The organism is Shinella sp. JR1-6 (assembly GCF_004284735.1).
Classification (GTDB): Bacteria; Pseudomonadota; Alphaproteobacteria; order Rhizobiales; family Rhizobiaceae; genus Shinella.
The window spans coordinates 114,224-170,373 of the sequence record NZ_SHMI01000005.1 but is presented as its reverse complement, the minus strand read 5'-3'; the positions used below and the strand labels follow the sequence as shown (position 1 = coordinate 170,373).

Genomic DNA, 56,150 nt, shown 5'->3' with positions numbered 1-56,150 from the left:
CCCGCCTACGAGACCCGCATCTTCGGGCCGGACCGGGTAAAAATCCAGGGCAAGCTGGTTGGCCTCATTCGCCGCTATCACTGATCGCCCTGCGGATCGAAACTGCCTGTGCGCCAGTCGTAGCTGCGGTGGCGGGCCCAGGGCCGGTCGAGACTTTCCACGGCTGGTGTGACCTGCGCAGCTGAAAAGATGTTGGATAGGCCTTCGGCGTCCGGGTGGATTTCGAGGGCGCCGGTTCGCCTCAGGTGACGCGCCGTCACCAGGCGCGCACCCGAGCGGCAAGCCTCGAGCCGCAGGGCCAGGGACACGACGACGAGGTCGGCAGCGTCGCAGGCCGTGCCCAGGAAGGCGACGTCGTCGAGGGTCACGATCCGCCAGCCGCTTGGCGAGACGGCGGCACAGAAGGCCTTTGCCTCGCAGACGAAGCCATTGCCGGCCCGGGCCTCCGCGAGCGCGGACGCCATGGCGTCCCTCGCCTTCTGCCGGTCGGCCGTGCGCCGGGGCTTGTTTCGGCTTTCTGCAGCACCCGTGGTGCTGACGGCTTCTTCAAGGGTCAAGCCGGCGCTTCTGCGGATCTCCGGTTTTACAAGTTCGCCGAGCCGAAGGGCGCGCCGCCACTGCGAATAGATGAAGTCTGGCGGTCTTGCCCGGTTTGTGGCGACGGTTTCGCCGCGAAGGATGGCAACGAGGCGGCCATCCTCGGACACCAGCGCTTCCGGCGTGGCACCTCCAGCCGGAAAGCAGGCGATGGCGAGGCCGATCCCGACAAGCAGCGTTCCCGCATGGCGCAGCCGCGTGCGCAGGATGCAGACAAGCCCGCCACCAAGGCCGATCAGCAGGAACGCAATCGAGGGAATGCGGCCGGTGACGATCTCGCCCTTCCAGCTCGCAACCCATGTCGACAGCGCGATCATCCACTCGATGCCCTTGCCCATGATCGCGAAGGGCACGCCATCGAGGCCGAAAGGCATGAGCAGTACGGCGATGAGGCCGAAGGGCATGACGATCGCGCTGATGACAGGCATGGCGAGCAAGTTGCCGGCAAGTCCATAGGCCGGGATGCGATGGAAATGGCCGATGGAATAGATCAGGGTCGAGAACCCGCCGATCAGCGAGGACAGGAGCAGCCCGCCGAAGAAGCGCCCCAGCGCACCACCGAACAGTTTCAGGCGCCCTCCCTCGCCCTCGCGGCGGACAGGACGTTCCCGCCAGGCCGCATAGCCGGCGACGAGCCCGAGCGTTGCGGCATAGGACATCTGGAAGCCCGGATTGGTGACGGCCGACGGTGTCACGGCAAGGATGACGATGGCCGAGAGTGCCACGTTGCGCAGGCTGATCGCCGCACGGCCGAACAGCACCGCCACCAGCATGATGCAGATCATGATCCACGAGCGCACGGCGGAGATCGCACCGCCCGAAACGAGGATATAGAGCGTCACCATGACGAGCGCGCCGGCGGCGGCAATCTTCTTGGCGGGATAGCGTTCGGAAAAGCCCGGGATCAGTGCCATCAGAACGCGGGCGCCGACGAGGAAAGTGCCAGCGGCGAGCACCATGTTGAGCCCGGAAATGGCCAGCACATGGGCAAGCCCCGCCTCTCGCAATGCCTCCACCGTTTCCGGGCTGATCGCCCGCTGCTCCGCCGTCACCAGGGCCGCGGCGATCGCGCCGGCATCGCCGCCAATCCGCCCGCGGATATGCTCGGTGAGGTTGTTGCGCCAGGTCGCGACCGTCTGTCGAATCCGACCCTCGACGCCCGGCTCGGCCACTGCAACCGCACGCGGGGCCTGATAGAAGTAGCCGACCGCGCCGGTGCCGGCGAAATAGGCGTCGAAGGCGAAGTCGTTGAGGCCGGAAAGCGCCGGGCCAGAGGGCGGCCCGAGCCGTGCCCGTCCGGTTATCCCACCGCCGATCGGGATCGGCGCATGCCGACTGCGGGCGAGGAGCGTCACCACGCCGGGCGGGCGTTTGAGCACCGGGTCGCGTGTCGTATCGAGCGCGATGCGGTAGCGGATCGCACCCCGTTCGTCACTCTCGCGCGCCAGCACCCGCCCGCTGACATCGGTGGTAACGGGCGCATCAAGCACGACCGTATCGAGCCGCGCGCTTTCGAGCGCCGCCAGCAGCATGCCGACCGGAACGAAGAGTATCGCCCCGGCGGCGAGCGCAGTCCAATCCTCCCGATGTCTGAAGCGCCAGGCGGGCCAGAACGCGAAGGCAGCGAAAAGCAGCAGTGCTGGAAGCGATGGATCAGTAACGGCGGAAAACCACAGGGCCGCTCCAGCACCAAGGAAGACCGGCACGAACAGGAAGAAATGGCCATGTGCCCGTTCCTGCGCGAAGGCGGCGCGCCACGTCTGCGGCGTCTCGGAAGCACTCCTCAAGCGCCCCGCCGCTGTCAGAAGCACCACGACCCTGCCCCTGCGGGCCGGCGGATCGCGTGCCGGGACCGGCAGAGGAGCATCGTCAGGCGCCGCCCGCCAGGCATGCGCCTCGGGCACCTCCCGCCGTTCTGCGACCTTGCCCTTCTCCATGATCCCGGCCCCACCCGTTCACACCGCCATTGTGCAACCGAATGATGGAAACTTCAATCAGCAGTGGCCGTCACAAGTGCTAAGCAAGACAGAAAGGATGCCACCTCCGCATTTCGCGAAACACGCGTAAAAGTTGCTTGAAACTTGCTGGAAAGGGTAGATATTGCGTTGCCGGAAAGCCTATTTTCGCAATGCACAATTTGCCTTTCGTCTCGCTTGGCAGGCAGGTGCAAATGGGCTAGCAAAACGAGCATGTTCATGGTTCCGGCACAACTTCGTGCCGCCATTGGAAACAACGGAGGATCGTTATGACAGGAACAAGCGCGGGTGTATCGGTCGGTGGCAAAGCGGTTGAGCTGCCGACGCGATCCGGTACGATCGGCCCCGATGTGATCGACATCGGCACGCTGTACAAGAACACCGGCACCTTCACCTACGATCCCGGCTTCACCTCCACCGCATCCTGCGAATCGAAGATCACCTATATCGACGGCGACGAAGGCGTTCTGCTGCATCGCGGCTATCCGATCGAACAGTTGGCCGAACACGGCGATTTCCTTGAAGTCTGCTACCTTCTGCTGTACGGCGAACTGCCGACCAAGTCCCAGAAGGACGATTTCGATTACCGCGTCACGCACCACACCATGGTGCACGAGCAGATGAGCCGATTCTTCACCGGCTTCCGTCGCGACGCCCACCCGATGGCCGTCATGTGCGGCTGTGTCGGCGCGCTCTCGGCCTTCTATCACGACTCGACCGACATCACCGATCCGCACCAGCGCATGGTCGCCTCGCTGCGCATGATCGCCAAAATGCCGACGATCGCCGCGATGGCCTACAAGTACCACATCGGCCAGCCCTTCGTTTACCCGAAGAACGACCTCGACTACGCCTCGAACTTCCTGCGCATGTGTTTTGCCGTGCCCTGCGAAGACTATGTGGTCAACCCGGTGCTCTCGCGCGCCATGGACCGCATTTTCATCCTGCATGCCGACCACGAGCAGAACGCCTCCACCTCGACGGTTCGTCTCGCCGGTTCCTCCGGCGCCAACCCGTTCGCCTGCATCGCGGCCGGCATCGCCTGCCTCTGGGGCCCGGCCCATGGCGGCGCCAACGAAGCCGCGCTCAACATGCTCGCGGAAATCGGCTCGGTCGAGCGTATCCCGGAATATGTCGCCAAGGCCAAGGACAAGAACGACCCGTTCCGCCTGATGGGCTTTGGCCACCGCGTCTACAAGAACTACGACCCGCGCGCCCGCATCATGCAGAAGACGACGCACGAGGTTCTCGGCGAACTCGGCATCAAGGACGATCCGATGCTGGAAGTCGCCATGGAGCTGGAGCGCATCGCGCTGACGGACGACTACTTCATCGAGAAGAAGCTCTACCCGAACATCGACTTCTACTCCGGCATCACGCTGAAGGCGCTCGGTTTCCCCACCACCATGTTCACGGTGCTGTTCGCGCTCGCCCGCACGGTCGGCTGGATCGCCCAGTGGAACGAGATGATCGAGGATCCGGAGCAGCGCATCGGCCGCCCGCGCCAGCTCTATATCGGTGCCCCGAAGCGGGACTACGTACCGGTCTCCAAGCGCTGATTTCAGCGGAGCCATCCATGAAAAAGCCCGGTCAGTTTCGACCGGGCTTTTTTGTTGCAAGAAGGTCCAGGATGACCGCCGCGCCAGTTTCGCCGGGCGGGCGCTGTGTCTGCATGCGCGCGTGTACCAGGTCATAGCCTTCCAGCATGGCGCTGCGCTGGGCCGTATCGGTCGAAAGCCGCTCGACCCAGCGGGTCAGACTGCCGGGGCGCACCATGTCGTTCAGATATTCCGGCACGACGGCGTAGTCGGCAATGATGTTGGGGATCGCCGCCGTCCAGATCTTCACCTTGCCGAGGAAGAGGTTGGCGAGCCAGTCGAAACGATAGGTCGAGACGACAGGCACGCGCGCGAGCGCCAGTTCGAGGATGACGGTGCCGGAGGCCGCGATCGCCGCATCGGCTTCGATGAAGGCCTGCCACTTCTCCGCGGTCGAAACGGTGATCTGCGGCTGCACCGGCCAGTCCGCCGTCAGTTTCCGCACCAGCGCCTCCTGCCGCGGCACGGTCGGCAGAAGGAAGCGCGTGCCGGGGTTGCGCCCGATAATTTCCTGCACCGCTTCGCCAAAGACCGGCAGCAGACGGGTGATTTCCGTGCCGCGTGAACCGGGAAGCAGCAGGCACGCGTGCTCGCCCGGCGCGCGTTCGCCACGGGCAAGCCGTGCGGCACGAACCTGCTGGATGTCGGGATCGCTGACCAGCCGGTGACCGACATAGGTGGTCGCAGGGCCGCCGAGCCGCTCCATCACGGAAGGCTCGAACGGCAGAAGCGCGAGGACATGGTCGACATAGGCGCGCATGCGCGGTGCGCGCTCTTGCTTCCAGGCCCAGACACTCGGGCAGACATAATTCACGACCGGCAGGTCCGGCAGCGCCTTGCGCACGCGGCGCGCCACGCGATGGGTGAAGTCCGGGCTGTCGATGATGAGAAGCACATCCGGCCGTGCGGCGACCAACGCATCGGCCGTCTGGCGAATGCGGCGGATAAGCGACGGCAGCCGCTTCAACACCTGCGAAATGCCCATGATGGAGAGTTCGGAGAAATCGAACAGGGATTTGAGACCTTGCCGCTCCAGCGCTTCGCCACCGACCCCGACCAGCGTCACCGGACCGGCATACATGGCCCGTAGCGCCGCGATCAGATCGCCACCGAGAAGATCACCGGAAACCTCGCCGGCAATGACGCCGATTTTCAGAGGGCTTTCCGTCATCGCCGTGCCTCCGCCCTCTCGGGTATGATGCCCGTCACGAACAGACCGTGCGCATCTGCTTCGGCAACAAGTGCCGCACGTTCCAGCACAAGCGAGCGCCCTGCCTCCACGGCGATCCCGGCAAGGCCGGCGGCGCGGGCGCGGCGCAACGTTTCCATGCCGATGGACGGCAGGTCGGCGCGCAAGTCCTGCTCGGGCTTGCACAGTTTGACAAGAACGCCCTTGCGGCGCGTGGAGATGCGTCCGGCGGCACGCAGGCTTGCCACGCGCTCCAGCATCGCATCCGTACCCTCCGCGCCCTCGAGCGCCACCACGCGCCCGCCAAGCGCGACGGCGCCCTGCCCCACATCGAGACGACCGAGCGCCAGCGCCGCGGCGGCCGCGGCGGCAATGTCGGCTTCGGCGGCCGCATCCGGCGTGACGGTGCCGAGCGGGCCTTCGCTGCCGAGCAAATCAGGCACGATTTCGTGCGCGCCGACGACCCGCACCCCCTCCGCTTCGATCAACCGGATGACCATCTTCAGCACCGCATCATCCCCCCCCTTCAGCAGGGTTCGGATGATGGACGGGACGGCGGCGAGCGCTTTCAACGGCGCATGGATGTCACGCCATTCCGGTCGACGGCGGACGGAACCCGACAGCACGGCGCGGCCGATGCCCTTCGCCCGAAAGGCGGCGCCAATACCGGCATAGTTGCCAATGGAAATGACCTGATGGTCAAAGCCGGTCCAGTCCGGGCTGGATTCGTCGCGAAGCGCCAGGACAAAGGGATCCTCGCCACGGGCGCGGGCCGCATCCGCGACATAGCGCGGCAGCAGGCCGCCGCCGGCGATGATGGCCAGCCGGTCGCGCACGAGGGGCCGGCTGTCCGCCACGCCGCTCAGCCCTTGCCGCGGTTCGGGGAAGACAGCGCGCGGTCGCTTTCTACAGCGATGAAATCGAGGATGTGCATGACAGGCACGCTATCGGCATAGTCCGCACGGATCGCCGCCGCATTGGCGCGGATCGACCCCTCGCCCTCGAAAATCTGCTTGAAGGCGCGGCGAACCTCATGGATCGTCGCTTTCTCCATACCGGAGCGGCTCATGCCGACGACGTTGAGGCCGCCGAGGATGCCCGGGTTGCCGTTCAGCATGCCATAGGGGATCACGTCATAGGCAACCGCCGAAAGCCCCCCGATGAAGGCCTGCCGGCCGATACGGGTGAACTGGTGCACCGCCGAACCGCCACCCAGGATCACCCGGTCCTCAACGGTCACGTGGCCGGCGAGCATGACATTGTTCGACAGGATGATGTGATCGCCGAGCTGACAATCATGCGCGACATGCGAATTGGCAAGGAACAGGTTGTGGTTCCCGACGACGGTCTTGCCACCGCCTTCCGTCGTGCCGGTGTTCATTGTCACACCTTCACGGATGACGCACATCTCGCCGACCGAGAGGGTCGTCTCGGCGCCGTCGTGATTCACGCTCTGCGGATCGCCACCTATAACGGCATTGGCGAAGATGCGCGTGCCGCGGCCGATATGCGTGCGCCCCGTCACCACCACATGCGTCAGAAGTTCGACACCATCGCCGAGAGCGACCTTGGGCCCCACATGGCAAAAGGGTCCCACGACGACGTTCTCACCGATGACCGCTCCGTCCTCGATGACGGAGAGCGGGTGGATCTTCGCGCTGGCGGCAATCATGATCAGGCGTCTTCCTTCTTGACGATCATCGCGCCGATATCAGCTTCCGCGACGAGTTGCCCATCAACTTTTGCATCGCAGTGAAACTTCCAGATATTGCCGCGCTGCTTCTGCTTGACGACATGGAACTCGACGCGATCGCCGGGCACGACCGGCTTGCGGAAGCGGGCATTGTCGATCGTCATGAAGTAGACGAGGTTGGAGCCCGAGCGCGTCTTGCGGGCACAGATCGCACCGGCGGTCTGTGCCATGCCCTCGATGAGCAGCACGCCCGGCATGATCGGGTGATCGGGAAAATGGCCCATGAACTGCGGCTCGTTGACCGTAACATTCTTGATGCCGACAGCAGAATCGTCGCCATCGATGTCGACGATCTTGTCGACGAGCAGGAACGGATAACGATGAGGAAGCAGCGTCAGGATCTCACGCAGATCAGCCACGCCGAGCGTTGCCTTGGTTTCTTCACTCATCGTTGCCCCCCTTTTTCTGGACTCGAGTGCTGGAACGCATGGCGATCTCCGCCATGTCGCGCAGGAAATCGCGCATCGGGCGCGCGGGAATGCCGCCGTATTTCTCGCCGGCTGGAATATCGGCGACGACACCGCTCATGGCAGCAATCTGCACGCCGTCGCCAATGGTAATATGACCGTTGATGCCGGCTGCGCCGCCGATCATCACGCCGTCACCGATGCGCGTGCTACCGGCGATGCCCACGCCACTGACGATGCCGCAATGCCGGCCGATGCGTACGTTGTGGCCAACCTGGACCTGGTTGTCGATCTTGGTCCCCTCGCCGATGACGGTATCGTCCATCGTGCCGCGGTCGATCGTCGTGTTCGCGCCGATCTCCACATGGTCCTGGATGATCACGCGGCCGATCTGAACGATCTTGATCATGCCGGGCTTGAGACCGGGAGCATAACCGAAACCGTCCTGGCCAATGCGCGCGCCGGGGTGAATGATGACATTGTTGCCGATCAGCGCACACTGGATCGTAACGCCCGCGGCGATCGTGCAGTCGCGGCCGATGCGCACGCCTGCACCGATGATCGCCCCCGGCCCGATGCGGCTGCCCTCGCCGATCTCCGCGTCCCTGCCGATCACGGCCATCGGTTCCACGGACACATTGTCCTCAAGCCGCGCTTGCGGATCGACATAGGCGCCCTGTGCAACGCCGACGGGCGCCGAGGTCATCGCTTCCGGGCGCATGGCCGAAGGGTGCAGGATTTCGCCGGCGCGGGCAAAGGCGGTGTGCGGACGGGCTGAAATCAGCACCGCGGTCTTTGGGGGAACGAGCGATACGAGAGCGCGGTCGCACAGGATCGCGCTCGCCTCGCAGGTCTCGAGCTCGGCGCGGAACTTGCGGGAAAGAATGTAACAGAGATCGCCTTCTTTCGCCCGATTGACGGGCGAAACGTTGCGCACGACGCGATCGGCCTGCGCAGGATCGGCGAGTTCCGCCCCAAGCCTTGTGGCAAGGTCACCCAGACGAATGCCGTCATGGGGCGGAAAGAACCAGTTATGCTCCATAGGCATGACTCCAGAACGTCCGTCTTCTCGCAGTTCTGGACTGCTTACCTCAGAACTGGGTCGCGATGCCGAACTTGAAGCGCTGCACCTCGTCGAAGGATTCCTTCTTGACCGGAACCGCGTAGTCGACACGCAGCGGGCCGAACGGCGAAGCCCAGATGATCGAGGCACCGACGGAAGCGCGCAGGCTCATGTCGTCACCACGGACCCTGTCGGCCGCAACGGTCTTGACGTCATTGCCGTAAAGCGTGCCGGCATCAACGAAGACAGCGCCGCGGAAGCCCGAGTCACGGGAGATGAACGGCAGCGGGAAGGAGGCTTCTGCGGACGCCGTGAAGTAGGTCGTTCCGCCGAGCGCATCGCCCGTCGAGGTTGCACGCGGGCCAATGCCGCTCGATTCGAAGCCGCGCAGGTCGTTCGCCGACAGCGTGAACTGGTCGAAGACCTTCACGTCGTTGCGGCCCCACATATGGCCACCGCTGACCGCGATGGAGCCGATGACATCGGCGTCTTCGAGCAGCGTGTGGAAGTAACGAGCCTTACCCGAGATCTTGTAGAAATCCGAATCGCCACCGAGACCGGCAAATTCCTGCGTGATCTGGGCGAAGATACCGTCGCGCGGCAGTGTGCGATCGTCGATCGTGTCGTAGGTCAGGCTGTGCGAGACCGAAGAACGAACCCATGGACCGTTGACCACGACATGCTGATACGGCGACGACAGCTCATCGAGGTCGCCCGACTTGTAGTCGAGCTTGGTGTAGTTGTAGCGCAGCGACGTCGACAGGTCTTCCGTGATCGGAGCCGTCACACGCAGGGTAAAGCCCTGCGTATCGACGCTGTAGTAATCTTCGCTGTCGTCCTCGTTCTTGAAGACGTCGAAGCCGGCCGCAAGGCGATAACCGAGGAAGTAGGGCTCGGTGAACGACAGGTTGTAGTCACGCGAATTCTCGCCGCCACCGGCAGCCACGCGGATATACTGGCCGCGGCCGAGGAAGTTCTTTTCCTCAATCGAAGCTTCCAGCTTGAAGCCGCCCTTGTTGCCCGTCTCGTAACCGGCGCCGATACCGAACGAGCCGGTCGACTGGTCCTGAACGTCGACGACGAGCACAACGCGGTCAGCCGAGCTGCCCGGCGCCGTGGTGATGTTGACGGTCGAGAAGTAGCCGAGCGCCTCAAGACGGCGCTTGGCGCGCGTAATGACTTCCTGGTTGAAGGCATCGCCTTCACCGATATCGAACTCGCGGCGGATGACGTAGTCACGCGTACGGGTGTTGCCGCGGATCTCGATGCGCTCGACATAGGCGCGCTCGCCCTGGTCGACGAGGTAATCGACGGCGATCGTGCCATTGCCGAGGTCGCGGTTGCCGCGCGGGGTCACGCGGGCAAACGGATAACCGTTGGCCGCGACGCGCTTGGAAATCTCGGACATCGTGTCCTGCACGTCGCGGGCGCGATAGGTCTTGCCCGGGCGCGATTCGACGAGGCCCTTCAGCTCTTCGCCATCGATGCCGTCAACGGTCGATTCAACGTTGATTTCACCGAAGTCGTAGCGCTGGCCTTCCTCGACCGTGAAGGTCACGACATATTCGTTGGAGGCTTCATCGAGAACGGCTTCCGACGAAACGACGCGGAAGTCGGCATAACCGTTGTTGAAGTAGAACTGGCGCAGCGCCTCTTCGTCGGCGCGCAGCTTGTCTTCGCTGTAAACGTCCTTGCGGGTCAGGAACGACAGGAAGTTCGACTTCTTGGTGACGACGACCGCCTGCAGGCGGCTGTTGCTGTAGGCCTGGTTGCCAACGAAATTGATCTGCGAGATCTTCGTGCGGTCACCTTCGTCGACGACGAAAGCAACGTTCACGCGGCCGTTGCCGAGCGGATAGACCTGCGTCGTGACGGTGGCGTCGGAACGGCCGATCGAAGCGTAGGCATCACGGATGGCCTGCTTGTCGGCCTCGATGGCGGTTTCGCTGTACGGGCCGAGCGACTGCGAACGCAGAACCGGCGCGAGCTTCTCGTCCTTGATCTTGCGGTTGCCGTTGATGACGACCTGGTTGATCAGCTGGTTTTCATCGACGGTGACGACGAGCGTGCTGCCGGAAACCGAAACCTTCACATCCGAGAAATAGCCGGTCGCAAAAAGGCGGCGCACGGAGGCGTCGATATCGGCATTGGAGAAATTCTTGCCGGGCGTGATGGTGATGTTCGCCTTGACCGTATCGGCGCTCACGCGGCTGGCGCCACGCACCTGGATGCTGCGGATAACGGCCGCTTCCGCGACGGAGGCGGAGACAAGCGTGGCAAAAGAGCCGCCCGTGACAACCATACTGGCCGACAATGCAACGGCCGACACGGCGTTCAAAAAGTTTGAACCAGCTTTCATCTTCACTACTTACCTTCGTTTCAACGTCCCGGAGGCGCGTACGCCCGATTCCGGTCACGTTTGCCGTTTTAACCGCTTTTGCCATACAAGCAAGCGCACGCGTTAATTTCTGTTTACTTCAATTCCAACCGTGGCCCGAAGGTCACTACATCCGTTTCATTACGGTAAACAGAGCGTTAGCACGACTGCCTCAGCGAAAGCGGCTCCCCTTTTGATTCCTGCCGGAAGACCGGCAAACCTTAGCCAAGAAGCATGGAAATGTCGTTCCAGGTCGCAAAGACCATCAGCATCAACACCAGCGCCATGCCGATGCGAAATGCGATCTCCTGCGCCCCGGGCCCGACTGGCCTGCCCCGGATAGCCTCCACCGCATAGAACATCAGATGGCCGCCATCAAGTACCGGAACCGGCATCAGGTTCAAAAGTCCAATGGAAACAGACAGAACCGCGGCAAGCTGAAGCAGGGCGGCAACACCGAGCGTCGCCATCTGGCCTGAAGCCTGCGCCACGCGGATAGGTCCACCGAGCTGATCGGCCTTCATGCGCCCCATGACGAGGTTGGAGAGATAGTCGAACGTGCCCGTCACGATGTGCCAGCTTTGCAGCACGCCCTGCCCCACGGCCTCGACCGGGCCGTATTCGACGACACGGAAATTGCCGCTTTCCTGATTGGTCACGATGCCGATCAGGCCAAGCTCGATCTTGTTGCCGAACTGGTCGGTGATCTCGGTACGCTTGGGCACCATGGGCAGGTCGAGATCCTGGCCATCGCGGCGTACCGTCACCTTGATCGTCAGTTCCGGACGCACGCTGACATAGCGGCGCACGTCGTCGAAGGTCGCCACCGGATTGCCGTCGAGCGCGACAAGCAGGTCGCCCGGGCGCACGCCGGCCTCCTGGGCGGCGCTGTCCGGCCGGACTTCGGCCACGATCGGATCGGCGATCTGCCGGCCATAGATGGAGAACATCACGGCGAAAATGGCGATGGCAAGAATGAAATTGGCGATGGGGCCGGCGGCGACCGTGACGGCCCTCTTCCAGAGCGCAGCGCCGAGGAAGGTGCGCTTGCGCACATCATCCGGCAGTGCGGCGACGGCATTGTAATCCGGAATGGACGCCGGGTCGTCATCGCCGAGGAATTTTACATAGCCGCCGAGCGGAATGGCGGAGAGCTTCCAGCGTGTGCCGTGACGATCGGTGAAACCGAGAAGTTCCGGGCCGAACCCGACGGAAAAGGCGGTAATGCCGATGCCGGACCAGCGGCCGGCGAGATAGTGACCCATCTCGTGCACAAAAACGATGAGGGTCAGTACGATCAGAAAGGGAAGGATATAGCCCGTCACGAATCCAACGGAGCCAGCCAGCATGTCCATGGTCCCAATCCCCAGTCTGTGTCGCCGCTACGGGCCGAAAAGGAACACGCCGGCCGGCGTGTTGACGGTGCCCGAAACGATCGCATCGCCAAGCGCAATGAGGAACGCGGCGAAGCAGGCAAAAACAAGGCCGTCCACCCGGTCCATGACGCCGCCATGTCCCGGAATGAGGCGGCTGGAATCCTTCACGCCGAAGCGGCGCTTGATGAAGGATTCGAAAAGGTCGCCGATCTGGCTGAACACCGAGAGCACGAGCGCAATGGCCGGTACCCACAGGCCATTCAGCGGGAAGAAGACCATATGCACGAGCGTGCCGGCAACAACCGCCGAAATCGCCCCGCCGATCGCCCCCGACCAGGTCTTCCCGGGCGAGATGGGCGGAGCGAGCTTTGGCCCGCCGATCGCCCGGCCGACGAAGTAGGCGAGGATGTCCGTCGCCCAGACGACGGCGAAAATGAACAGCATGGCGGCAAAGCCATGGGCGGTGTCACCGCGAATGGCAGCGAGCGAGATCACCGTCAGGCCGGAATAGACAATGCCGCCGGCAAGCCAGCCGCTGCCCTTCAGCGCAACCGCATAGACGATGCCGACCAGTGTGGCGGCAATCAGCACGGGCAGCGCAAGCTCGTCAAAGCCGAAGAGCACCAGCGCCGCGACGAGAACGGTCGACAGCCAGCCGAAGGCATTGGCGCGGAAATCCGTTTCCGACATGCGGGTGATCGTCGACCATTCATAGTAGACGAGCAGCGCGATGGCCGAAGCGAGCAGACGGAAGGCAAGGCCGCCAAGCCAGGTCGCAGCCAGCACGACGACTGCCAGAACAATGCCGGAGAGAATGCGCAGGCGCAGTTCACTGTGCATCACGAACCCACCGCAAGCGTCTTTGCCGCCTGCAGACCGCCGAAGCGGCGCTCGCGCATGGCATAACGCGACAGCGCGGCGACAAAGGTGTCGCGCGAAAAATCGGGCCAGAATTCGGGAATGAACATCAGTTCCGCATAAGCCGCCTGCCAAAGCAGGAAATTGGAAAGCCGCTCCTCGCCGCTGGTGCGGATGATGAGGTCGGGGTCGGGAATGCCGGCAGTATCAAGCGATGCGCCGATGCGCTCCTGCGTGATCGCAGCCGGATCGAGCCGGCCCGCGGCAACCTCTTCGGAAAGTTTTCTGACGGCGCGCGCGATCTCGTCACGCGAACCGTAGTTGAAGGCGATGACCAGCGTGATGCCAGAATTTTCCCGAGTCGTCTCTTCTGCCTCCAGCAGCAGCGGCAGAATATCGCTCGACAGGTTCGACTTGTCGCCGATGACGCGGATGCGCACGTTCTCGCGGTGGAGAATCGCAAGGTCACGCCGGATGAAGGTCTTCAGCAACCCCATCAGATCGGTGATCTCGCTCTCCGGCCGGCTCCAGTTTTCCGAGGAGAAGGCAAAGAGCGTGAGATAGCGCACGCCGCATTCGGCGGCCGTGCGCACGGCCTCGCGCACCGCTTCGACACCCTTGCGGTGCCCCATGGCGCGCGGCAGGCCGCGTGCATTCGCCCAGCGTCCGTTGCCATCCATGATGATGGCGACGTGTGCCGGCGCAGTGCTGGGCGAAAGTTGGTTCATGGGCAATCCGGAAAAGGAAAACAAATGCAGGTGGCGAACGCCTTAAACCTGCATGATTTCCTTTTCCTTCTCGGCAAGCAAGCGATCGACGTCCAAAATCGTGTCGTCCGTCATCTTCTGCACCTTTTCGGACTGGCTGCGGGACAGGTCCTGCCCGATATCGCCATCCTTTTCGGCTTTCTTGAGGTCGTCCATGCCGTCGCGGCGCACATGGCGGACCGCCACCTTGGCCTTTTCGGCATAGTCATGCGCAACCTTGACGAGCGACTTGCGGCGCTCCTCGTTGAGCTCCGGCAGCGGAATACGCAGATTCTGGCCGTCGATGATCGGGTTAAGGCCGAGATTCGATTCGCGGATGCCGCGCTCGACGGCGCCGACCATGCCCTTGTCCCAGACGGAAACCGACAGCATGCGCGGCTCCGGAACGGAGATGTTGGCGACCTGGTTCAGCGGCACGCGCGAACCGTAGGCCTCGACCTGCACCGGATCGAGCACGTTGGCCGAGGCGCGGCCGGTGCGCAGCGACGCGATGTCGTTCTTGAAGGCCGAAATCGCGCCATCCATGCGGCGCTTCAGTTCCTTCAGGTCAATACCTTCACTCATCGGATACTCCCGTTTTCATAGAGCGGCTGCACGCGGTTCGCGTACGCGCCTCAAGAATCAGTTGTCGGTTACGATGGTCCCGCGACCGCCGCCGGTCAATATTTCGGCAAAACCGCCCTTCTCATGGATGGAGAAGACGATGATCGGGATGGAGTTTTCACGCGCCAGGGCAACCGCGGCGACGTCCATGACGGCAAGGCCCTTTTCGAGCACTTCGCTGTGGGTCAGGCGGTCGAAGCGCGTGGCGGTCGGGTCCTTCTTCGGGTCTGCAGAATAGATGCCGTCGACCTGCGTGCCCTTGAAGATCGCTTCGGCACCCATTTCGGCAGCACGCAGTGCCGCGGCCGAATCAGTCGTGAAGAACGGGTTGCCCGTGCCGCCGGCAAAAATCACCACGCGGCCGAGCGAGAGATGATGGAGCGTCGCGCGCTGGGAGAAGCTTTCACAGATCTCCGGCATCGCGATGGCCGAGAGGACGACGGTGTCGATGTCGAGTTTGCGCAGCGAAGTGGCCAGCGCCAGCGCGTTGATCACGGTCGCCAGCATGCCCATGTGGTCGCCGGTAACGCGGTCGCCCCCCTTGGAGGCAACGGCAACGCCGCGGAAGATGTTACCGCCGCCGACCACGACGCCGACCTCGACGCCGAGCGCCCGCGCCTCGGCAATATCCGAGGCGATGCGATCGGCCACCGCGACATCGATGCCGAAGCCCTGCGAGCCCATCAGCGCCTCGCCGGAGGCTTTCAACAGAACACGTTTGTAGATTGGCTTGGCCGTCATGGTCGCTCCTGAACTCGTGCGCCTGCTCTCCCGAACCGGCAGCCGGGCAGAACCGAGGGCGGTCCCGCTTGAGGGCAGCCATCGCCGCTTGAGAATTTCGGGGCAGGCATTTCGGCAAGCCGGATACACGAAGGGCGCCGCGTTGTCACGCGGCGCCCTGTTCTTTTCCCTAACGGGATTAAGAAAATCAGCCCTTGGCGACGGCTGCGACTTCTGCGGCGAAGTCGGTTTCTTCCTTTTCGACGCCTTCGCCGAGCAGCAGGCGGGCCATGCCGACGACTTCGATCGGCGCGCCGACGGTCTTTTCAGCTTCCTTGACGGCAGCGCCGACCGTGAGGTCGGGGTTCATGACGAAGGCCTGCGACAAGAGGGCGACTTCTTCGAAGAACTTGCGCATGCGGCCTTCGACCATCTTCTCGATGATCGCGTCCGGCTTGCCGGAAGCGCGCGACTGCTCGATGAAGACGTTGCGTTCGCGCTCGGCGACAGCGGCGTCGACTTCTTCGGCGCGGATGGCGAGCGGAGCCGTTGCAGCGACGTGCATGGCGACCTGGCGGCCGATGGCGTTCAGGGCTTCCTTGTCGCCGGTCGACTTCAGCGCCACGAGAACGCCGAGCTTGCCGAGACGGTCGGCAGCAGCGTTGTGGATGTAGGTCGCGACGACGCCGTCTTCGACCGACAGCAGGACCGAGCGGCGCAGGTTCATGTTTTCGCCGATGGTGGCGACAGCGTCCTTGATCGTGTCGGTGACCGACTTGCCGGTTGCCGGATAGGTGGCGGCGCCAACGGCTTCAACGGTGCCGTCGGTCGTCAGGGCTACGTCGGCAACGCCGCGAACCATGGACTGGAAGGCATCGTTGCGGGCAACGAAGTCGGTTTCGGAGTTGATTTCGACGACAACAGCCTTCGTGCCGGCGCTGGCGATACCGATCAGGCCTTCAGCCGCGGTGCGGCCGGACTTCTTGTCGGCCTTGGCGATGCCCTTGGCGCGCAGCCAGTCGATTGCTGCTTCGATGTCGCCGTTGTTTTCAGCCAGCGCCTTCTTGCAGTCCATCATGCCTGCGCCGGACTTTTCGCGCAGTTCCTTCACCAATGCAGCGGTGATTTCAGCCATTGTGAGCCTCTTGTCGGTTCTTGTTGCGTGTCGCCGGAAAACCTCGGCGAACTCAAGGTTTTGGGAACGAATGTACCCGGAAGTGTGACAGGGTGATGAAGATCACCTCTGGCCTGTCGCCGCAAAACGATCCTTGGGGATCGTGGCAGACAGGGTCTTCAAACAAGCCGAGGCCAGGGATCGTCTCTCTGGCCTCGGTCATCTAGAAAAGCGGGAGCGAAAGACACCGCTCCGACCTTTGCCTTATGCTTCGGCTTCGAGAGCCGGCTCGACCGGAACTTCAGCGGAAGCACCGAGGTCGCGGCCCGAAGCGCCCTGCTGGCGTGCGATGCCGTCGATGGCAGCGCGCGCGATCAGGTCGCAGTAAAGGGCGATGGCGCGCGAGGCGTCGTCGTTGCCGGGGATCGGGAAATCGATCGGGTCCGGATCGCAGTTCGAGTCGATGATGGCGACGACCGGGATGCCGAGACGCTTGGCTTCCTGGATCGCGATCGACTCCTTGTTGGTGTCGATGATGAACATCAGGTCCGGCGTGCCGCCCATGTCGCGGATACCGCCGAGGGCCTTTTCAAGCTTCTCGCGTTCGCGCTCGAGGGTCAGGCGCTCCTTCTTGGAATAGCCGGAGCCTTCCGAGGACAGGATCTCGTCGAGCTTGCGCAGGCGCTGGATCGAGTTGGAGATCGTCTTCCAGTTCGTCAGCATGCCGCCGAGCCAGCGGGCGTTGACGTAGTACTGGGCCGAACGCTTGGCTGCATCGGCGATGATGTCCGAAGCCTGGCGCTTGGTGCCGACGAACAGAACGCGGCCACCACCGGCAACGGTGTCGGACACGACCTGAAGGGCGCGCGACAGCAGCGGAACGGTCTGTGCCAGGTCGATGATGTGAACGTTGTTACGGTCGCCGAAGATGTACGGCTTCATCTTCGGGTTCCAGCGGTGCGTCTGGTGGCCGAAGTGAATACCAGCTTCCAGAAGCTGGCGCATAGAAAAATCGGGCAATGCCATGCCTAGTTATCCTTTTCCGGTTGAACCTCCGCAAGGCGAACAGCACTTCCTTCGGAAGCGCCACCGGGCGGAACGGTCCGGATTTCTCCCGGACGATCCCATGCCTTACGTGTGGAATGAGCGGCCCTTTAACCGCAGTTTGCCGGCAAATCAAGGGCCGCAGGGTAAAAAAGGCATCTCCTGTGCAGTTTCGCCCCTCATCCGGCCTGCCAGCCACCCTCTCCCCGCAGCGGGGCGAAGGGATAAGCCGCGCCGGTTTTCCCAATCAATACCGCTCGTTTGGCACATTCCCTCTCCCTGCCTGCGGGGAGAGGGTTAGGGTGACCGGTAAGCCAAAACCGCCTACTTGCATTCCTGCTGTTTGAACATCTCCAGCTTGGCAAGCTTCCCGCTCAACACGAACTCGCCATAGTCCATGGTGAGATCGCGGGTGATTCCATTCTCGTAGAGCTTGAAGGACATACGGTAGACCGGCAACGCATCGCCTTCGCTCGTGTCGTTGTAGTAGGCGATCGAGACCGGCCAGAAGGCCTCCTTGGAGAAGGAACCGGCCTTGTCGGCGTCCGGATCACCCGCCTTGGGCTTTTCCTTCTTGCCGACGACGGCGGTCGTCATCAGCGTCTTGTCGCCCGCATCCGAGCCATCGAAGAGGCGCGCTTCGAAGAAACGCTCGCCCTTCTTGGCCCGATCGATGACGTCGAGCATGTGCTCGGTCGGGAAGCGGCTTGCGGCAAGCTCCACCTGTCTCGTGTCCGGCGCTGTCAGATCGACGCTGACGCCCTTCTTGTCCTCGCGCGCCGTGCCGCGCACCTCCTTGTCCAGCTTCTCGTCGGTGAAGGAGCGGGTGAGGAAGCGGAAGCTGCCGGTCTTCAGGTCCTCGTAGGTCGTCGTCTGCTGGTCCGTGAGGCGCGTCTCCTCGCCGGTATTGACCTGCGTGACGAAGCGGAAGCTGACCGTATAGCCGTCGCACGGACTGCCGTTGAACTCATAGACCATGCGGCCATACATGCCGGCGATGCCGGAGCGCTCGGTCGCATCCTTCAGTTTGAGGTCATAGACGGCGCGGTGCGGCGCAAGCCCGGTCGCCGGCGTGGCAAAGGCGCTCGAGACGCCGCTGCCGGCGAAGCATGCCCCGGCCGTCAGGGCCGCGACAAAGGCTGAACGAAACATCCGTTTCCTCCTGTTGAAGTCGGTCGCGATGTTATATGAACTCTTCCGGCAAAAGCGAGGCAATATCCACCTCTTGCCAACTTCATTTCCTCCATTGCGACGATCTGCGCCGCAATGCCCCTCACAGCCGCCACCAGCCGATCCTATCTATGGACCGGCAACAAGAAACGGAGACCGGAATGTCCGCTGAAATCGAAAACCGCGTCAAGGAACTGGGCTACGACATTCCCGTGGCGGCAGCACCGGCCGCCAACTACGTGCCCTTCGTCATCAGCGGCAACGTGCTCCACATTTCCGGCCAGCTGCCGATGCTGGACGGCAAGCTCGCCGTCACCGGACATCTCGGCCGGAACGTTGATGTCGCCGGCGGCCAGAAGGCAGCGGAACTGTGCGCACTCGGCCTTCTCGCCCAGGCCAAGGCCGCCCTCGGGGACCTCTCGCGCATCAAGCGCATCATCAAGATCAACGGCTTCGTCGCCTCCGCGCCGGATTTCGTCGAGCAGCACCTCGTCATCAACGGCGCATCGAACTTCCTCGTCGCAGCTCTTGGCGATGCCGGCAAACATGCCCGCGCCGCCGTCGGCATGGCAGCGCTTCCCCTCAATGCGGCCGTCGAGATCGACGCCATCATGGAAATCGCCTGATGCAGAAATTCCCCTGGCTGACCGAGCGGCCGATTGCCCATCGCGGCTATCACGATCTCAACCGCAAGGTCTGGGAAAACACGCTTTCTGCCTTCGCGCGCGCGGCCGATGCCGGCTTCGCCATCGAATGCGACCTGCAATATGCCGCCGATGCCGTACCCGTCGTCTTCCATGACGACGACCTGAAGCGGCTGTGCGGCATCGAGGGGGACGTGCGCCAGCGCACCGCCGCCGAACTCGGCCTGCTGAAGGTCGGCGGCACGGAAGACGGCGTGCCGACACTGCGCCGGCTGCTCGACCTCGTGAAGGGCCGTGTGCCGCTCGTCCTGGAGCTGAAGGGGCGCGAAGGTGACGATGACGGTTTCGCGATGGCCGTGCTCGACACGATCGAAGACTATGACGGGCCCGTCGCGCTGATGAGCTTCGATCACTGGCTTTTGAAGGATTTGACGGCGATCGGCACCAGCCGCCCCGTCGGCCTGACGGCGGAAGGCGCCCGGCCGGAGAATTTCGCCGTGCACGAGGAAGCCATGCAGCTCGGGCTCGATTTCATCTCCTACCACTACGGCCACCTGCCGAACGCCTTCATCAGCCGGCAGCGCGACCTCGGCCGGCAGGTCATCACCTGGACGGTGCGCGACGACGAAGCGCGCACGATTACGGCACTCAACGCGGACCAGATGACCTTCGAGGGTTTCGATCCGCGCGAGGCCTTGACGGCATAGGATGAGCGGGACGGTGCGAATCCGCGTCGAAACGAGCTTCGCCGACATTGCGGCGGACGACTGGGGGCGCCTTTCCGGCGCCTCCAGAGGCGACGCTTCGGTGCCGTACAACCCCTTTGTCAGCCACGCCTTCCTCTCCGCGCTGGAACAGTCGGGCTGCGCCACGGCAGAGACCGGCTGGCTCGGCCAGCATCTCCTGCTGGAGAACGACGACGGCGACCTTCTCGGCGCCCTGCCCGTCTATCTGAAGAACCACAGCCAGGGAGAATATGTCTTCGACCATGGCTGGGCCGATGCGCTGGAGCGCGCCGGCGGGCGCTATTATCCGAAACTGCAGGCCGCCATTCCCTTCACGCCCGCGACCGGCCCGCGGCTGCTGCACCGGACCGACCGGCCGGTCATCGCCAGCCAGGCCGCCCTTGCCGAAGGGTTGAAGGAACTGTCGCAACGCCACGGCGTCTCCTCCGCCCATGTCACCTTTGTCCCGGAAGGGGAAATGCCGGTTTTCGAGGCCGCGGGTTACCTCCACCGTACCGACCAGCAGTTCCATTTTCTCAATGAGGGCTACGGCTCGCATGCCGACTTCCTGGAAACGCTCGCCTCCCGCAAGCGCAAGGCGCTGAAGAAGGAGCGACGGGCGGCGGTGGAAAACGGCATCGAGATCGACTGGCTGACCGGAAGGGACCTGACCGAAAAAATCTGGGACCAGTTCTTCGCCTTCTACATGGACACCGGCAGCCGCAAATGGGGCCGGCCCTATCTCAACCGCCAGTTCTATAGCCTGATCGGCGAACGCATGGCAGACGATATCCTGCTCGTCATGGCCAGGCGCAACGGCCGCTACATCGCCGGCGCGATCAATTTCATCGGTGGCGATACGCTCTTCGGCCGGCACTGGGGCTGCGTCGAGGACCACCCTTTCCTGCATTTCGAGGTCTGCTACCATCAGGCCATCGATTTCGCGATCGAGAAGGGTCTGGCGCGGGTCGAGGCCGGCGCGCAGGGCGAGCACAAGCTGGCGCGCGGCTATCTGCCCGTCACCACCCATTCGGCTCACTACATCACCCATCCCGGCCTTCGGCGCGCCGTCGCCGACTATCTCGAGCGCGAGCGCCGCGACGTCGAGGCGACGGGCGAATACCTTGCCGAACACGGCCCCTTCCGCCGCAGCGGCGGCCAAGACGACAACGACTGAGCACATCGGAGACGAGCATGACCGCCTACGACACGAACAACATCTTCGCAAAGATCCTGCGCGGCGAGATCCCCTCGCACCGCGTCTACGAGGATGACGACGCCGTCGCCTTCATGGATGTGATGCCGCAGGCAAACGGGCATACGCTCGTCATTCCCAAGACGCCGTCGCGCAACATCCTCGACGCTGCCCCCCAGACGCTGTCGCGCCTGCTGCCGGTGGTGCAGAAAGTAGCGGCCGCCGCCAAGGAGGCTTTTGAGGCCGATGGCGTCACTGTCATGCAGTTCAACGAACCGGCCGCCGGCCAGACCGTCTACCACCTGCATTTCCACGTCATCCCGCGCGTCGAGGGCCTGCCGCTGAAGCCGCATTCCGGTACGATGGAAGACCAGAGCGTGCTTGCCGCCAATGCGGAAAAGCTGCGCAGGGCACTGGCGCGGTAAGAAACACCACGAAAGCTGGAGACGGAGCGCGCGGAAGGCGCGCTCCGTTTCAAACGCCGAGCAGCGCCAGCCCTGCGGCAAGGAAAGCGATGGCCGCGGCGATGCCGGCGATCTGCCTGAATCGGCCGCCGAAGAAGAAGCAGAGACCGCCGAACACGACAGCCCCGAGGCGCAGCCAGAGAGGCGAAGCCTCCAGCGTGCCGGTCGGGAAGAAGATCAGCTTGGCGATGACCGCCGCCACCAGCGCCGTCGCCACCGCCCTCACCCAGTTCAGGACCTCGGACCGCTCGTCGATGCGATTGCCGGCGATGACGCCCGCCCAGCGCCAAAGGTCCGTCGCCAGCCAGCCGGCGACGGCGATGTAGATGTAAGGCCAAAGACCATCGAAACTCATCGTGCGGCCTCCCGGCGGCGCAGCGCCCTTTCGCCCCACCAGGCCGCGGTCCCCCCGATGACGCCGGTCAGGAGGATATCATATTCCGGCGCGACGACCGCGAAGACGTAACCGAGCGCCAAGCCGATGCCGAGCGCCCAGTAGATCACCCGGTGACGCGCTGAAATCCAGATCGAGGTCAGAAAGTAGACCGGCGTCAGGAAGAAGAGACAGCCGGAAACGATCGGCGGAAATTCCGAGACCGCACCATAGACGAGACCGACGAGCACAATATTGGTGAGCGTCAATGTTACGCCAAAGCCGGCGAAGAAGGCGACGCGGCCCCGACGCGGCACGTCCCTTACCTTCTCCATCGCAAAGACCCAGGCGGTGATGGCGACGAAATGCGAGATGATCAGCAACAGCCAGGTCGGCGTGCGGCTGGTGCGGATTTCCGGAATGAGCGCCGCCACCATCGGCATCATCCGCACCGACGAAAGCGTCACCGCGAGAAAGGCCGTGGCGATATGCGCACCCGACAGCATGGAGCCGACGAGAATCACTTTTGCCGGCAGCGCCCAGACCATGCCGGTCATGAACATCACCTGGTCGACCGGGATCTTCGCTTCCGCGGTAAAAGCCGCGAAACCGACGAAGGACAGCATCAGGATGATTGCCGGCAGGCTGAAGATGCCGCGCATGCCGAGGAGGAACCAGTGGATTTGGGGTTGGGGTTCGGGCGGGGCGGTCATTCAATTCTCTTGTAGCAAAGCAAGGCCGTACGGATTTTTGTCCCGGCCCCATGAGTTGGCAAGCTCACTTCGCCCACTGCTGTCATCTCTGGCCTCCGACCCGAGGATCCACACCCGCCCCGTAGCGCTGGATGATCGGGGCAAGCCCGGCCATTGCGGAGGAAAGGTTTGCGGCGGAGCGACGGTTTGCGCCACGTCCTCAACAATATAGGCCGGGCAGTCGCCTGCCCGGCCCATTCGTTTCATCAAACCGTTATTTCTTGCGCGGCACCTTCGGAACGGCGCCGGACGACTTGCGCGGCGGCTCGTCCTTCGGTTCCTCTGCCTTGGCCTCCACCACCTTCTTCGAGGAGCGAGCCTTGGCGGGCGCGGCCTCCGCGGCGACGGTTTCCTTGGGCTTGCGGGGCTTGGCCTTCTTGGCGGCAGCCTCCTCGACCTCGGCCTTTGGCTTGATCCGCGCCGTCTCCGGCACGGCGTCGAGAATCAGGCCCTTCGAGCCGTCTTCCTTCACACCGACGGAGACGCGCACGACGCCGCCCTTCTTGAGCTTGCCGAAGAGGATTTCGTCGGCCAGCTTCTTCTTGATGTTCTCCTGGATGACACGCGCCAACGGACGGGCACCCATCTTCTCGTCGTAGCCCTTCTCGGCCAGCCAGGCGATTGCCTCCTGCTGGAGATCGAAGGTGACGTTGCGCTCGGCAAGCTGGGTTTCCAGCTGCATGACGAACTTCTGCACGACCTGATGGATGACCGGCGTCGGCAGCGAGCCGAACGGGATGATCGCATCGAGACGGTTGCGGAATTCCGGCGTGAACAGGCGGTTGATCGCCTCCATGTCCTCGCCCTCGCGCTTCGACGAGCCGAAGCCGATGGCAGCCTTGGCCATGTCGGACGCGCCCGCATTGGTCGTCATGATCAGGATAACGTTGCGGAAGTCGATCTTCTTGCCGTTGTGGTCGGTCAGCGAGCCGTGATCCATGACCTGCAACAGAATGTTGTAGAGGTCCGGATGCGCCTTCTCGATCTCGTCGAGCAGCAGCACGCAATGCGGATGCTGATCGACGCCATCGGTCAGGAGACCGCCCTGGTCGAAGCCGACATAGCCGGGAGGTGCACCGAGCAGACGCGAGACCGTGTGCCGCTCCATGTATTCCGACATGTCGAAGCGCAGGAGTTCCACGCCGAGCGACGATGCGAGCTGCTTGGCGACTTCCGTCTTGCCGACGCCGGTGGGGCCGGAGAAGAGGTAGCAGCCGATCGGCTTGTTCGGCTCGCGCAGGCCCGCGCGGGCAAGCTTGATCGCCGACGACAGCGCCTCGATGGCAAGGTCCTGGCCGTAGACGACGGAGCGCAGTTCCTTGTCGAGGTTGGCAAGAACCTGCTCGTCGTCCTTCGACACCGTCTTTGCCGGAATGCGGGCCATGGTGGCGATCGTCGCCTCGATCTCCTTCTCGGTGATCAACTTGCGGCGCTTCCCCACGGGCAGCAGCATCTGGGCCGCACCGGTCTCGTCGATCACGTCGATCGCCTTGTCCGGCAGCTTGCGGTCGTTGATGTAGCGCGCCGACAATTCCACCGCCGTCTTGATCGCCTCGTTGGAGTATTTCAGCTTGTGATACTCCTCGAAGTAGGGCTTCAGCCCCTTCATGATCTCGATCGTGTCGTCGATGGTCGGCTCGTTGACGTCGATCTTCTGGAAGCGGCGGACAAGCGCCCGGTCCTTCTCGAAGAACTGGCGGTACTCCTTGTAGGTCGTCGAGCCGATGCAGCGGATCGCACCGGAAGACAGCGCCGGCTTCAGGAGGTTCGAGGCGTCCATCGCCCCGCCGGACGTTGCGCCGGCGCCGATCACCGTATGGATCTCGTCGATGAACAACACAGCGCCCGGATAGTCTTCGAGCTCCTTGACGACCTGCTTCAGCCGTTCTTCGAAATCGCCGCGATAGCGCGTTCCGGCGAGCAGCGTGCCCATGTCGAGCGAGAAGATCGTCGCGTCAGCGAGCGCTTCCGGCACTTTGCCCTCGACGATGCGCTTGGCGAGGCCCTCGGCTATAGCGGTCTTGCCGACGCCGGGATCGCCCACATAGAGCGGGTTGTTCTTGGAGCGGCGGCACAGGACCTGGATCGTCCGGTTGACCTCGGCATGACGGCCGATCAAGGGGTCGATCTTGCCGTTCTTGGCCTTCTCGTTGAGATTGACGCAATAGGCCGTCAGGGCGTCCTGCTTCTTGGCAGGCTCTTCCTGCTCGCTGGCGCCGCGGGTCTGCTTCTGCTCGTTCTCGCTCTCCTCCGCGCCGCGCACCTTTCGCTCCTCGGTCGAACCGGGGCGCTTTCCGATGCCATGCGAGATGAAGTTGACGGCATCGTAGCGTGTCATCTCCTGCTCCTGCAGGAAATAAGCGGCATGACTCTCGCGCTCGGCGAAGATCGCGACGAGCACGTTGGCGCCGGTCACTTCTTCGCGACCGGACGACTGGACATGGATCACCGCACGCTGGATGACGCGCTGGAAGCCGGAGGTCGGCTTGGAGTCTTCTTCGTAGCCCGTCACCAGATTGGCGAGGTCATGGTCGACATAGTCGGTGACGGTCTTGCGCAACACGTCGAGATTGACGTTGCAGGCCCCCATCACGGCCGCCGCGTCGGCGTCGTCGATAAGGGCCAGCAGGAGGTGCTCGAGCGTCGCATATTCGTGGTGGCGCTCGTTCGCGTAGGTCAGTGCCTGGTGGAGCGCCTTTTCAAGGCTTGCAGAAAATGTTGGCACGTTCGTTCCTCATTTCTTTTCCATGACACATTGCAGCGGATGCTGGTGCTGGCGGGAGAAATCCATCACCTGTGTCACTTTGGTTTCGGCAACCTCGTAGGTGAACACGCCGCACTCGCCTACGCCATGATTGTGCACATGCAGCATGATCCGCGTCGCCGCTTCGCGGTCCTTCTGGAAGAAACGTTCCAGAATGTGGATCACAAACTCCATGGGCGTATAATCATCATTGAGAAGCAGGACGCGGTACAGGCTCGGCTTCTTCGTCTTAGGTTTCGTGCGGGTAATGACGGAGGTGCTGCGACCGGGAGTGTCGCCGCCGCCTTCCCCATCCTGCATTCGAACCCGTCTCACATCCATTTTCGTGTTCATTCCCTTGACTGTGACCCGGACCGCGGGCCCTTCATGCGGTCGCTTTGCCTGTGGCGCACCGCTTGTCCGAGGTTGCCTTCTGGAGCTGTTATCTAATGTCTCGGCCCACGATTGTAAGACCCCCGCTTCGCACTGCAATCATAATCGCGGGTCATCCGAAGGAAATAGCGAAATTTGCCGCCGCCGCGTCAGCCTCGCGCAATCCCCGGAACGCGCAAAGGCCGGCTGCGGTTGCCCGCAGCCGGCCTTTGAACGCTATACGCGTACGCAGTACTTGGAAAAAATCAGGCGGCGACGGCAGCCTTGGCAGCGGCAGTCGTCTTGGCGACCGGTGCTTCGTAGGGCTTGTAGGCGCCCTTGGCGAGATCGGCATACATTTCGCTGAGCTTGGTGGCTTCGGCGACGAAACCTTCATAGGAGGACTTCACGAAGGCCGTCTGCAGTTCGAGAGCAGCTTCGACGCTCTTGACGCCCGAGAGCTTTTCGAAGTGAGCCACGCCGTTCTCGAAGGACTTCTTCGAATAGTCGGCGGTCTCGGTGGCGATCGCCTGCCAGCTCTGGGCAGCAGTGGTGTAGCTCTTGACGAACGTGTCCACGGCTTCCTTGCCCTTCTTGTTTGCCTCGTCGAAATTGAACATCGAAGTCTCCTTTGGATCCCGGTGGTATGGTCCGAAATCTATATGCAATGCACAAAAAAGTCAACAAAGATGCTGCATTGCAATATTTTGCAACCAAAGCAAGAGCTTGCGCAATAGGTATGATTATTGGACCTGACAAAAGCCGATTTGTCGCAAAAGAATAACAAAAGGCCCGGCGCCAAGGGCAGCCGGGCCTTAAACCTTGCGAATACCGATCGATCAGAGGTCGATGTCGAGGATCGCCATGGAGAAGTTGTAGGACAGTTCGCCGTCCTCGTCGTCGCGGAAGATGACGCCCAGGAACTCGTCGCCGAGATAGACTTCCGCAGACTCATCCTTGCGCGGACGGGCCTTGATGACAATCTCCTTGTTGAGATTGCGCTTGAAGTAGGCCTCGAGTTTCCTGATTTCTTCCGGCTTCACGATCTGTCTCCGTATCGGTTGATTTGCCGCGCTTCTCGCACCTGCCTCCGGCCCTGTAAACCCTCGAATTCCCAGAGAAAGCGACTTTTCCCGCTTTGGAGCCCTTCGCGCAACGCCGGGTGCAGAACTGCGTTACGCCTTCGCTGGCATTGCTAGAGATCGTAGTCGAAGGCCGCCAGGAGCTGGTCCATGGCACGCGACGGCTCGTTGCAGCCCGCCTCGCCGATCACCTTGGCCGGCACGCCGGCAACGGTCGATTTCGGTGGAACGGGCTTGAGCACGACGGAGCCAGCAGCAATGCGCGAGCAATGACCGACATGGATGTTGCCAAGGATCTTGGCCCCCGCGCCGATCATCACGCCGTCGCCGATCTTCGGATGACGGTCACCCCCCTCCTTGCCGGTGCCGCCGAGCGTGACATTGTGGAGGATCGAGACATTGTCGCCGATGACGGCCGTCTCGCCGACGACGAGGCCCGTCGCATGGTCGAGAAAGAAGCCCTTGCCGATGCGCGCAGCCGGATTGATGTCCGTCTGGAAAACGCTGGAGGAGCGGCTTTGCAGGTAGAGCGAGAGGTCGCGCCGGCCCTTCGTGTACAGCCAGTTCGCCAGACGGTGGGTCTGGATGGCGTGGAATCCCTTGAAATAGAGCACGGCATCGAGGAAGCGCAGGCAGGCAGGGTCACGGTCATAGACGGCCTGGATATCGACGCGCAGGATTCCGCCCCATTCCGGCCAGTCTTCCAGCATCTCGTCGAAAATCTGGTGCAGGAGGTTGGCCTGCAGGTCCGGATGGTCGAGCCGCTCGCAGACGCGGTGGATCACGCTTTCCTCGAGCGAACGCTGGTTCAGCACCGTCGAATAGAGGAAGGCCGCCAGCAGCGGCTCGGCCTGGGCGGCGACGCGGGCTTCCTCGCGCAGGCTGTCCCAGATCGGATCCATGGCCTTGAGCTTCTCGCCGGCCCTGAGTTCGTTCATCGCGACCATTGCCGCACTCCTTGTCGTCTGTCCCACGCAATATAGAGCAAATGGTGCCGGCGCGAAATGGCTGGCGCCCATCGTCGTAAACGGCCGCTCAGCGACCGCCGATCTCCGCATAGAATTCCAGAACAGCATGCTTGAAGACCTTGTCGCCGACAGCCAGCATGTGGTCGCGACCGGGAATGTCGAGCGCCCTTGCGTCCGGCATCAGGTCGGCGAGCGGCTGTGGCGCCCCGGCGATATCGTCCTTCGTGCCGACACCGATCAGCGCGGGCATGTCGATGCGCGCCATGTCGGCTTCCGTCAGGAGATCGCGCGAGGTCATGATGCAGGCGGCAAGCGCCTGCCGGTCGGATTTCGTCTGGTCGGCAAAGGCCCTGAACATGCGGCCGCGATCGTGCGTCACCACGTCGAGCGAGGGCGCCAGCAGCGCATCGGCAATGGGGTCCCAGTCGCCGACACCCTCCACCATGCCGATGCCGAGCCCGCCGAAGACGACGGAGCGCACGCGGTGCGGATGGGCGAGTGCCAGGAAGGCAGTGATGCGCGCGCCCATGGAGTAGCCGAACACATGGGCTTCGGGGATCGCCAGATGATCGAGCAGCGCGGCCGCATCGCCGGCCATCAGCGGCGGCGTGTAGAGCGTGGGATCATGCGGCTTGGCGCTCTTGCCGTGGCCGCGGTTGTCGAGCGCGATGACGCGGTAGCCGGCATCGCCCAGCGTCTTCAGCCAGCCGGGAAACACCCAGTTGACATTGGCGCTGGAGGCAAAGCCATGGATCAGCAGCACCGGTGGGCCCGATGGGTCGCCCTCGTCGAAGAAGGCGAGCTCCAGGCCGTCATGGGTGAAACGGGAAAAGGGCGGGGGATCAAGGTTCATCGCGGGCCGTCTTTCGTTTGCATGCCCTGCTCTTACTGCCCTTTGCCCGCGGAGAAAACGGCAGGCATGCGGAAATCTCCCGGGGCGCGGCGGTTTTGCATCTACACATTTGCCGTGAAGGCGACTATGGTCCGCGCCAGAAAGACGGCATTTCAGGAGCATTGACATGGCTGGCCACAGCATTCCCCATTTCCAGAACGACGGCGGCCATGGCTCGATCGAGATCGGCGTGAAGGAGTTCATGTGCGTCGGCGCCTCGGTGCCCTATGACCACCCGCATGTCTTCCTCGACATGGGCGACGACAACGAGAAGGTCTGCCCCTACTGCTCGACGCTCTACCGCTACAACCCGGCACTCAAAGCCAGCCAGACCGATCCGGCCGGCTGCATCTTCACCAACCAGGTCGCGGCGTGACGGCCGGAAGGCCGCCGCAGAGATGCCCTCCGGAAAATCCGCATGCATCGTCGGGGCCGGCATTGCCGGCCTGACGGCAGCTCTTGCGCTCGCCCGCAAGGGCATTGCCGTGCATGTCCTGGAACAGGCGCCCGCACTCGAAGAAGTCGGCGCCGGCCTGCAGCTTTCGCCCAACGCCTCGCGCATCCTTGCCGATCTCGGCCTCCTCGATGCCCTTGCCGCGCGCTGGAGCGAACCGGACCATATCCTCCTGTCCTCGGGCCATATGCTTGCCCCCCTCGCCTCCGTCCCGGCCGGTGCCGCTGCACGCAAGCGCTGGGGTGCGCCCTATGGCGTACTGCATCGCGCCTCGCTGCAGGCCGTACTGGCAGATGCCGTCAGCCGGGAACCGCTCTGCACGCTGACGACCGGCCGGCGAATCGATACCGCCGAGGACGCTTTGGCCATCGCACCGGCCGACGTGGTCATCGCCGCCGACGGTGTCTGGTCGGCGCTGCGAAAGGCAGTGCCAGGCGCCCTGCCGGCGCGGTATTCGGGGACAATCGCCTGGCGTTTTCTGGTGCCCTATGGCGCCGCGCCGCCCTTCCTCAATCCGCGCACGGTGACAGCCTTTCTCGGCCCGCAGGCCCACCTGGTCGCCTATCCGCTGGCCGAGGCACAGGCGTTCAATGTCGTTGCCCTTCACGCGGATGGGCAGACACCGGCCGCCGGCTGGTCCCGCACGGGCGATGCCGCCGCCCGCACCCGCCTGCTCGATGCCTTCTCACGCTGGCACGCCGATATCCGCCAGATGCTCGCAGAAGCGCGCGGTCCGCTGATGTGGCCGCTTTTCGAATGCCCCGACGGGGCCTGGACCGATGGACGCAAGCTCGCGCTCATCGGCGATGCCGCCCATGCCATGACGCCTTTTGCCGCCCAGGGCGCAGCGATGGCGATCGAGGATGCGGCGCTCTTGGCAAACCGTCTCGCCCGAACATCCGACACGGCACAGGCGCTCCGGCAGTTCGAGGCGACCCGCCGCGAGCGGGTCGCCAGTGTGCGCCGCCGCGGCGCCTTCAATCGATTCGCCTACCACGCCCGCGGCCCGATCGCGCTCGGCCGCAATCTCGTCCTGTCGCTGCGCGGGCCCGAAAGCCTCGCCGCCGATCTCGACTGGCTTTACGGCTACCGCACACCGGAGTGAACGGGCGCCGGAAATCTCCCGCTTCTCCTACAGAGCGGAAATGACCGCGCGTGGGCAAAGAGGGCGCCAGCGCGCCCTCCCCAAGAGCTGTCAGACAGCCCGCGCCGCCGCCAGGCCACGCTCGATGTCGGCCTTGATGTCCTTCACGTCCTCAAGCCCGATCTGGAGGCGAAGCACCGGACCTTCCTCCGGCCCCTTGGCGACGCGACGATCGCCGAGATTGACGTGCACCGCGAGGCACTCGAAGCCGCCCCAGGAATAGCCAAGGCCGAAAATGCCGAGCGCATCGAGGAAGGCATGGGCCTTCGCCTTGTAGCGCTCCGGCGAACCGCCGTTGAGGACGATGGAGAAGATGCCGCTTGCGCCCTTGAAGTCGCGCTTCCAGAGGTCATGGCCGGGGAAGCTCGGCAGAGCCGGGTGCAATACGCGGGAAACGTCGTCGACACCCTCCAGCCAGCGCGCCAGCTCGAGCGCACTTTCCTGGTGCCGCTCCAGCCGTACGCCCATGGTGCGCAGCCCGCGCAGCACCTGGTAGGCATCGTCGGGCGAGGCGCAGGTGCCGAGCGTGATCTGAGTCTCGTGCAGCTGTTCCCAATGGGCCGCATTGGCCGAGACCGTGCCGAACAGCACATCCGAATGGCCGGCCGGATATTTCGTCGCCGCATGGATGGAGATGTCGACGCCGAAATCCAGCGGGCGGAAATAAAGCGGTGTCGCCCAGGTGTTGTCCATGCTGACCACGGCGCCGTGCTTGTGCGCGACGGCAGCGATCGCCGGGATGTCCTGCATCTCGAAGGTGTTGGAGCCGGGCGCCTCCGTATGCACCAGCCTTGTGTTCGGCCGGATCAGCGCCGCGATGCCGGCACCGATGGCCGGGTCGTAGTATTCGACCGTAACGCCGAGGCGCTTCAGCATGGTGTCGCAGAAATGGCGGGTCGGATGGTAGACCGAATCGACGATGAGCGCATGGTCGCCTGCCGACAGGAAAGCGAGGAACGGCACGGTGACGGCGGCAAGACCCGAGGGCACGAGGATGGTGCCGGCCGAGCCTTCCAGCTCGTCGATCGCCGCGCAAAGCGCGTCCGTCGTCGGCGTGCCGCGCGTGCCGTAGGTGTATTTCTGCGCCCGGCTTTCCATGGTCGCCGCATCGGGAAAGAGCACGGTAGAGGCGTGAACGACGGGCGGATTGACGAAACCGTGGTAGTCCGCCGGGTCGTTTCCGGCATGGGCAAGGCGGGTGTTCACGCCGGCGCCGGCGAGGATTTCGTCTCTGTTTTTCATGATCGATCCGAGGAAGGCAGGAGGGAATTTGAGGCGCCGACTTTTGGACAGGCGCGGCGACAGGTCAACCCCATGCGACAGCGTGGACGCAGCTTCCAAAGCGCTTCAAGTGGGAAAGACGCGAATTTTTTGAGCGGTTTTCTGCACAAATCCACGATTTTTCGCCCAAAACCACAGCAATCGCCGACAAATTTAGGTTACCGGCCGGAAAATGGCGGCGCTCACTTGACCCTGTGAAATTTTGAGCATGAGATAAGCAACCTCGCGCCGGGAGGGTGGCGAGTTCCATGGGCGCGCCCGTCAAAGGGTGCGGGGCCTGCGGACAAAACAAAGACAACAGAAAAAGGTTGTGAAAAAATGGCAAAAAAAATCGTGACGGCGCTCGTTGGCGCTGCCGTACTGGGGCTTGGCGCGACGGCAGCACAGGCAGACACGCTCTCTGACGTGAAGGCCAAGGGCTTCGTGCAGTGCGGCGTGAACGGTTCGAACCTCGCCGGTTTCGGCGCGCAGGATTCGTCGGGCAACTGGGCTGGCCTCGACGTCGATCTCTGCAAGGCCGTGGCCGCAGCCGTCTTCGGCGATGCCACCAAGGTGAAATTCACCCCGCTCTCGGCCAAGGACCGCTTCCCAGCCCTGCAGTCGGGCGAAATCGATCTTCTTGCCCGCAACACCACCTGGAGCGTCAGCCGCGATTCGCAGCTCGGCTTCGATTTCCGCGCCGTGAACTACTATGACGGCCAGGGCTTCATGGTGAAGAAGGAACTCGGCGTGAAGTCCGCGCTGGAACTGTCCGGTGCCTCCGTCTGCGTCCAGTCCGGCACGACGACGGAACTGAACCTTGCCGACTACTTCCGCTCCAACAACATGGACTTCAAGCCGGTCGTCTTCGAAGCGCAGGACGAAGCGGACGCCGCCTACAATGCCGGCCGTTGCGACGCTTATACGACCGACGCCTCGGGCCTCTACTCCATCCGCCTGAAGATGGCCAATCCGGACGACCACATGGTTCTGCCGGAAATCATCTCCAAGGAGCCGCTCGGCCCGGCCGTTCGCCAGAACGATTCGAAGTGGTTCGACATCGTGACCTGGTCGCATTATGCGATGGTGGCTGCCGAAGAGTTCGGCATCACGACGGCCAATGTCGAGGAGATGAAGAAGTCCGCCAACCCGGACATCAAGCGCTTCCTCGGCGAAGAGGCTGATTCGACGATCGGCGCCGACCTCGGTCTGCCGAAGGACTGGGCCGTGCAGATCATCAAGGCCGTCGGCAACTACGGTGAATCCTTCGAGCGCAATGTCGGCGAAGGTTCCCCGCTCAAGATCGCCCGCGGCCTGAATGCGCTGTGGACGAAGGGCGGCCTGCAGTACGCACCGCCGGTCCGCTAAGCGGTTCGCGCACACTCCTTCCGGGAGGGCAGATAGCTGCCCTCCCCTTTAAACAGAACGCCCGGAAAACAGGGCGAACCAACGTCAGGGGAAATGCATGGCTCTTGCGGATGCCCGAACAGGGTCCGGCGAACCGCCGAAGGTATCTCTTCTCTACAATCCGGCACTGAGAAGCATCGTCTATCAGGTCGTCACGCTCGTCGTGATCATCTCGGCCGTCTGGTACGCGTGGAACAACGTCGTCCAGAACCTCGCGCGTGCCAACATGACGGCCGGATTCGGCTTTCTGAACAGCCGCGCCGGCTTCGACCTCGCGCAGACATTGATCGCCTATTCGAGCGACTCGACCTATTTCCGGGCGCTCCAGGTCGGTCTCATCAACACGCTCGTCGTCGCCGTAGCCGGCATTATCACCGCGACGATCGTCGGCCTGCTCGTCGGTATCGGGCGGCTGTCGCACAACTGGCTGATCGCCCGGCTCTGCACGGTCTATGTGGAAATCTTCCGCAACATTCCGCCGTTGCTCGTCATCTTCTTCTGGTATCTCGGCGTTCTCGCCCTGCTGCCGTCGATCCGCACCATCTTCCAGCATCTCAAGGAGGATCCGGACGCCGTCTTCTTCATCTCGAACCGCGGCATCTACATGCCGGCGCCGGTCTTCGGCGAGGGCTTCGGGGTCGTGGCATCCGCCTTTGTGATCGGCGTTCTTGCCGCCATCGCCTTTACCGTCTGGGCCAATGCGCGCCAGCGTGCCACGGGCCAGCGCCCACCGGTGCTGTGGGTCAATCTCGGCCTGATCGTGCTCTTTCCCTTCCTCGTCTTCCTCGTCATGGGCAGCCCCGTGACGCTCGACTACGCGGTGCCGGGCTCCTTCAACATGAAGGGCGGCATGGTCATCGGGCCGGAATTCCTGGCACTCTACCTCGCGCTGTCGCTCTACACGGCCTCGTTCATCGCCGAGATCGTGCGCGCCGGCATCCGCGGCGTGTCCAAGGGCCAGTCGGAAGCCTCCTATGCGCTGGGGCTACGCCCCGGCCAGGCGACCCGCCTCGTCGTGCTGCCGCAGGCGCTCAGGATCATCATTCCGCCGCTCACCTCGCAGTATCTCAACCTCATCAAGAACTCCTCGCTCGCGGTCGCCGTCGGTTATGCCGACCTCGTCGCGGTCGGCGGCACCATCCTCAACCAGTCCGGCAAGTCGATCGAGATCATCTCGATCTGGATGCTGATCTATGTCTCGATCAGCCTCATAACCTCGCTGTTCATGAACTGGTTCAACGCCAAGATGGCCCTGGTGGAGCGCTGAGATGGCTGAAAGCATTACCTATGTCCGCGACCGGTTCCTCGAAGCGGAAAAGCCGCCGTCCTCCGACCGTTCGGTCTTCGCCTGGATCCATCGCAACCTCTTTGCGTCCGTCACCGACGGTGCAATGACCATTGTCGCCATCCTGGCGATCGTCTGGTACCTGCCGGCAGCCCTCAACTGGCTGTTCGTCTCCGCCGTGTGGACCGGGACCGACCGCATGGCGTGCCTCACCACCGAGCAGGGCGGCCAGCTTCCCGCCGGCTGGAGCGGCGCATGCTGGGCCTATGTGAACGACCGCTTCGTGCAGTTCATGTTCGGCTCCTATCCACGCGACCAGCTGTGGCGCCCGCTGCTCGTCGTCGTCATGTTCGTCGGCCTGCTCATCCCGTTCCTGATGCCGAAGGCGCCGCGCAAGGGGCTGAACGCGCTCCTGCTGCTCGTCGTCTTCCCGGTCGTCTCCTTCTTCCTGCTGCTTGGCGGCTCGTTCGGTCTGCGCCATGTGGAGACCTCGCTGTGGGGCGGATTGATGGTGACGCTCATCATCTCCTTCGTCGGCATCGTCGTGTCGCTGCCCGCCGGTATCCTGCTGGCGCTCGGCCGCCGCTCGACCATGCCGATCCTGAAGACGGTCTGCATCGCCTTCATCGAACTGATCCGCGGCGTGCCGCTGATCACCGTTCTCTTCATGGCCAGCGTGCTCCTGCCGCTGTTCCTCGAGCCAGGCAACAATATCGACAAGTTCCTGCGCGCGCTGATCGGTGTGTCGATCTTCGCATCCGCCTATATGGCGGAGGTTATTCGCGGTGGTCTTCAAGCCATTCCGAAAGGACAATATGAAGCGGCCGACGCTCTTGGTCTAAACTACTTCCACAAAATGACCTTCGTCGTGCTTCCGCAGGCCATCAAACTCGTGATCCCCGGTATCGTGAACACCTTCATCGGCATGTTCAAGGATACCTCCCTCGTCACGATCATTTCGATGTATGACCTGCTCGGCATCGTGAAGGCGAGTTTTGGGGATTCGGGCTGGATCACGCCGGTCACACCGTTGACAGGCCTGATCTTCGCCGGCTTCGTGTTCTGGATTTTCTGCTTCGGCATGTCGCGCTATTCGGCCTTCGTGGAACGCCGGCTCGACACGAACCACAAGAGATAACTGAGAGGAAACAACAACAATGGCAAACCAGGCCCAGGCGCAACAGATGACGGTCTCCGCGACGGACGTCGCCGTCGAGATCGTCAACATGAACAAGTGGTACGGCGATTTCCACGTGCTGCGGGACATCAATCTCAAAGTCATGAAGGGCGAACGCATCGTCATCGCCGGCCCGTCGGGCTCCGGCAAGTCGACGATGATCCGCTGCATCAACCGCCTGGAAGAGCATCAGAAGGGTCAGATCGTCGTCGATGGCATCGAGCTCACCAACGATCTGAAAAAGATCGACGAGGTGCGCCGCGAGGTCGGCATGGTGTTCCAGCACTTCAACCTCTTCCCGCATCTGACGATCCTCGAAAACTGCACGCTCGCCCCGATCTGGGTGCGCAAGATGCCGAAGAAGGAAGCCGAGGAAGTGGCGATGCACTACCTCAAGCGCGTCAAGATTCCGGAACAGGCGAACAAGTATCCCGGCCAGCTCTCCGGCGGCCAGCAGCAGCGCGTGGCGATCGCCCGTTCGCTGTGCATGAAGCCGAAGATCATGCTGTTCGACGAGCCGACGTCGGCGCTCGATCCGGAAATGGTCAAGGAAGTGCTCGACACCATGGTGTCGCTGGCCGAGGAAGGCATGACCATGCTGTGCGTGACGCACGAAATGGGCTTTGCCCGTCAGGTCGCCAACCGGGTGATCTTCATGGACCAGGGCCAGATCGTCGAGCAGAACTCGCCGGCCGAGTTCTTCGACAACCCGCAGCACGAGCGCACCAGGCTCTTCCTGAGCCAGATCCTGCACTAGCGGCAGCCAAGGTCCCGTAGCACAGTGCAAGGCCGGAGCATCCCCGCGAGATGCTTCGGCCTTTTGCATTATATTCCACTTCGTTCACAGACAGCACACGACGCAGGTCCGGCCCTTGGGCGCATACCGGCCGCTGTCTTGGCAAGAATTTCCCCGGGGACAAAGGCAACAATTCGCATGGGAGCCGTGATGGCGATCTTCATTCGGCAAGCACGAACAGGGGACAGAGCTATCCTCGGCGCCCTCAAGCTACGGGCGTCGTTGGCGTGGGGAGACCATATTGAACAACTGAAAGCCCTGCCCGAGGCAAGCGAGGTCCCGGTCGCGCATCTGCCGCATGTCATTGTCGCAGAGCTTGGGGGTGAGCTCGTCGGCTTCGCGACGGTCCTTCCCGGCAGGAATGCTGTTCAGGCCGAACTGGAAGACCTCTTCGTTGCGCCCGAAGCATGGCGAAGAGGGGTAGGTAGCACGCTCCTTGTCCACGCTGAGCGTCAAGCCGCAACACTCGGAGCCAGAACACTGCATGTCGTGGCAGGCGAACGCGCACGCCCATTCTACGAAGCGTCAGGATACCGCTTTACAACGATGGTCGCGACGGAGTTTGCATCCGCAGTCGGATTAAAGAAGGACCTGATCTGAAAGGTTGTGCCGCCACTCGCCAAGCCGAAACATCGGTAGGCTTTTACACGGTTCCAAGAATACTATCTTGCCTTCCGGAAATCCGCAGCGAGCAGCTAAAACGGCAAGCGATTGGTCGCCATTGGCGGAAGAGGTGGGATTCGAACCCACGGTACGGTCTCCCGCACGCCGGTTTTCAAGACCGGTTCCTTAAACCACTCGGACACTCTTCCCCTGTCTGAAGGCCAAAGCCTGCCGGCTTTGGAGCGATGTGCAACCGGTCTCCGCCGGCCCCATCCTTCAGGCGATGCCGGCTTTGTAGCAGCTTTGGCTGCATCGTCAACGTGCGAGGGCCGACTAGCGGCAGACTTCGTCGCCAACATCTTGTTTTGAACACAATGCCCTCCTATATAGCCGTCATCGGCATTGCTGATGAGCGCTGGAAAGCTTCTGCCGCTCGCAATGGCCGCATCACCTGATGCCCTTGACCACGGATGTACTGGCATTGGTGAAAAGGTGATGATGAGGAAGGTCGGTGCGTTTTCGCCCCGGCCTTTTTTGTTTTCGGCCATCAGGCGCTCACGGGGCGCAGTCCCTGCCTGTGGTCGAAAAGCCTCGCCCGGCAAATGCCGCGTTATGCGGCCGGTGCAATATCTTATCAAATCGTTACCTGCCCACACTCTGCCACGATCTTCTCCATGAGATGACCTGCGGCCGGGAACCAATGCACCGGATTCGCCATTACCGTGCCAGTTAGAAGGAGTGCACAAATGAACAAGAAGCTTGGAACGATCCTTGCGCTGGGCCTTGCGCAAGCTTTCGCAACGACCGCTGGCGCGGCCGACATGGTGGCACGCGATCCCGCCCCGACCTATGTCGAGCGCGGGGGTGATCGCGACGGCGTGAAGATCGGCATGCTGACCTGCGACGTCGGCGGCGGCGTCGGTTATGTCATCGGCTCGGCCAAGAGCGTCGATTGCGTCTTCTCGTCCACCCGCGGCGAGCAGGACACCTATAGCGGCGTCATCCGCAAGATGGGCGTCGACCTCGGCTTCACCACGCAGGGCCGCATCGTCTGGGCGGTCTTCGCCCCGACGGCCGGCTACCACCAGGGCTCGCTCGGCGGCCTCTATCAGGGGGCGACAGCCGAAGCGACGCTTGGCTTCGGCGTCGGCACCAACGTGCTCATCGGCGGCACCTCCGGGTCGATCCACCTGCAGACGATCAGCGTCAGCGGCCAGATCGGTCTGAACCTTGCGGCCACCGGCACATCGGTGACCCTCACGCCGCAGGGCTGATACGGCAGAGACGGGCGGCTTCGGCCGCCCTTTTCTTTTGCCGCGCGCCGGCGTTCTGGTAGAGTTGCACGGGAGGAGTTTCACATGACCCGTATCGCCCTCGCCGCTTTCGCCGCACTTTTCCTTGCCGCCTGCACGACGGATGGCACCCGCGCGGTGGAGCCCATTCCGGGCAGCATCACCTATGGCGGCCAGCCGCGCACCAAACTCACCAAGGCGCCGATCGGCAGCACGTTCGAGCACACGTTCAACGATCGCTATGGCCGCCCCGTTGTGGAAACCTACCGCATCCAGCCGGATCGTTCGCTTCTCCTGATCCACCGCTACACGCGAATCGAGTATTTCTGAGGTGATGCAGGCCATGGAGACGACAATGCTGGAAAGCACCGACATCGAACTGGAAGACGAACGGCTGAGGCAGCTCGACATCCTCGCGCAGGAGCGGGCGATGACGCCCCCCGAACTGCTGTCGCACTATGCGTCCGGCTCCTTCGGCTTCCACGAGGCGGTACACACGGCATCCATCGTGCTCGACCTCGTCGACGACCAGCTTCTCCACCATCCCGCCATCGCCGGCAACGACGACTGGTTCCGCCTCGCCGCCCGGGCGAGTGAAGCGCTCTTCAACCTATACCAGTCGATGGGTGCGGCACAGCTTGCAACCCATGCCACGGACGAGGGCAAACGGCCGGAAGAGCTGAACGCCAGCAACGACGATTGACGGCGTTCCCGCCTTGCGCGACGGGGCCGACGGCCCTACCCTATCCTCTTGAATTCCCACGAATTAAGGATAGACGCGCTTGCCCCATGCGACACCGCTGATCGCAACCCTGGTTGCCGGTATCTGCCTCGCCTTCCTGGCGGGGCTGGTCGCACATCGCTTCCGCCTGCCGCCGATCGCCGGCTACCTTCTTGCCGGCGTCGTCATCGGCCCGTTCACGCCCGGTTTCGTCGCCGACCAGAAGCTGGCGAACGAGCTCGCGGAAATCGGCGTCATCCTGCTGATGTTCGGCGTCGGCCTGCATTTTTCGCTGAAGGATCTCCTCTCCGTGCGGGCCATCGCCATTCCCGGAGCGATCGGCCAGATCGTCGTGGCGACCCTCTTCGGCCTCCTGCTTGCACTGGCGATGGGCTGGTCTGCCGGCAGCGGCTTCGTCTTCGGCCTGTCGCTTTCCGTCGCCAGCACCGTGGTGCTGCTGCGCGCCCTGCAGGAGCGCCGCATGGTGGAGACGGAGCGGGGCCGGATCGCGGTCGGCTGGCTGATCGTCGAGGACCTCGTCATGGTGCTGACCCTCGTGCTGCTGCCGCCGCTCGCCGGCGTGCTGGGCGGCACGGCGCAGACGGCCGGTCGATCCGGAGCTGACGCGGGCGCTCGGCATCGGCGCGCTCTGGACGGCGGTGGGTGTGACGGCGCTCAAGGTCTCGGCCTTCATCGCGCTGATGCTCGTCGTCGGCCGCAAGGTCATCCCGATGATCCTGCACTACGTGGCGCATACGGGCTCGCGCGAGCTCTTCCGCCTGTCCGTGCTCGCCATCGCGCTCGGCGTCGCCTACGGCTCTGCGAAATTATTCGGCGTCTCCTTCGCCCTCGGCGCCTTCTTTGCCGGCATGGTGCTGGCGGAATCGCAGCTCAGCCAGCAGGCGGCGCGGGAAACGCTGCCGCTGCGCGATGCCTTTGCCGTACTCTTCTTCGTCTCCGTCGGCATGCTGTTCAACCCGGTCAACCTGATCGAGCGGCCGCTGGCGATCCTTGCCACCTTTATCACCATCGTCTTCATCAAGTCGGCCGCCGCCTATCTCATCGTCAAGGCCTTCGGTTATCCGCGCACCATCGCGCTGGTCATTGCCGCAAGCCTCGCCCAGATCGGCGAATTCTCCTTCATCCTCGTCGTGCTCGGGGTCGGGCTCGATCTCCTGCCGGCCGTAGCGCAAGATCTTGTCGTGGCCGGTGCGCTGTTCTCGATCCTGGTCAATCCGCTTCTCTTCATGGCCGTCGATCACTATGGCGCGAGGCTGGATGCTGCAGCAGCACAGGAGGCGGACGGCAGCACGGCCGCCGTGCCCCAGCCGGAAGAAGCGGCCGAGGACATTCCCGAACCGACGGCACTCATCGAGCATGCGATCGTCGTGGGCTACGGCCGGGTCGGCAAGCGTATCGTCGAGCGGCTGCGCGCCGCCGGCATGCCGGTACTGGTCATCGAGGAGCGGGCCGGCGTGGCAGAAGCCCTGCGGGAAAGCGGCATCGAGGCGATCGGCGAACCCGCAGGCGGGCGCGGCGTGCTCCTGCAGGCAAACATTGCCGGCGCACGCTGGTTCGTGACGGCGATACCGGATGCCTTTGCAGCCGGGACGCTGATCGAGCAGGCGCGCGCCGCCAATGGCGCAATCCGCATCGTGGCGCGGGCGGCATCCGGGGCGGAGGCCGATCACCTGCGCCAGTTCGGCGCCAACCATATCGTGATTGACAAGGAAGAGGTCGCCGCGGCCATGGCGGACCGCCTGCTTTCCGGGGAGGCTCGGCCGGCACGCGAGGAGGATGGCGTGCAGGGCGAACTCAACCTCACCGCACCGTCATCACTCTGACGGGCGCACGCTTTTACACAACACGGCCGCGCTACATGCCTTCGCGCAGCGCCTGCACGACGCGTTCGCGCCCGACCTTGATGACGTTCTCCATCGCCCGGCGCGCACCGTCCTCGTCCCGCTTGTCGATCTCCTCGACGATGCGGATGTGGCTGGTCGAGACATCGCCGATCTTGCCACGGTCAGCGGCAGGCGAGGAGAGCTTGAACGCGCCGACGAGACCTGCCTCGATGAGGCTGCCGAGCGTGCGCAGGAAGGGATTGCGCGAGGCCTCGAGCACGGAGAGGTGGAACTTCAGGTCGGCCATGGCCAGCGTTTCCGCCGTGTGTTCTGGATCCCCCATGGCGACGGCAAGGCGCATCATCTGGCTGATATCGGCCTCCGTCGCGTGGCGCGCCGCCAGCGCCGCCGCCTGCGGCTCGAAGGCGAGACGCACTTCGGACAGATGCAGCAGGAACGCCTCGTTGACGCCGACGGCGAAATACCAGGTGAGGATATCGCTGTCGAAGAGGTTCCACTGGGTGTTCGGCGTCACCCGCGTGCCGATTCGCGCGCGCGGCACGACGAGCCCCTTGGCGGCCAGCGTTTTCATCGCTTCGCGCAGCACCGTTCGGGAGACCTTGAAACGCGCGGCAAGCTCGGCATCGCCGGGCAAGGTCGCGCCGACGGGATAGTCGCCGGCAATGATTGCCCTGCCCAGTTCGTTGACAACCTGCGCGTGACTGGTACGCGTGTTCATCCCGCTGATGACGGTTTCTAACAAACCCCTGCGCAACGACGTCCCCTCCTCCGCCAAGGACCACCCATTTTGGTCCAAAGCCATTCGGCAGGTATAGAGCGCGCCGCCGATTCCGCAAAGGCCGTTCGCGTCATCGGCCCTTCACAAACGAAAAAGGCGCCCCGATGGGGCGCCTTCCGTGCTGGAATGGGTCAGCTTCAGCTTACTTCGGCAGCTGGTCGTCGACGCCGGCGATGTAGAAGTTCATGCCGAGCAGCGTGCCGTCGTCGGCAACAGCGCCATCGGCCAGCCAGTCCGAGCCGTCCTGCTTCTTGATCGGGCCGGTATAGGGGTGCAGTTCGCCTGCGCGGATCTTGGCTTCCGCCTCTTCCGCCAGCTTCTTCACGTCGTCCGGCATGTTGGTGTAGGGCGCCATGGTGAGGATGCCGTCCTTCAGGCCATCCCAGACTTGCTCCGACTTCCAGCTGCCGTCCAGAACCGCCTTGGTGCGCTTGATGTAATAAGCACCCCAGGTGTCGACGATGGCGGTGAGCTGGGTGTTCGGGCCGGCCGCGATCATGTCCGAGGCCTGGCCGAAGGCCTTGATGCCGCGCTCGGAGGCAACCTGCATCGGCGCGGTCGTGTCCGTGTGCTGGGTCAGGATGTCCACACCCTGGTCGATCAGCGCCTTGGCAGCGTCGGCTTCCTTGCCCGGGTCGAACCAGGTGTTTGCCCAGATGACCTTGACCTTGAAATCCGGGTTGATCGACTGTGCGCCGTGCACGAAGGCATTGATGCCCATGACAACTTCCGGGATCGGGAAGGAAGCGATGTAACCGGCAACGCCCTTCTGCGACATCTTCGCGGCGATCAGGCCCTGGATATAGCGGCCTTCATAGAAACGCGCATTGTAGGTCGCGACGTTCGGGGCGGACTTGAAGCCCGTCGCGTGTTCGAACTTCACGTCCGGAAACTTTGCGGCGACCTTGATCGTGGCGTCCATGAAGCCGAACGAGGTGGTGAAGACCAGCGCGCAGCCAGAACGGGCCATGCGCTCGATCGCACGCTCGGCATCCGGGCCTTCCGGCACGTTTTCGAGGAAGGGCGTCTCGATCTTGTCGCCGAATTCGGTCTGAAGTGCCTGGCGGCCGATATCGTGCGCCTGGGTCCAGCCGCCGTCGGTCTTGGAGCCGACATAGATGAAGCAGATTTTCGTCTTGTCCTGGGCGCTTGCGGCAGCGGCAAAGCCGAGAACGGCCGTCGAGGTTGCGAGAGCGAGAATGATTTTCTTCATTTTATCCTCTTTAGGTTATCAGGAGTGGTGTTCCCGTCTTCTTGTTCTTCGTCACCGGTCGGGCACGAACGGTTTTCCAAGCGAGGCAGGCGTGTTGATCAGCGTCATCCGCCGATTGTGCGATATCAGGATGAGGACGACAACCGTGGCGATGTAGGGAAGCGCCGACAGCAGCTGTGAGGGGATGCCAAGGCCGAGCGCCTGGGCATGCAGCTGGCTGATCGACACCGCGCCGAAGAGATAGCCGCCCGCCAGCAACCGCCAGGGGCGCCAGGAGGCGAAGACGACAAGCGCCAGCGCGATCCAGCCGCGGCCGGCGGACATGTTCTCGACCCATTGCGGCGTATAGACCAGCGAAAGCTGAGCACCGGCAAGCCCCGCGCAGGCGCCGCCGAACATCACCGCAAGATAGCGTGTGCGGATGACGTGAATGCCGAGGGCATGGGCCGAGGCGTGGCTGTCGCCGATCGCCCGCACCTTCAGGCCCGCGCGGCTGCGGAACAGGAACCAGTTGACGCCGAAGACGAGCGCGATCGACAGGTAGAAGATGATGTCCTGCTTGAAAAGCAGCGGGCCGAGGAAGGGAATGTCCGACAGCAGTGGGATGACGATCGGCTGGAGCTTGACGCCGGACATGCCGACATAGGGCTCGCCGATCTGGCCGGAAATGCCGAGGCCGAGAATGGTGAGTGCAAGGCCGGTCGCCACCTGGTTTGCGACGAGCGTCAGCGTCAGGAAGCCGAAAAGCAGCGAGAACAGCGCGCCGCAGGCAATGCCGGCAAGAACACCGATATAAGGCGATCCCGTCGACTGGGTCACGGCAAAAGCCAGCACCGCGCCCATGACCATCATGCCCTCGACACCGAGATTGAGCACACCGGCCCGCTCGCTGACGAGTTCACCGAGGGAGGCCAGCACCAGCGGCGTCGCCGCGGTGATGACGGTGAGAAGGATGGCTTCAATGATACCCATCAGTGCGCTCCGCCTTCGCTGGACGGACTGAACCGCGAGAAGACCAGCCGGATCTTGTATCGGATGAGCGTGTCGCAGGAGAGCACGAAGAACAGGAGCAGCCCCTGGAAGACGCGCGTCACCTTGTCGGAAACGCTGAGCGTCAGCTGTACCGCCTCGCCGCCCACATAAGTGAGCGCCAGGAACAGGCCAGCGGCGATGATGCCGAGCGGATTGAGGCGGCCGAGGAAGGCGACGATGATCGCGGTAAAGCCGTAGCCGGGCGAAATGATCGGCTGCAGCTTGCCGATGGTGCCGCTGACCTCGGAGATGCCGGCAAGACCGGCAAGCGCACCGGACAGTAGCATCGAGAACCAGATCATGCGCTTCGACGAAAAGCCGGCAAAGCGCCCAGCCCGCTCCGACTGGCCGAGAACGGTGATCTCGAAGCCCTTCAGCGTATAGCGCATCATGATCCACAGACCGACGGCGGCTATGATGGCGAAGGCGAAGCCCAGATTGGCCCTTCCCGACGCGATGAGTTCCGGCAGGATCGCTTCCGGCGCGAAATCCCGTGTGACAGGGAAGTTGTAGGCATCCGGGCTACGCCAGGGACCCCGCACCAGCCAGTCGAGGAAGAGCTGCGCGATATAGACCAGCATCAGGCTCGTCAGGATCTCGTTGGTGTTCATATGCGCCTTGAGGAAGGCGGGGATGGCGGCATAGAGCGCGCCACCGATCATGCCGCAGATCAACATCAGCGGCAGGACGAGCGGCGAATGCCAGTCGTGGAAGACAACGGGCACGATGGCGCCGGCAATCGCCCCCATGATGAACTGGCCCTCGGCGCCGATGTTCCAGTTGTTCGAGCGATAGCAGATCGAAAGGCCGGCGCCGATGAGGATCAGCGGCGCAGCCTTGATGGCGATCTCGTGCAGCGACCAGATGTCGAGCAGCGGCTCGATGAAAAAGCTGTAGAGCGCCGAGACCGGATCCTTGCCGATCAGCGCGAACATGATGCCGCCGGCGATCACCGTCAGGCCGAGGGCGAGGAACGGCGAGAGGATGGAGTAGAGCGTCGAGGGATTGGCGCGCTTTTCCAGTTCAATGCGCATGGGCCACCTCGCCTTCCGTCTTGCCGTACATACCGCCCATCAGGAGGCCGATCTTCTCGCGGGTGAGTTCATGCGCCGGATAGACGTCGGAAAGCCGCCCTTCGCTGATGACGGCGATCTCGGTTGCGACTTCGAAGATCTCGTCGAGGTCCTGGCTGACAACGAGCACCGCCGAGCCGGCTTTCGCGAGATCGACGAGCGCCTGGCGGATGCGGCTTGCCGCGCCCGCATCGACGCCCCAGGTCGGCTGGTTGACGATCAGCACGGCGGGCTGGCGGTCGAGCTCGCGCCCGACGATGTATTTCTGCAGGTTGCCGCCGGAGAGCGAGCCGGCCGCCGGATCCTCGCCGCTCTTGCGCACGTCCATCGTCTCGGAAATGCGCTTCGAGGCGATACGCACGACAGCATGGCGGATGACACCGAGCACGCCACCGGCAAGAAACGTCTTGCGATCCGACTGGTTGCGCGCCAGGACGAGATTGTCGGAAAGCGGCAGCGCCGGCACGGCGGCATGGCCGTGACGTTCCTCAGGGACGAAGCCGGCGCCCATCAGCCGGCGCGCCGTGATGCCGAGATTGCCGGCCGCCTTGCCGCGGATGGAAACGGCGGTGGCATCAAGCACCGGATATTCGCCCGAGAGCGCGTCAAACAGCTCGCCCTGGCCGTTGCCGGCAACGCCCGCGATCGCCAGAACCTCGCCGCCCCGCACCTTCAGACAGACATTCTTCAGCGCGACGGCAAAGGGCGTGCGCGCGGGAACGCTAAGGTGCCGGGCTTCGAGCAGCACGTCACCCTTCGTATTGGTGCCTGCCGCCGTCACCGAGGCGACATCGCTGCCAACCATCATGCGGGCCAGCGAGGCTGGCGTTTCCTGGCGCGGATCACAGGCGCCGGTCACCTTGCCGTGACGCAGTACCGTGGCGCGATCGCAGATGCGCTGCACCTCTTCGAGGCGGTGGCTGATATAGAGCACCGAACGGCCCTCGGCCTTCAGCTTGGCCAGCGTCTCGAACAGCCGGTCGGCCTCCTGCGGCGTCAGCACCGAGGTCGGCTCGTCGAGGATGATGAGTTCCGGGTTCTGCAGCAGCGCACGCACGATCTCGATGCGCTGGCGTTCGCCGACCGAAAGGTCCGCGACATGCGCCTTCGGATCGAGCGGCAGGCCGTAGAGATGGGAAAGGCGCGAGGCCTCTTCCGCCACCTTCGAAAGCGAGATGCCCGGGCTCAGCGACAGCGCGATGTTTTCCGCAACCGTCAACGCCTCGAAGAGCGAAAAGTGCTGGAAGACCATGCCGATGCCGAGCCGGCGGGCAGCACCCGGGCTCGGAATGCGCACGGGGTCGCCCTTCCACAGGATCTGCCCGTTGGTCGGCGCCAGAACGCCGAAGAGCATCTTGACGAGCGTGGACTTGCCGGCCCCGTTCTCGCCCAACAGGGCGTGGATTTCGCCCGGCTGGATGTCGAGATCGATGGCGTTACACGCGGCAAATGAACCAAACAGTTTGGTCAGGCTGCGGACAGCCAGCAACGGGCTGCCCCCGGACGCTCCAACGGCTGACACTCTTCCCCTCTTTCCTGCAAACCCATCCTGCCGCCCGTTCGGGTCGTGTCAGGGAATGAGCAACGTCGTTCCACTCGTTTTTCTTGCTTCCAGATCCGTGTGCGCGCGTCCCGCCTCGGCCAACGGATAAGTCTGATGAATATTGATACGCACTTTGTTGCTTTGCACAACATCAAAGAGCGAGTTTGCACATGCATCCAGCGCCTCGCGCGTGGCGATATAGGCAAAGAGCGTCGGGCGCGTGGCGTAGAGCGAGCCCTTCTGCGCAAGCAACCCCATGTTGAAAGCATCGACGGGGCCGGAGGAGTTGCCGAAGCTGACGAAGAGGCCACGCGGCTTCAGGCAGTCCAGCGACTTCGGGAATGTATCCTTGCCGACGGAATCGTAGACGACGTCGACGCCCGCCCCGCCCGTCAGTTCGCGCACCCGCGCGACGAAGTCTTCCTTGCCGTAATCGATGACATGGTCGTAACCGTTGGCGAGCGCGAGATCGATCTTCGCCTGAGAGCCCGCCGTGCCGATGACCGTCGCTCCGAGCGCCTTCGCCCATTGCCCGGCAATGAGCCCGACACCGCCAGCGGCGGCATGAAAGAGGATCACGCTGCCGGGCCTGACCTGATAGGTCTGGAGCAGCAGGTATTGCGCCGTCATGCCTTTCAGCATCATGGCCGCCGCCGTTTCCAGCGAGATGCCATCCGGCACCTTTACGAGATGTTTCGTCGCGACGTTGCGTTCGGCCGCATAGGCGCCGTCCGCCGACGCATAGGCAACGCGGTCGCCGATCGCAAAATCCGTGACGCCCTCGCCGAGCGCTGTGATCGTGCCCGCCCCTTCCTTGCCGGGAATGAACGGCGGCTCGGCCTTGTAGAGCCCCGTACGAAAATAGACATCGATGAAATTGAGGCCAACCGCGGCCTGCTTGATCTGCACCTCGCCCGGTCCCGGCGCGTCGAGCGCCACGTCTTCGAGCTTCAGTACTTCCGGTCCGCCGAGGCTGCGGACGACGATCGCCTTGGTCATCAGAAAATCTCCCTGATATGTCTACCGGCCGAGATTGGGAAAGACCTGCAGCACGGCGCCGACGACATAGAGATAGATCCCCGTCGCCACCACGCCCCAGACCACCCAGGCCGGCGTATCGAAGTGCAAGAGCAGCGCATATCCGCTGAGCAGCGCCCAGAGGAAGAAGACTGCGAGATTCAGCGCCCGCAGCCGCTGGACGCGCACCGGATGCAGGAAATTGATCGGCATGAAGGTGAGGAAGACGGAGACGAAGACGATGATCGACGCGGTCAGCTCACTCGCCTGGATGACGAAAAGCGTGAACACCACCATGTTCCAGACGACGGGAAAGCCGGAGAAGAAGTATTCGTCCGTCTTCATGCCCATATCGGCATAATAGATGGCGCTCGACACGACGATCGCTCCAGCCGCCACGAAAGACCATGGCTCGCCGATCATGCCGCTCTGGTAGAGCGCAAAGGCCGGCAAGAGCACGTAGGTCACGTAGTCGATGACGTTGTCCAGCGTGTCGCCGGACCAGTTTGGCAGCACTTCCTTGACACGCACCTTGCGGGCGATCGGCCCGTCGATGCCGTCGACGAGCAGCGCCAGGCCCAGCCACCAGAACATGTCGACAAAACGGTGCTCGGCCGCGGCCACCACCCCCAGAAAGGCGAGGAAGGAGCCGGATGCCGTCAGGATATGAACGGAAAAAGCACGAATCTCCGCGTAGGGTACGCGTTTGTAGTTGAAAAACTTCATAGCCCTTCGCAGTCCATTCCCTGGGGTTTTCGCCGGCGGTCCGCCGACATGCCCTCTTACGCGGTGTCACTGTCCGTAATATGCATTGATTGCCCTGTATCGCCAGTAGAAATCGGTCACCGATCACCCGACTTCACACCCTGCGCCGATTCATCCCATGGAAATTGCCTCTTTGCCGGCCTAGGGTCTGCCGCTAGAAGCACCCCAAACCTGTGGGTAACGCTTGACGCTTCGGAGGTCGGCCATGAGACAATTCGATATCGCGGTCGTCGGCGCCGGTCTTGCCGGCAGCCTCGCGGCGCTGGCGCTTGCCGATTCGGGCGCGCGCGTTGCGCTGATCGCTCCGCCCGCCCGCGCCAATGACGGCCGCACCACGGCCCTTATGGACCAGTCCATCGCCTTCCTCAGGACGCTGGGCCTGTGGGAGGAGATCGCCCGCCACGCCGCGGCCCTCGAAACCATGCAGATCCTCGACGGCACCGCGCGGCTCTTGCGCGCACCGCCCGTCGTCTTCCGTTCCGGCGAGGTCGGGCTCGAGGCCTTCGGCTACAACATTCCCAACGCGCCCTTCCTCGCGGTGCTCGACGCCCGCATCGCTGCAATCGGCACGATCGAGCGGATCGAGAGCGGCGTGACGGCCGCCAATGCCTTCGAGCAGGGCGTGGAGCTCACCCTCGACGACGGCGAGCGTATTCTGGCCGGCCTTGTTGCCGGCGCCGACGGGAGGAAATCAAAGATCCGCGACAGTGCCGGGATCGCCGTCAAGGCCTGGTCCTATCCCCAGGCGGCCCTCGTGCTCAACTTTTCGCACGAGCGCCCGCACGGCAATGTCTCGACGGAGTTCCACACCGAGAGCGGCCCTTTCACGCAGGTTCCCCTGCCCGGCAACCGCTCCAGCCTCGTCTGGGTGCTGCCGCCGAAGGAAGCCGCGCGCCTCAAGGACCTCTCCGCAACGGAACTCGGCCATGCGGTGGAAACACGCATGCAATCCATGCTCGGCAAGGTCACCGTGGAAGGCTCCACGCAGAGTTTCCCGCTTTCCGGCATGACGGCCGAGCGCTTCGGCAAGGGCCGCATCGTGCTCCTCGGCGAGGCCGCCCATGCCTTCCCGCCGATCGGCGCGCAGGGCCTCAATCTCAGCCTGCGTGACATCATGGTGCTGAAAGAACTGGTCCAGGGCGCAGCGCCGGCAACCGACGCGGAGATCGGCGAGCGCTTCGACCGTAAGCGGCAGGCGGACATCCGCTCGCGCACACTGAGCGTCGACCTGCTCAACCGCTCGCTGCTCTCCGATTTCCTGCCCGTGCAGTTCCTGCGCTCGGCCGGCCTGCACCTGCTCTCCGCCCTCGGTCCCCTGCGCAGCATCGTCATGCGCGAAGGCATCGAGCCGCTCGGTTCGTTGAAGGCCTTTCGCGATGGTCTACGGGAACGGGTCGCCCGGAAGCAGGCCTGACTTGATGAGGTAGAGCAGGACCGTCACCGTCGCAACGGACAGCACCGTCGTGATGAGGATGGTCGCCGACGCCCGTTCCTGCCACACCCCGTATTGCTGGCCGATGACGAAGACATTGGTCGCCGTCGGCAGGGCCGCGAGCAGCACCGCGGTAAAGACCCAGACCGGATCGAAATTACCGGCAAGCCCGAGCATCAGATACATGGCCACCGGCAGCAGCAGCAGCTTTGCCGGCACGATATAGCCGATCTCCACCGGCACCCGCTTGAGGGGCCGAAGCGCCAGCGTGACGCCCATGGCAAAGAGCGCGCAGGGCGCCGCCGCCTGCGCGAGATAGTCGATCAGCCGCTGCAGCGGCGCCGGCGGCTCGAAGCCGGCAAAGGCCGCGGCGAAGCCCGCCGCCGTCGCGATGATGAAGGGATGGGTGACGATCTTGCGCACCACGCCGCCGGCGATCTTGAGCACCGGCTGCTTCTCCCCGCCGGCAAGCGCCATCAGCGCGGGCGCGACCATGAAATGCAGCATGTTCTCGAAGCAGAAGACCAGCGCCACCGGCACCGCCGCCGGCTCGCCGAAGGCGAGCAGCGCCAGCCCCGGCCCCATATAGCCGATATTGCCATAGGCGGCGGCCAGGCCCTGGATCGTCGCCTCGCTTATCGCCGCCCGCCGCACCCAGAGCCCGATGGCGAAGATCAGACCGAAGACGAGATAGGTCGCGCTGATATTGGCGAGGATGAAGTCGACGCGCGTCAGTTGTTCGATCGGCGTCTTGGCCACCAGCTTGAAGAACAGGGCCGGCAGCGCGATGTAGATGATGAAGGTGTTGAGCCAGCCGAGCGCCTCGACCGGCTGGCGCGTGATGCGCGCGACCACGTAGCCGAGAAGAATCATGCCAAAGAACGGCAATACAAGTCCGATGATCTCAGCCATGCACCGAAGCGTGCTCCCGCTTGCCTGGGGCATATCGCGCAAATGCAGGCCGCTGGGCGCGCACGATATGCGAAGAATCGAAGGCCCGACACGCCGGGATTCGATTCCGCGAGGATCGCAGCGCGCTTCAGGTCACATCCCCGGTTAGCCGATTTGCGAGAGAATGGGAAACGTTTGCTGGAACCAGATGGCGACGGCACTGATATAGCCGAAGATGAAGGCGAGGCCGGTGAGGACAAGCAGAACGCCCATCACCTTCTCCACCGTGCCGAGATGACGGCGGAAGCGCATGAGGAAGCGCATGAAGGCGCCGGAGAACCCGGCCGCGATCCAGAACGGCACCGCAAGCCCGAGCGAATAGACCGCAAGCAGGACGGCACCGTCGCCGACCGTTTCGCGCGCCGCGGCAACGCCGAGGATCGCCCCCAGAACCGGTCCGATGCAGGGCGTCCAGCCGAAGGCGAAGGCCAGGCCCATGATATAGGCGCCGGACGCCGTCGCCGGCTTGCCTCCCCCCTGGAAGCGCGCTTCGCGGGCAAACAGCCCGATCCGCAGCAGGCCGAGAAAATGCAGGCCCATCAGGATGATGATGACGCCGCCGATCTGCGCGAGAATGTCGAGATGCCGGCGGAGCACCATGCCGATCGTCGAGGCGCCTGCCCCGAGTGCCACGAACACCGTGGCAAAACCGAGCGTGAAACAGAAGGCGGCCAGAAGCACGGCCCCGCGCGTCTCGCGCCGCACGGCCACCGCATCGCCGCCCTTGAACTGCTCAACGGAAATGCCCGCCATGTAACAGAGATAGGGCGGGACGAGCGGCAGGACGCAGGGAGACAGGAACGAGAGGGCTCCGGCAAGAAGCGCGCTCAACAGGGAAATATCAGCGATCGACAATGAACTACTCCGCAGCGGCGGGGACAGACGGGCCGGCGCGAAACCGGCCATGTCCGCCCCTCCAATTGCGCTTCGTAGTATCCGCCGAAGTCCTCTCCTGCCAATCACCTTTTGGAGAACGCGACCAAATGCAGCAAAAGCTGTTTTTCGCCGCATTTTCCGGGTTGACCCGGCAAATGCTCCTGCCTATGTTCCGCCCACTTCCGCGGGGCACCTTCGCACCGCCAGGGAGCGCGTAGCTCAGCCGGTAGAGCAACTGACTTTTAATCAGTAGGTCCAGGGTTCGAATCCCTGCGCGCTCACCACAAGACCCCAGTGACACCGACAAAATTTGGCGTATCGCCCTTGGAGGCCAGGCCTTCTAAAGGCCCGCTCACGATGCGGCTGTGCAACCTTTGGGCGGCCACCCGTAATTGCGCCCGTTAAGTTTCCGGCAAGCATGGGTCTTCTAACCTTGTGCTCTAGATTCGTGCATTCGAGCGCATAAAATGTCATTTGATAACAAGACTATTCAGATCGATTACTGGTTCTATCGCGTCAATGGAGTGAACACGCCGGATCCGAAGCATCTTTGGGGCATGCCTTATGCCGGCTGGGGTCTGAAGCGAGTCGGCCTTGGCGAGGAAATCACGACGGCCCAGACGCAAAGCGCGTCAGATTCGCCGGGCGGCTGGGAAAAGAACCCGACGGGGGGCATTTTCTCGATGGACTTCACCGGTTCCGGCATCAACATCAAGTTCTATGAAACGGGCCTGTTCACCCTCTATGTACCGAACGGGCCGCATATCCTCGACGTGAACAACGAGCTGCCGCCGATCGCTGGCTTCCGTCTGGATACGAACCTGCATTGGCTGGAGCGATCCGATATCGCCTACGGAAGCGAATGGATGCTGATCGATTGGCGGGGCGGTTCGTTCACGAAGGAGAGCTATGTCAGGATCGATGTGCTGTTCGCCAATGAAATGAACGGCACCGCCAAGGCCAACGTCCTGAAAGGTGGCAAAACCATCGATTACATCACCGGCGGCAAAGGCGCGGATGTGCTGACGGGCGGGGGAGACGCCGACCTGTTCATTTTCCGCAAGGGCGATACCGGAAAGACAAAGAAAACGGCCGACCTGATTACGGATTTCAGTGCGAAGGATGGCGACAGGATCGACCTGCACCTCTGGGACGCCAATACAAAGAGACCGGGAACCCAGGATTTCAAGTTCATCGCGCAGGACAAGTTCTCGAAAGAGGCCGGAGAACTGCGTTACGAAAAGAGCGGTAGGGAAACGCTGCTGCTGGGCGACACGAATGGTGACGGAAAGGCGGACTTCATGGTTCGTCTCAAAGGCTCGGTCATCTTCCACTTCGACCTTTTCGAGTTCTGAGGCGGCCGCGCGTGCGGCCACCATCGGCAATCCCGCAAGCGAGCGCTCAATAGACCGCGTATTTCAGCAGCCCGAGCGACCAGTTGACGCTGCGGTTTTCCGTATCGCGGGTCCAGGTCTGCTGCAACGTGCCGGCAATGTCGGCGATGGTGGTGCGGGCGTCGAGCTCCTTGGTCAGGCCGTAGTCGCTGGGGGCGACCTTGGTGAGATCGACGTCGTCGGCGATGACGATGGCGACCAGCACATTTTCGCTCGGGCCTTCCGCTTCGAAGTCGAAGCCATAGTAGTCGTCCGGAATGGTGAGCGGGGTGTTGGCGGTCAGCGGCGTGATCTTCTGGGCCGATTCGTTCGGGAAGATCTGGGTCGCCTTGCCGTCCTTGTCGACGTCGTAGAGGATCAGGTGCCCGCCCGTGCTGCTGGTCACGGTGATCTTAAAGACGTCGCCGTTCTTCAGGCTGTCGGAGGAGAGCGCCACCTTGACGTCGCCCGTCTCGGCCTTGCCGAGGATGTCACCAACGGCATCCACCGGGTCGGCGGCGACATAGGCCGTCTGCGGAGTGTTCTCGACCTTCACCTCCTCGACCTTGCCGTAATCGGGCGTCTGCTGCTGGGTGTCGCCGCCCGTCTGCGGCTGCTGGTATTGCTGGGCGGTGGCATCGGCGCTCGGCGTGGTGGCGCTGGCGCCAAGCAGCGCGTAGTTGACCTCCAGCTGCGGGTCGAGGCCCTGGCACTGGGTCTGCACAGAGCAATAGGTCTGCGACTGCTTCTTCACATATTCCAGCAGCTCGGCATTGGAGACGATGCCGTTGCCGTTGCTGTCGCCGGCGGCGATCTCGTGGCCGTTCACATAGGAAAGCGTGAAGACGCCGTGGCGTTCTTCCGGCGGCAGGCGCGTGTCGTCCCAGGCCACCTGGTAGGACGAGGCGGCGCTCCAGGCCTCGACGCCGTTCTGCTTGGCGATTTCGGGCTTGTCGACCACCGCGACGTCGATGCGCAGGCCGCGTGTCTTCACCGCTTCGACCGGCTTGGCGAAGGGACGCGGCAGGAAACGCGCGCTTTCCAGCGCCTCGCCGACATTGGTGGAAAGCGAGCGCGAGATCGTGCCCGAATGGCAGGCGTCGATGACGATGGAGACGGCACGGTCCTTCAGTTTGGCGAGCATCGCGTCGATCTCGTCGTCGAGAATGACGTTGGTCCAGTCCCCATCGCCGGCGGCGATGTCGAAGGTGGACAGCGCTTCGTCGAGCCCGTCCTCCTCGTCACCGTTCTGGTCCTTCACCTGAAGGCCGTGGCCGGAAAAATAGAAGTAGACGCGGTCGCCGGGCTGGGTGCCGGCGACAAGCCATTCCTCGATGCTGGCGAGAATGGCTGCCTTGGTCGCATCCTTGTCCCGGAGGATACGGATCGATTCCGGGGCAAAACCCTGTTTTTCCTTGAGCAGCTTCTCGATCAGCGGCACGTCGTTCTTCGGCCCCTCGAGGAACATCTTTTCGGGCAGCGTGGCATAGGTGCCAATGCCGATCAGAAGCGCCCTGTCGGCCGCCTCGGCGGTGGCAGCCAGGCAGAGCGAGAGGAGAAGAGCGGCGGCGTAACGGATCATCAGAGCGTTTCCCGCGTATAGAGGGGTTGGATGGCGACACTTGCCTCCTTGCCGTCGAGCCGCGTCAGCAGCGCCTGCAGCAGGGTTTCGGCGGTCACGGTCTTGTCGGCAAGCACCGCGCCGATCGCATCGACGGGCTCGCCGGTCCAGATCGTGATCAGGTGATCGGCACCGAAGGGTTTGACCACTTCGACATCCGTCAGCTTGAATTGCGAGCTGGTGGTGCCGGCTGCCTGCATGTCGAGGAACTGCACCTCGCCCGTATTGGCGAGATTGAAGACCAGCATGTTCGGATAGCGACCGGGCGGAGCATCGAAGCGCAGGCGGTTTCCGGCGGCATAGATGTCCTTGACCGGCGTCAGCGAGACGGAGCCGGGATTCTGGCTCGCAAGCGCCTTCAGGAAATCGAGCAGGACATATTTGTCGACCACGGCCTGGATACGGTCCGCCCCGACATTTTCCGCCGCCACGTCGCCGTTCGGCGTGTAGAAGACGCCGCTCGCCACATCCCAGCGATAGGGTGTGCCACTGCCATCCGCGTTCTTCGGCTTGTCGGCCGCGCCATCGACCTGGAGCGCGATACTACCCGTCCAGCCGAGCTCCTTGGCCGACTTGATGGTCTTCTGCGCGGCCGCAGTGCTGCCGGTGTCCGTCGTCGCCACCGTGGCATTCTCGACCGGAATGCCACGCGTCAGCCGCACGACGACCTCGCTCTCCGAGCGGGCCACCTGCGGCATGAAGTTCGGCACCTGCAAGGCTTCCGAACGGTTTTTCACGTTAGAGAAGATGTAGTCTTCCAGTTCGATACGGGTAATGACACCATCGCCGTCGCGGTCTGCGCTCCCTTCAAGGGCACGCGCGAAACTCCAGCTGAGGGCGCCGCGCGGTTCGCCGTCGATGATGACCTCCGGCGTCGGCTGGCTTTCCAGCGAGGCGGCAAGCACGGTTACCTGCTTGAAATCGATTTCCTTGAGGTTGGCGCCGGCGAGCGCCTCCTGCGAGGGCGGTGCGAGCTTGACCGTGACGGCTGGCGCCAACCGGGTCTTGCCGGTGACGGAACGGCTCATGCCGCCCGAAAAGCAGCTGTCGGACACGAAGAGCACATGTACGCCCTTGGCTTCCGCCTCGCCGAACCAGGCATTCATCTCGTTGTCGACGATGATCTCGTTCGAGGTCTCCGCATAGCGGTTGCGGTCGAAGCCCGGCAGCTGGAGGAATTCGTCAAGCCCGTCGGCCTCGTCGCCGGCGACGAGTTCGGGCATCTGCGCCCCGTGGCCGGCATAGGTGAAGATGATCGTGTCACCGGCCGTCGCCTCGGCCACCATGTCGATCCAGGCCTTGCGGATGTCGTCCTTGCGGGCCTCGGCATCGGTAAACTTCCGGACCGTGAAGCCGGCAGCGCTCATCGCCCGGTAGACGTCCTCCGCATCGCGCACCGCGCCGTCGAGGCTGACATCGTTCGGATACTGATCGGCACCGACGACAAGCGCGTGGGTCTGCGCGGCAAAGGCCGGAAGCGGCGCAGCAGCGGCAAGGCAAAGCGCCAGCGCGGTTCCGGCAAGGGAACGACGCAACAGCGCGCGGACACGGCAAATGGGAGCGCCGTCGCTCTTCGAGGCAAAGGCAAGGCAGACAGGCTCCAGCAGGCGGGGCAGCACTCTCATCACTCCACGTCCACTTCCACCCGGC

The 56,150-nt window shown here is 63.4% G+C and carries 54 protein-coding genes, 2 tRNA genes and 1 pseudogene (2 of these 57 running past the window's edge); 20 read left to right on the top strand and 37 right to left on the bottom strand.

The window, feature by feature from the left end; all coding sequences use genetic code 11:
* A protein-coding gene (gene lexA, locus EXZ48_RS10735; protein ID WP_130515858.1) for a transcriptional repressor LexA crosses the window boundary here: on the top strand, positions 1-84 show its end. It extends 642 nt beyond the left edge of the window; only the last 84 of its 726 coding nucleotides appear in the window; its start codon lies beyond the left edge, outside the window; the stop codon is at positions 82-84.
* Here the strand turns inward: lexA and EXZ48_RS10730 are convergent.
* Complete coding sequence (locus EXZ48_RS10730; RefSeq protein WP_130515857.1) at positions 78-2,534, bottom strand: ComEC/Rec2 family competence protein; 2,457 nt, start codon at positions 2,532-2,534, stop codon at positions 78-80. The genes lexA and EXZ48_RS10730 overlap by 7 nt on opposite strands.
* A 308-nt stretch (positions 2,535-2,842) precedes the next feature.
* On the opposite strand from EXZ48_RS10730, the gene gltA reads away from it, so the two are divergent.
* Positions 2,843-4,132: a citrate synthase gene (gene gltA / locus EXZ48_RS10725; RefSeq protein ID WP_023516370.1), complete on the top strand. Its 1,290-nt coding sequence runs from the start codon at positions 2,843-2,845 to the stop codon at positions 4,130-4,132.
* A gap of 31 nt (positions 4,133-4,163) precedes the next feature.
* Here gltA and lpxB read toward each other — a convergent pair whose 3' ends face one another.
* The 14 genes from lpxB to EXZ48_RS10655 all read right to left on the bottom strand — a co-directional run bounded on the left by lpxB (position 4,164) and on the right by EXZ48_RS10655 (position 18,594).
* Positions 4,164-5,342, bottom strand: coding sequence for a lipid-A-disaccharide synthase (gene lpxB / locus EXZ48_RS10720; protein ID WP_130515855.1), 1,179 nt, complete (start codon positions 5,340-5,342; stop codon positions 4,164-4,166).
* On the bottom strand, positions 5,339-6,217 hold the full coding sequence (locus EXZ48_RS10715) for an LpxI family protein (protein ID WP_130515853.1): 879 nt from the start codon (positions 6,215-6,217) through the stop codon (positions 5,339-5,341). Before EXZ48_RS10715 ends, lpxB begins: the two co-directional genes overlap by 4 nt.
* Positions 6,218-6,222: 5 nt before the next feature.
* Positions 6,223-7,032 carry an acyl-ACP--UDP-N-acetylglucosamine O-acyltransferase gene (gene lpxA / locus EXZ48_RS10710; protein ID WP_130515851.1) on the bottom strand — a complete coding sequence of 270 codons (810 nt, stop codon included), beginning with the start codon at positions 7,030-7,032 and terminating at the stop codon, positions 6,223-6,225.
* A gap of 2 nt (positions 7,033-7,034) precedes the next feature.
* The gene (gene fabZ, locus EXZ48_RS10705) at positions 7,035-7,502 is read right to left on the bottom strand and encodes a 3-hydroxyacyl-ACP dehydratase FabZ (protein WP_023516366.1); all 468 of its coding nucleotides are present in this window, start codon (positions 7,500-7,502) and stop codon (positions 7,035-7,037) included.
* Positions 7,495-8,562, bottom strand: coding sequence for a UDP-3-O-(3-hydroxymyristoyl)glucosamine N-acyltransferase (lpxD, locus tag EXZ48_RS10700; protein ID WP_130516204.1), 1,068 nt, complete (start codon positions 8,560-8,562; stop codon positions 7,495-7,497). The genes fabZ and lpxD overlap by 8 nt, the downstream gene beginning before the upstream one ends.
* A 49-nt stretch (positions 8,563-8,611) precedes the next feature.
* Positions 8,612-10,942 (bottom strand): outer membrane protein assembly factor BamA, encoded by a 2,331-nt coding sequence (bamA, locus tag EXZ48_RS10695; protein WP_023516364.1) that lies wholly within the window; start codon positions 10,940-10,942, stop codon positions 8,612-8,614.
* Between the two features lie 239 nt (positions 10,943-11,181).
* Entirely contained in the window at positions 11,182-12,309 is a 1,128-nt protein-coding gene (gene rseP / locus EXZ48_RS10690; RefSeq protein WP_371260060.1) for an RIP metalloprotease RseP, read from the bottom strand.
* A 33-nt stretch (positions 12,310-12,342) separates the two neighbouring features.
* Entirely contained in the window at positions 12,343-13,176 is an 834-nt protein-coding gene (locus tag EXZ48_RS10685) for a phosphatidate cytidylyltransferase (RefSeq protein WP_023515955.1), read from the bottom strand.
* Positions 13,176-13,922 (bottom strand): isoprenyl transferase, encoded by a 747-nt coding sequence (locus tag EXZ48_RS10680; protein ID WP_130515849.1) that lies wholly within the window; start codon positions 13,920-13,922, stop codon positions 13,176-13,178. Before EXZ48_RS10680 ends, EXZ48_RS10685 begins: the two co-directional genes overlap by 1 nt.
* A 42-nt stretch (positions 13,923-13,964) precedes the next feature.
* Positions 13,965-14,525: a ribosome recycling factor gene (frr, locus tag EXZ48_RS10675; RefSeq protein WP_023515957.1), complete on the bottom strand. Its 561-nt coding sequence runs from the start codon at positions 14,523-14,525 to the stop codon at positions 13,965-13,967.
* A gap of 57 nt (positions 14,526-14,582) precedes the next feature.
* Positions 14,583-15,305: a UMP kinase gene (pyrH, locus tag EXZ48_RS10670; RefSeq protein ID WP_023515958.1), complete on the bottom strand. Its 723-nt coding sequence runs from the start codon at positions 15,303-15,305 to the stop codon at positions 14,583-14,585.
* Between the two features lie 187 nt (positions 15,306-15,492).
* Positions 15,493-16,419 (bottom strand): translation elongation factor Ts, encoded by a 927-nt coding sequence (gene tsf / locus EXZ48_RS10665; protein WP_050744016.1) that lies wholly within the window; start codon positions 16,417-16,419, stop codon positions 15,493-15,495.
* 243 nt (positions 16,420-16,662) lie between these two features.
* Complete coding sequence (gene rpsB / locus EXZ48_RS10660) at positions 16,663-17,424, bottom strand: 30S ribosomal protein S2 (RefSeq protein WP_023515960.1); 762 nt, start codon at positions 17,422-17,424, stop codon at positions 16,663-16,665.
* Positions 17,425-17,766: 342 nt separating this feature from the next.
* Positions 17,767-18,594 (bottom strand): cell envelope integrity EipB family protein, encoded by an 828-nt coding sequence (locus tag EXZ48_RS10655; RefSeq protein WP_024271062.1) that lies wholly within the window; start codon positions 18,592-18,594, stop codon positions 17,767-17,769.
* 179 nt (positions 18,595-18,773) lie between these two features.
* On the opposite strand from EXZ48_RS10655, the gene EXZ48_RS10650 reads away from it, so the two are divergent.
* Genes EXZ48_RS10650 through EXZ48_RS10635 form a run of 4 tightly spaced genes read left to right on the top strand, consistent with a single transcriptional unit; the run spans position 18,774 to position 21,601 of the window.
* Complete coding sequence (locus tag EXZ48_RS10650) at positions 18,774-19,238, top strand: RidA family protein (protein WP_023515324.1); 465 nt, start codon at positions 18,774-18,776, stop codon at positions 19,236-19,238.
* Positions 19,238-19,963, top strand: coding sequence for a glycerophosphodiester phosphodiesterase (locus EXZ48_RS10645; protein ID WP_023515323.1), 726 nt, complete (start codon positions 19,238-19,240; stop codon positions 19,961-19,963). Before EXZ48_RS10650 ends, EXZ48_RS10645 begins: the two co-directional genes overlap by 1 nt.
* A 1-nt stretch (position 19,964) precedes the next feature.
* Positions 19,965-21,158: a GNAT family N-acetyltransferase gene (locus tag EXZ48_RS10640; RefSeq protein ID WP_130515847.1), complete on the top strand. Its 1,194-nt coding sequence runs from the start codon at positions 19,965-19,967 to the stop codon at positions 21,156-21,158.
* A 17-nt stretch (positions 21,159-21,175) separates the two neighbouring features.
* Entirely contained in the window at positions 21,176-21,601 is a 426-nt protein-coding gene (locus tag EXZ48_RS10635) for an HIT family protein (protein WP_050744019.1), read from the top strand.
* A gap of 49 nt (positions 21,602-21,650) precedes the next feature.
* Here EXZ48_RS10635 and EXZ48_RS10630 read toward each other — a convergent pair whose 3' ends face one another.
* The 8 genes from EXZ48_RS10630 to EXZ48_RS10590 form a co-directional block, all read right to left on the bottom strand.
* Positions 21,651-21,995, bottom strand: a complete 345-nt coding sequence (locus EXZ48_RS10630; protein ID WP_050744020.1) for an AzlD domain-containing protein — start codon at positions 21,993-21,995, stop codon at positions 21,651-21,653.
* Entirely contained in the window at positions 21,992-22,726 is a 735-nt protein-coding gene (locus EXZ48_RS10625; protein WP_130515845.1) for an AzlC family ABC transporter permease, read from the bottom strand. The genes EXZ48_RS10630 and EXZ48_RS10625 overlap by 4 nt, the downstream gene beginning before the upstream one ends.
* 253 nt (positions 22,727-22,979) lie before the next feature.
* The gene (gene clpA / locus EXZ48_RS10615; RefSeq protein ID WP_023515318.1) at positions 22,980-25,490 is read right to left on the bottom strand and encodes an ATP-dependent Clp protease ATP-binding subunit ClpA; all 2,511 of its coding nucleotides are present in this window, start codon (positions 25,488-25,490) and stop codon (positions 22,980-22,982) included.
* Between the two features lie 9 nt (positions 25,491-25,499).
* Positions 25,500-25,850: an ATP-dependent Clp protease adapter ClpS gene (gene clpS, locus EXZ48_RS10610; RefSeq protein WP_037408383.1), complete on the bottom strand. Its 351-nt coding sequence runs from the start codon at positions 25,848-25,850 to the stop codon at positions 25,500-25,502.
* A 296-nt stretch (positions 25,851-26,146) separates the two neighbouring features.
* On the bottom strand, positions 26,147-26,500 hold the full coding sequence (locus EXZ48_RS10605; protein WP_130515843.1) for a phasin family protein: 354 nt from the start codon (positions 26,498-26,500) through the stop codon (positions 26,147-26,149).
* Between the two features lie 219 nt (positions 26,501-26,719).
* Positions 26,720-26,923 carry a DUF3126 family protein gene (locus EXZ48_RS10600; RefSeq protein WP_024271065.1) on the bottom strand — a complete coding sequence of 68 codons (204 nt, stop codon included), beginning with the start codon at positions 26,921-26,923 and terminating at the stop codon, positions 26,720-26,722.
* A gap of 152 nt (positions 26,924-27,075) precedes the next feature.
* Positions 27,076-27,909: a serine O-acetyltransferase gene (cysE, locus tag EXZ48_RS10595; RefSeq protein WP_050744023.1), complete on the bottom strand. Its 834-nt coding sequence runs from the start codon at positions 27,907-27,909 to the stop codon at positions 27,076-27,078.
* Positions 27,910-27,997: 88 nt separating this feature from the next.
* Positions 27,998-28,783, bottom strand: a complete 786-nt coding sequence (locus tag EXZ48_RS10590; RefSeq protein ID WP_130515841.1) for an alpha/beta fold hydrolase — start codon at positions 28,781-28,783, stop codon at positions 27,998-28,000.
* Between the two features lie 166 nt (positions 28,784-28,949).
* On the opposite strand from EXZ48_RS10590, the gene EXZ48_RS10585 reads away from it, so the two are divergent.
* Positions 28,950-29,198 carry a zinc-finger domain-containing protein gene (locus EXZ48_RS10585; RefSeq protein ID WP_023516619.1) on the top strand — a complete coding sequence of 83 codons (249 nt, stop codon included), beginning with the start codon at positions 28,950-28,952 and terminating at the stop codon, positions 29,196-29,198.
* A 22-nt stretch (positions 29,199-29,220) separates the two neighbouring features.
* Positions 29,221-30,381 (top strand): FAD-dependent monooxygenase, encoded by a 1,161-nt coding sequence (locus EXZ48_RS10580; RefSeq protein ID WP_130515840.1) that lies wholly within the window; start codon positions 29,221-29,223, stop codon positions 30,379-30,381.
* A 90-nt stretch (positions 30,382-30,471) separates the two neighbouring features.
* On the opposite strand, the gene EXZ48_RS10575 is transcribed toward EXZ48_RS10580, so the two are convergent.
* Entirely contained in the window at positions 30,472-31,662 is a 1,191-nt protein-coding gene (locus EXZ48_RS10575; RefSeq protein ID WP_130515838.1) for a cystathionine beta-lyase, read from the bottom strand.
* Between the two features lie 357 nt (positions 31,663-32,019).
* Here EXZ48_RS10575 and EXZ48_RS10570 point away from each other — a divergent pair, with 357 nt between their 5' ends.
* From EXZ48_RS10570 to EXZ48_RS10550, 5 genes are all read left to right on the top strand, one after another.
* Complete coding sequence (locus EXZ48_RS10570; protein WP_023515490.1) at positions 32,020-33,048, top strand: amino acid ABC transporter substrate-binding protein; 1,029 nt, start codon at positions 32,020-32,022, stop codon at positions 33,046-33,048.
* 97 nt (positions 33,049-33,145) lie between these two features.
* Positions 33,146-34,354 carry an amino acid ABC transporter permease gene (locus EXZ48_RS10565; protein WP_130515835.1) on the top strand — a complete coding sequence of 403 codons (1,209 nt, stop codon included), beginning with the start codon at positions 33,146-33,148 and terminating at the stop codon, positions 34,352-34,354.
* 1 nt (position 34,355) lies between these two features.
* Complete coding sequence (locus EXZ48_RS10560; protein WP_050744026.1) at positions 34,356-35,510, top strand: amino acid ABC transporter permease; 1,155 nt, start codon at positions 34,356-34,358, stop codon at positions 35,508-35,510.
* Between the two features lie 19 nt (positions 35,511-35,529).
* Positions 35,530-36,306, top strand: a complete 777-nt coding sequence (locus tag EXZ48_RS10555) for an amino acid ABC transporter ATP-binding protein (RefSeq protein WP_130515833.1) — start codon at positions 35,530-35,532, stop codon at positions 36,304-36,306.
* Between the two features lie 189 nt (positions 36,307-36,495).
* Positions 36,496-36,945 carry a GNAT family N-acetyltransferase gene (locus tag EXZ48_RS10550; protein WP_165909327.1) on the top strand — a complete coding sequence of 150 codons (450 nt, stop codon included), beginning with the start codon at positions 36,496-36,498 and terminating at the stop codon, positions 36,943-36,945.
* Between the two features lie 122 nt (positions 36,946-37,067).
* Here EXZ48_RS10550 and EXZ48_RS10545 read toward each other — a convergent pair.
* Positions 37,068-37,157, bottom strand: a tRNA-Ser gene (locus EXZ48_RS10545).
* Between the two features lie 537 nt (positions 37,158-37,694).
* Here EXZ48_RS10545 and EXZ48_RS10540 point away from each other — a divergent pair.
* The 4 genes and pseudogenes from EXZ48_RS10540 (at position 37,695) to ybaL (ending at position 40,805) form a co-directional block, all read left to right on the top strand.
* A complete protein-coding gene (locus EXZ48_RS10540; protein WP_023513433.1) occupies positions 37,695-38,222 on the top strand; it encodes a DUF992 domain-containing protein in 528 nt (175 codons plus the stop codon).
* Positions 38,223-38,306: 84 nt separating this feature from the next.
* Entirely contained in the window at positions 38,307-38,570 is a 264-nt protein-coding gene (locus tag EXZ48_RS10535) for a hypothetical protein (RefSeq protein ID WP_023513432.1), read from the top strand.
* 25 nt (positions 38,571-38,595) lie between these two features.
* Positions 38,596-38,943: a hypothetical protein gene (locus EXZ48_RS10530; RefSeq protein ID WP_130515829.1), complete on the top strand. Its 348-nt coding sequence runs from the start codon at positions 38,596-38,598 to the stop codon at positions 38,941-38,943.
* Between the two features lie 79 nt (positions 38,944-39,022).
* A pseudogene (ybaL, locus tag EXZ48_RS10525) lies at positions 39,023-40,805 on the top strand (YbaL family putative K(+) efflux transporter).
* A gap of 31 nt (positions 40,806-40,836) precedes the next feature.
* Here ybaL and EXZ48_RS10520 read toward each other — a convergent pair.
* From EXZ48_RS10520 to pcsA, 7 genes are all read right to left on the bottom strand, one after another.
* A complete protein-coding gene (locus EXZ48_RS10520; RefSeq protein ID WP_367182441.1) occupies positions 40,837-41,544 on the bottom strand; it encodes a FadR/GntR family transcriptional regulator in 708 nt (235 codons plus the stop codon).
* Positions 41,545-41,746: 202 nt separating this feature from the next.
* Positions 41,747-42,817: a BMP family ABC transporter substrate-binding protein gene (locus EXZ48_RS10515; protein WP_023513428.1), complete on the bottom strand. Its 1,071-nt coding sequence runs from the start codon at positions 42,815-42,817 to the stop codon at positions 41,747-41,749.
* Between the two features lie 51 nt (positions 42,818-42,868).
* Positions 42,869-43,789, bottom strand: a complete 921-nt coding sequence (locus EXZ48_RS10510) for an ABC transporter permease (RefSeq protein ID WP_050746776.1) — start codon at positions 43,787-43,789, stop codon at positions 42,869-42,871.
* The gene (locus EXZ48_RS10505) at positions 43,789-44,883 is read right to left on the bottom strand and encodes an ABC transporter permease (protein ID WP_023513426.1); all 1,095 of its coding nucleotides are present in this window, start codon (positions 44,881-44,883) and stop codon (positions 43,789-43,791) included. The genes EXZ48_RS10510 and EXZ48_RS10505 overlap by 1 nt, the downstream gene beginning before the upstream one ends.
* Positions 44,873-46,444 carry an ABC transporter ATP-binding protein gene (locus EXZ48_RS10500; RefSeq protein WP_130515827.1) on the bottom strand — a complete coding sequence of 524 codons (1,572 nt, stop codon included), beginning with the start codon at positions 46,442-46,444 and terminating at the stop codon, positions 44,873-44,875. Before EXZ48_RS10500 ends, EXZ48_RS10505 begins: the two co-directional genes overlap by 11 nt.
* 48 nt (positions 46,445-46,492) lie before the next feature.
* Positions 46,493-47,464: a quinone oxidoreductase gene (locus EXZ48_RS10495; RefSeq protein WP_130515825.1), complete on the bottom strand. Its 972-nt coding sequence runs from the start codon at positions 47,462-47,464 to the stop codon at positions 46,493-46,495.
* A 21-nt stretch (positions 47,465-47,485) separates the two neighbouring features.
* Positions 47,486-48,208 carry a phosphatidylcholine synthase gene (gene pcsA / locus EXZ48_RS10490; RefSeq protein ID WP_023513423.1) on the bottom strand — a complete coding sequence of 241 codons (723 nt, stop codon included), beginning with the start codon at positions 48,206-48,208 and terminating at the stop codon, positions 47,486-47,488.
* Positions 48,209-48,452: 244 nt separating this feature from the next.
* Between pcsA and EXZ48_RS10485 the strand changes: the two genes are divergently transcribed.
* Positions 48,453-49,661: a UbiH/UbiF family hydroxylase gene (locus tag EXZ48_RS10485; protein ID WP_130515823.1), complete on the top strand. Its 1,209-nt coding sequence runs from the start codon at positions 48,453-48,455 to the stop codon at positions 49,659-49,661.
* Here EXZ48_RS10485 and EXZ48_RS10480 read toward each other — a convergent pair.
* Together EXZ48_RS10480 and EXZ48_RS10475 are read right to left on the bottom strand one after the other, a co-directional pair.
* Entirely contained in the window at positions 49,629-50,591 is a 963-nt protein-coding gene (locus EXZ48_RS10480) for an AEC family transporter (protein WP_050746779.1), read from the bottom strand. The two genes, EXZ48_RS10485 and EXZ48_RS10480, sit on opposite strands and share 33 nt — an antisense overlap.
* 144 nt (positions 50,592-50,735) lie before the next feature.
* Positions 50,736-51,485, bottom strand: coding sequence for a cytochrome c biogenesis CcdA family protein (locus EXZ48_RS10475; RefSeq protein WP_037408391.1), 750 nt, complete (start codon positions 51,483-51,485; stop codon positions 50,736-50,738).
* Between the two features lie 229 nt (positions 51,486-51,714).
* Here EXZ48_RS10475 and EXZ48_RS10470 point away from each other — a divergent pair.
* Positions 51,715-51,790, top strand: a tRNA-Lys gene (locus EXZ48_RS10470).
* A gap of 183 nt (positions 51,791-51,973) precedes the next feature.
* Positions 51,974-52,861, top strand: coding sequence for a M10 family metallopeptidase C-terminal domain-containing protein (locus EXZ48_RS10465; protein ID WP_130515821.1), 888 nt, complete (start codon positions 51,974-51,976; stop codon positions 52,859-52,861).
* 46 nt (positions 52,862-52,907) lie between these two features.
* On the opposite strand, the gene EXZ48_RS10460 is transcribed toward EXZ48_RS10465, so the two are convergent.
* The 3 genes in view from EXZ48_RS10460 to EXZ48_RS10450 are tightly spaced (each overlapping or abutting the next) and all read right to left on the bottom strand, a layout consistent with a single transcriptional unit that may run on beyond the window.
* A complete protein-coding gene (locus EXZ48_RS10460) occupies positions 52,908-54,461 on the bottom strand; it encodes a caspase family protein (protein WP_130515819.1) in 1,554 nt (517 codons plus the stop codon).
* Entirely contained in the window at positions 54,461-56,125 is a 1,665-nt protein-coding gene (locus tag EXZ48_RS10455) for a caspase family protein (protein ID WP_130515817.1), read from the bottom strand. Before EXZ48_RS10455 ends, EXZ48_RS10460 begins: the two co-directional genes overlap by 1 nt.
* Positions 56,125-56,150, bottom strand: the final stretch of a protein-coding gene (locus EXZ48_RS10450) for an OmpA family protein (RefSeq protein WP_023514239.1). 868 nt of this gene lie beyond the right edge of the window; the window shows 26 of its 894 coding nt (coding positions 869-894); its start codon lies beyond the right edge, outside the window; the stop codon is at positions 56,125-56,127. Before EXZ48_RS10450 ends, EXZ48_RS10455 begins: the two co-directional genes overlap by 1 nt.

Bases quoted from the DNA above. Each gene is read 5' to 3' on its own strand.
- EXZ48_RS10630 (WP_050744020.1), bottom strand. From the start codon at position 21,995: ATGAGTTTCGATGGTCTTTGGCCTTACATCTACATCGCCGTCGCCGGC.
- EXZ48_RS10565 (WP_130515835.1), top strand. From the start codon at position 33,146: ATGGCTCTTGCGGATGCCCGAACAGGGTCCGGCGAACCGCCGAAGGTA.
- frr (WP_023515957.1), bottom strand. From the start codon at position 14,525: ATGAGTGAAGGTATTGACCTGAAGGAACTGAAGCGCCGCATGGATGGC.
- EXZ48_RS10625 (WP_130515845.1), bottom strand. From the start codon at position 22,726: ATGACCGCCCCGCCCGAACCCCAACCCCAAATCCACTGGTTCCTCCTC.
- EXZ48_RS10560 (WP_050744026.1), top strand. From the start codon at position 34,356: ATGGCTGAAAGCATTACCTATGTCCGCGACCGGTTCCTCGAAGCGGAA.
- EXZ48_RS10580 (WP_130515840.1), top strand. From the start codon at position 29,221: ATGCCCTCCGGAAAATCCGCATGCATCGTCGGGGCCGGCATTGCCGGC.
- EXZ48_RS10510 (WP_050746776.1), bottom strand. From the start codon at position 43,789: ATGGGTATCATTGAAGCCATCCTTCTCACCGTCATCACCGCGGCGACG.
- rseP (WP_371260060.1), bottom strand. From the start codon at position 12,309: ATGCTGGCTGGCTCCGTTGGATTCGTGACGGGCTATATCCTTCCCTTT.
- EXZ48_RS10575 (WP_130515838.1), bottom strand. From the start codon at position 31,662: ATGAAAAACAGAGACGAAATCCTCGCCGGCGCCGGCGTGAACACCCGC.
- tsf (WP_050744016.1), bottom strand. From the start codon at position 16,419: ATGGCTGAAATCACCGCTGCATTGGTGAAGGAACTGCGCGAAAAGTCC.
- gltA (WP_023516370.1), top strand. From the start codon at position 2,843: ATGACAGGAACAAGCGCGGGTGTATCGGTCGGTGGCAAAGCGGTTGAG.
- rpsB (WP_023515960.1), bottom strand. From the start codon at position 17,424: ATGGCATTGCCCGATTTTTCTATGCGCCAGCTTCTGGAAGCTGGTATT.
- EXZ48_RS10520 (WP_367182441.1), bottom strand. From the start codon at position 41,544: ATGAACACGCGTACCAGTCACGCGCAGGTTGTCAACGAACTGGGCAGG.
- EXZ48_RS10640 (WP_130515847.1), top strand. From the start codon at position 19,965: ATGAGCGGGACGGTGCGAATCCGCGTCGAAACGAGCTTCGCCGACATT.
- EXZ48_RS10585 (WP_023516619.1), top strand. From the start codon at position 28,950: ATGGCTGGCCACAGCATTCCCCATTTCCAGAACGACGGCGGCCATGGC.
- lpxD (WP_130516204.1), bottom strand. From the start codon at position 8,562: ATGGAGCATAACTGGTTCTTTCCGCCCCATGACGGCATTCGTCTGGGT.
- EXZ48_RS10540 (WP_023513433.1), top strand. From the start codon at position 37,695: ATGAACAAGAAGCTTGGAACGATCCTTGCGCTGGGCCTTGCGCAAGCT.
- clpS (WP_037408383.1), bottom strand. From the start codon at position 25,850: ATGGATGTGAGACGGGTTCGAATGCAGGATGGGGAAGGCGGCGGCGAC.
- fabZ (WP_023516366.1), bottom strand. From the start codon at position 7,502: ATGAGTGAAGAAACCAAGGCAACGCTCGGCGTGGCTGATCTGCGTGAG.
- EXZ48_RS10570 (WP_023515490.1), top strand. From the start codon at position 32,020: ATGGCAAAAAAAATCGTGACGGCGCTCGTTGGCGCTGCCGTACTGGGG.
- EXZ48_RS10480 (WP_050746779.1), bottom strand. From the start codon at position 50,591: ATGGCTGAGATCATCGGACTTGTATTGCCGTTCTTTGGCATGATTCTT.
- EXZ48_RS10515 (WP_023513428.1), bottom strand. From the start codon at position 42,817: ATGAAGAAAATCATTCTCGCTCTCGCAACCTCGACGGCCGTTCTCGGC.
- EXZ48_RS10635 (WP_050744019.1), top strand. From the start codon at position 21,176: ATGACCGCCTACGACACGAACAACATCTTCGCAAAGATCCTGCGCGGC.
- EXZ48_RS10685 (WP_023515955.1), bottom strand. From the start codon at position 13,176: ATGCACAGTGAACTGCGCCTGCGCATTCTCTCCGGCATTGTTCTGGCA.
- EXZ48_RS10530 (WP_130515829.1), top strand. From the start codon at position 38,596: ATGCTGGAAAGCACCGACATCGAACTGGAAGACGAACGGCTGAGGCAG.
- bamA (WP_023516364.1), bottom strand. From the start codon at position 10,942: ATGAAAGCTGGTTCAAACTTTTTGAACGCCGTGTCGGCCGTTGCATTG.
- EXZ48_RS10645 (WP_023515323.1), top strand. From the start codon at position 19,238: ATGCAGAAATTCCCCTGGCTGACCGAGCGGCCGATTGCCCATCGCGGC.
- cysE (WP_050744023.1), bottom strand. From the start codon at position 27,909: ATGGTCGCGATGAACGAACTCAGGGCCGGCGAGAAGCTCAAGGCCATG.
- EXZ48_RS10590 (WP_130515841.1), bottom strand. From the start codon at position 28,783: ATGAACCTTGATCCCCCGCCCTTTTCCCGTTTCACCCATGACGGCCTG.
- EXZ48_RS10535 (WP_023513432.1), top strand. From the start codon at position 38,307: ATGACCCGTATCGCCCTCGCCGCTTTCGCCGCACTTTTCCTTGCCGCC.
- EXZ48_RS10495 (WP_130515825.1), bottom strand. From the start codon at position 47,464: ATGACCAAGGCGATCGTCGTCCGCAGCCTCGGCGGACCGGAAGTACTG.
- EXZ48_RS10650 (WP_023515324.1), top strand. From the start codon at position 18,774: ATGTCCGCTGAAATCGAAAACCGCGTCAAGGAACTGGGCTACGACATT.
- EXZ48_RS10465 (WP_130515821.1), top strand. From the start codon at position 51,974: ATGTCATTTGATAACAAGACTATTCAGATCGATTACTGGTTCTATCGC.
- EXZ48_RS10730 (WP_130515857.1), bottom strand. From the start codon at position 2,534: ATGGAGAAGGGCAAGGTCGCAGAACGGCGGGAGGTGCCCGAGGCGCAT.
- EXZ48_RS10485 (WP_130515823.1), top strand. From the start codon at position 48,453: ATGAGACAATTCGATATCGCGGTCGTCGGCGCCGGTCTTGCCGGCAGC.
- EXZ48_RS10460 (WP_130515819.1), bottom strand. From the start codon at position 54,461: ATGATCCGTTACGCCGCCGCTCTTCTCCTCTCGCTCTGCCTGGCTGCC.
- EXZ48_RS10550 (WP_165909327.1), top strand. From the start codon at position 36,496: ATGGCGATCTTCATTCGGCAAGCACGAACAGGGGACAGAGCTATCCTC.
- lpxB (WP_130515855.1), bottom strand. From the start codon at position 5,342: ATGACGGAAAGCCCTCTGAAAATCGGCGTCATTGCCGGCGAGGTTTCC.
- lpxA (WP_130515851.1), bottom strand. From the start codon at position 7,032: ATGATTGCCGCCAGCGCGAAGATCCACCCGCTCTCCGTCATCGAGGAC.
- EXZ48_RS10605 (WP_130515843.1), bottom strand. From the start codon at position 26,500: ATGTTCAATTTCGACGAGGCAAACAAGAAGGGCAAGGAAGCCGTGGAC.
- EXZ48_RS10505 (WP_023513426.1), bottom strand. From the start codon at position 44,883: ATGCGCATTGAACTGGAAAAGCGCGCCAATCCCTCGACGCTCTACTCC.
- pcsA (WP_023513423.1), bottom strand. From the start codon at position 48,208: ATGAAGTTTTTCAACTACAAACGCGTACCCTACGCGGAGATTCGTGCT.
- EXZ48_RS10455 (WP_130515817.1), bottom strand. From the start codon at position 56,125: ATGAGAGTGCTGCCCCGCCTGCTGGAGCCTGTCTGCCTTGCCTTTGCC.
- EXZ48_RS10655 (WP_024271062.1), bottom strand. From the start codon at position 18,594: ATGTTTCGTTCAGCCTTTGTCGCGGCCCTGACGGCCGGGGCATGCTTC.
- EXZ48_RS10680 (WP_130515849.1), bottom strand. From the start codon at position 13,922: ATGAACCAACTTTCGCCCAGCACTGCGCCGGCACACGTCGCCATCATC.
- pyrH (WP_023515958.1), bottom strand. From the start codon at position 15,305: ATGACGGCCAAGCCAATCTACAAACGTGTTCTGTTGAAAGCCTCCGGC.
- EXZ48_RS10555 (WP_130515833.1), top strand. From the start codon at position 35,530: ATGGCAAACCAGGCCCAGGCGCAACAGATGACGGTCTCCGCGACGGAC.